Here is a 57671-nt window from a genome sequence, read left to right as displayed (position 1 = left end):
CGTCGTCAGCTGGTTATCGGTATGGCATTGACTGTTGCCTTGGGGATCCTCTTCCTCACGCTGCAGGGCTATGAGTATTATGAAGCCTACACAGAAAAGGGTTTAACCCTGGATGCAGGGATCTACGGCACCACCTTTTTCATGTTAACCGGCTTCCACGGCCTGCATGTAACCATTGGAACCATCATGTTGATTATCATCATGATCCGTTGCATTTATGGACATTTCACTCCCGAACGTCATTTTGCTTTCGAGGCTGTGGCCTGGTATTGGCACTTTGTGGATGTCGTCTGGTTATTCCTGTTTATCTTTGTTTATTGGCTGTAAAACAGGTCGTCGTCATCTCGAACGTAGTGAGAGATCTCCCAAATCTTGGTTTGTGCTAGCATCCGGAGATCTCTCACTACGTTCGAGATGACATGGCATGACGCAGTTTGATGAGGCTATCGTAAAAATACATCCACTCGCCTCTCTGCAAAGAGGCGATGTGCTGTCTTGGGTCAGTTTGATAGATAATTGCTCGCATGTTATAATGCATGCACCTCTCTCCCTGTTAAATCTCTATTATGGGTATCAAAGATCTGCTTAGTCCCAGACACTATCCTCGTATAACCCATAAAAACTATGCTGTATACAGAGATCTGCTAAGACGGGTAGTCGCCCTCATACCTGATGATCAGACAGAGCTTGATTGGAGTGGAGAAGATTTATCATCGCTTTCATTAAGCTCCTGCGATTTACTGGTCGATTATCTACCCCCCCGTATTAACTCGCTTGATCTAAGAGAAGTTCACTTAAATCGATTGCACCTGTTTAATATCCAGGAGCTGAGTAAAATTATCAGCCTTAAGCGTAAAACTGGCGGCCGCTTTGAAGTATTGAAATTTTCACTGGAGGATCTGCAGCGTTTTTTTGCAGATTACAGTTGGGAAGGCAGACAAAAAATTGCCAGTCTGAATGAAGCAATGGCTCAGGTCCATGCAATTCACGTGATATCGAATTCTACTGCTAAAGTGTATCAATCCGCAGAGGAGCTGCTCGATTTTCTAAAAACTCAACCGCATCTACCCTCTGAAGAATTACCTCGCATAGAACATCCACATGAAAGCCTGCTTAAATTTATTAGTGAAGTCAGAACAACAATAGACAGGCTCAAACAGGCGAGGTATTCGTTTTTCAACAGCGGCAAATTGCATAAGGCAGAAATGATTGAGGCGGCCCTGGAGCGGGCAATAGAAAGCGAGATGGTTGATCTTGATCTGTTTGTCCGTGGAAAACATCAGGGTAGTGCTTATAGTCTTTTCGATGCGCTTAATTACAACCGGCTTTGGATTCAACGGGAACACACCACCACGCTTCAGGAATTGCATGCAAGCAATCCGCTGTTTAACTTAATTCCATCAATCTGATAGTTTTGCAAAGATCATAATTGGGTGTTCACCAGCAAACCCGGCTGAAAATTAATAGTACCGATCTCTAAAGCATAGGTAAACCGGGAGTGATCATAGGATATTGATTTAATTGAGGCTTCGCCACGGAAATATCTGGATTTAAAAAGCACGACACTATCTTTATCCAGAAATTCAGTGCTGGTTACACTCAGGCTATGTTCAGTCAGTTCAAGAAGATAGCTAGCCACTTTCATTTGACCGCAGCTAAGCAGAACCACCAGCGGCTCTACAGGTTGGATCTGCATAGGACCCCCCTACCATCATTTGCAGGTTGATGGCAATTTCAAACAGCATATTATGAGTATGGTTGAGGGGCATGCAAAAATAAAATTTACTTCTCGATTATTTGACGAATTACACAGTCGAGGTCATGCAAAGTGTCGTAATGAATAACCAGGCTGCCTTTGCCATTTTTGCCGGGTTTTAATTTGATTCTTGACTTCAGATGCTGGGAAAGCGTTTGAATCTGTATTTGAGTGTGAGCCGGGATTTCCCGATCTTCAGCTTGAGGCGCTTTACCTTCTTTGAGCCGGTTAACCAGTTTCTCAGTTTCGCGGACAGAAAGGGATTTCGCTATCACCAGTTTGGCAACCTGAATCTGCTGCTCCGGGTTTAGCATAAGCAGCGCTCGGGCATGGCCCATGTCCAGATCATCATGCTCTACCATACGCATTACTTCTTCAGCCAGGCTTAGCAGGCGCAGATAATTGCTGACTGCAGTCCGTGATTTTGATAATAACTCAGCAATCTGCTGATGCGTCAATTCAAACTCATGGTGCAGCCTGCCCATTGCTCTGGCCTGATCCATTGGATTAAGGTCTTCACGCTGCAGATTCTCAACCAAGGCCATCGCCATCGCTGTTTCATCATCAACTTCTTTAATAATTACCGGCGCTTCGCTTAACCCGGCTAACTGGCAAGCGCGCCAGCGGCGTTCGCCGGCGATAATTTCGTATTTTTGATTTGCTAAAGGCCTAATGACAATTGGCTGCAGCAAACCTTGCTGCCTGATTGATCCTGCTAACTCCTCAAGCGAGACCTCATCAATCGCTTTTCGGGGCTGATATTTACCTGGCTGTAGTAAATCCAGTTTTAATTTACTGGATTCAGACGGTTTGGCAACAGGAATTGCAGTAGCAGGGCTGGTTCCTAATAATGCGGACAGGTTTTTACCCAGGCTGCCTCGTTTAACTGACATATATTGACCTCTAACTGGTTACAGTTTGTTTGCTGATGACTTCGGCGGCCAGTACCATGTAAGCGGCGGCTCCGGGTGATGTTCTGTCGTATTGTAATGCAGGCATCCCGTGGCTGGGCGCTTCGGCCAGTCTGACGTTACGCGGAACGACGGTGCGATAAACCTTATTGCCGAAATGATCAAGCAATTGGCGCGACACTTCAGAGCAGAGTCGATTACGGGAGTCATACATGGTTCTTAAAACCCCCTCAAGCTGCAGGCGGGTGTTGACTGAACTTCTGATTTGTTCGACGGTGTTTAAAAGTGCGGCAAGTCCTTCCAGAGCATAATATTCACATTGCATGGGAATTAATACAGAGTCAGAAGCTACCAGAGCATTGATGGTGAGCGTATTTAATGCCGGCGGGCAATCAATTAATATAAAATCATAATTGTTCTGTATGGGCTGCAGGGCTTTGAAAAGAAAGGTCTCACGGTGGTTTCTCTCCATAAGACTGACTTCTGCAACGGTTAAATCTCCATTGGAGGGAATGATATCGTAACCGCAGGCGGTAACCAGGCAGGCTTGTTCCGCCAGGCAATCTCGTAAAATAACTTCATTGCAGGTATGTACGAGTGCGTTTTTATCCACACCGGAACCCATCGTGGCATTACCCTGAGGATCCAAATCAATTAAAAGTACATTCTGGCGGTGTGCAGCTATAGAGGCAGCCAGGTTTATTGCGGTGGTGGTTTTGCCAACGCCGCCTTTCTGATTGGTAATAGCAATAACTTTGGCCATGGTTATTCCTTGATAGTATTAGCAATAATGATACAGCAACGTTCACCATCGAGACCCGGTACGCTGTAGGGAATAACCTTAAAACCTTGGTCGATAGTGCTTAATTCAATTTCAGGGTAGCGTCCTTTCATTGCCAGCCAGATGCCGTCGCTGGCAAGCAAGTGTTTCGTCCAGCTTATCATCTGCGACAGATCACTGAAAGCCCGACTTATCACTGTATCAAAACCTGTCGCTGGTTTATAGTTTTCAACGCGTGATTCGATAATTTCAATATTGCTCAGATTAAGCTGGCGTTTAACTTCCTGCAGAAAACGAATTTTTTTGCCATTGCTGTCCAGTAAACTGATTTGCAAATGCGGGTGAGCAATAGCGAGCGGAATGCCTGGCAAGCCGGCGCCGGTGCCCACATCAATGAGCCGCGGGCCTTGCAGCCATGGCGAAATAGCCAGGCTGTCCAACAGGTGTTTGCTTAGCATAGCGGGCAAATCACGAATGGCGGTCAGATTGTAAGCCTTGTTCCATTTCTGTAAAAGCAGTAAATAATTGAGTAAAGGCTCAGGTGATACGGATAGCCCTAGTTGCTGCAAGCCCTTTTCTAATTCTGGTTCGATAGTCTGCATTATGCGGGCATCCGATGTTTTTTCAAATGAACCAGCAATAAGGATAATGCGGCCGGAGTAACGCCTGAAATGCGGCCCGCCTGCGCCAGAGTTGTTGGTCTGATTTTAGCAAGCTTTTGCACCACTTCATTGGAAAGTCCTGTGACCTGGGCATAATCCAGAGAGGCTGGAAGCTGTGTTGCTTCATGTTTTCGTAAACGTTCAATTTCCAATTGCTGACGCTCAATATACCCTGCGTACTTGCTTTGAATATCGAGCTGTTCAGCGACTTCGTCGCTCAATTCAGGTAACTCCAGACTGTCTAAAGCCTGTAATTGCTGATAGCTGATTTCAGGGCGCTTTAACAGGTCAATGGCTTTGCAATCCTGCTGAAGAGGTTTTTCCAGCAATTTTTCAAGCACTTCCTGATTGTCAGCGCGAATAGCGGTATTTTGCAGCAGGGTCCTACTGCGCTCAATTGCTTCGCGTTTCTCAGAGAAATGCTGCCAGCGCTTTTCTGTAACAATCCCAAGTTCCCGGCCTTTCGCGGTCAAGCGTAGATCAGCATTGTCTTCACGCAGAAGGAGCCGGTATTCGGCGCGCGAAGTAAACATGCGGTAAGGTTCCTGAGTTCCCAGGGTAATCAAATCATCAATCAGTACGCCGATGTAGGCTTCATCACGACGCGGGCACCATAGCGCCTGTTCTTTAACCAGTAAGGCGGCGTTCATTCCGGCAATAATTCCTTGAGCCGCAGCCTCTTCGTAACCTGTTGTGCCATTGATTTGGCCGGCGAAAAACAGATTGCTGATGGCTTTGGTCTGTAAAAAGGAGGTTAATCCGCGCGGATCGAAATAATCATATTCAATCGCATAGCCTGGACGGGTGATGTGGGCATTTTCAAAGCCTTTAATAGAACGGACAAATTGCACCTGAACCTCGAAAGGCAGGCTGGTTGAAATGCCATTCGGATAAATTTCATCACTGGTCAGCCCTTCCGGTTCTACAAAGATCTGATGTGAGGATTTATCAGCAAAGCGCACCACTTTATCTTCAATGGAAGGGCAATAGCGCGGGCCTACGCCTTCAATAACCCCGGCATACATTGGGGACTGGTGAAGGTTAGCCAGAATAATTTCATGAGTTTGGCTGGTGGTATGTGTAATGTAGCAGGGCAGCTGCTGCGGATGCATAGCAAGATTACCCAGATAGGAAAATACCGGAACCGGCGTGTCCCCGGGTTGAATCGTCATTTGTGAATAATCCAGCGAACGGCTGTCAATCCGCGGCGGAGTGCCTGTTTTTAGTCGGCCAACTGGTAAATCCAGTTCACGGAGTTTATGAGCCAGGGCAATGGCTGGCGGATCACCTGCCCGACCGCCGGCGTATTGGGCCATGCCGACATGAATTTTGCCGCCGAGAAAAGTGCCAACGGTCAGCACCACGGCGCGGGCGCGCAGCTTTAAACCCATTTGCGTGATAACCCCGGCAATCTGTCCATTTTCAATAATGAGATCATCAACTGACTGCTGAAACAGGCTTAAATTAGGTTGATTCTGCAGAAATTGCCTGATCGCCTGACGATAAAGAACCCGGTCAGCCTGCGCGCGGGTAGCGCGTACAGCCGGCCCTTTGGACGCATTAAGAATGCGAAACTGAATTCCTGCCTGATCAGCAGCGAGTGCCATCACCCCATCCAGTGCGTCAATTTCTTTAACCAGGTGCCCTTTACCAATACCCCCGATGGCCGGATTGCAGGACATTTGACCAAGCAAGTCCATGTTATGGGTTAACAGTAAAGTTTCAGCCCCAAGTCGGGCTGAGGCGAGAGCTGCTTCGGTACCGGCATGGCCGCCACCGACTACAATGACATCGTAATGCTTTTCCAGATTCATGATCGTAAGAAGTTGGACAACAAAAACAAAGGATTATACACATTTTTGACTATTCACCCAAGTTCCATGCGCATTTGTATTCGCCTGTTTAACCAATATCCATTGATTAATTCCAGTAAATATCGTTTCAGGATTGTAAAAATGAAAAAACTAAGCTTGTGTGATAAATACCTGCTATGTTATAAAAAAGAACAGCTTGTGCCTTTTTAAAAAATCACCAGCCCCATATTAACAAATGAGGTGATATCATGTCAGACCGAACAATTCAGAATTCAGAGATGCTTAATCAAATGCTCGGATTTGAATTGGTTCGCCGCTTTGACGATGCAGAGGCGCCTTATGATATAAAAGAGCTCGCCGCGAACCGCGACTGGCTGTCGGTATTTTTAAACTATCATCGAAGCAAACTTAGTCTGACCAAGGGTGCAGAATATCGATTTCTAAATCCTGGGCAGCTTGAAACCGAGAAGAAGAAACTTAAATTCATCCAGGAATTATTAAGGTATCAGACCTATCTGAATTTTCATGAGAACAGGTTTCATCCTTTAAATGATTTGAATGATGATTATCTGAAATGCGAGCGATTGCTGCTTAAGATCGAGCAAGTTCAGGCACCGGAAGATGAGCAGGCAAAAAAAGCGCAGCTTGATGAAGCAATTGAAGAGAGCCCTGACAAACCTGCCAAATATCTCGGCTTCACTGTTGGGAAATTCATTGCCGATAAAATGGCTGAAATTGCTGATGCCAAGACCGGTACTCTGATCGGCTGGATGAGTGATGTCAATGAGCGAAGGCTATACTGGGTATGGGGCGGCGGCATGCTCAGCTCGGTTATTGAAATGCTGCCTGATGATTTCTACCGCAAGGCGCAGGCGCAAAAAGGCATTGCTGCCCCTGCTCCGATTACCGGTTATATGAGCTGGGTGCTTTACTATACTCGTTTCGCCATCAATTTAAGCTTGCTGTTGAAACACACTATCGCCGGTCCCTGGATGAGCGCTGAAGAGCAGAAAATCCCGGCCTGGGAACGGTTTAAAACCCAATGGAATCAAAGGAAGTTCAGCTTGCTGAATGACTCTATCTGGGGCTTGGCCAATATGGCCTGTTTTTTCTGGCTCAAAGGGCCTGGCGCTATGGGCATGGCCGGTAATCTGGCAACTATGGGCTTATTGTTAATGGATTTTAGTCTTTCCATCTGGCGTTTTTATGAGGAAAGTACCGCCTACAATAAAAAAATAACTGCTCTGTATGAAGCTTATGCGCGTTTGGAAGAGCAATTGCTCAAAGCCAAAAAAACCGCCACGGCTGATCCGGCTCAAATCTCAGAATTAGAGAAGCAAGTGCGCGAAGCAAGGAATTTAATCATGCGCACTGAGCTTGACTGGAAATATAAAAAGCTCGGCATGATTAACGACATGGTGTATGCCGGTGGACTGATGGCAGCTTTTTGTGTGGCCTGCTGTTTTTTCTTTCCGCCAGCGATGCTTGCTCCGGCGACCTTTATGATGATCGGTCTACTCGGTGCCAGCCTGTGTTTTGTGCTAAATGCGGCCTATGCCGGTATTGCTGGGGCTTTGGATGTTTCCAAGTCCAAAGCGCTGAGCAAACAGGATCATTTTGAAGCCCGGGAGTTACTGCAGTTGTTTAATGCTTCAACGGATGAAAACGAACGCAAGGCATTGTTTCTGGAGATGAAAGGTCTGATGATTGATTCCGATTATCAGGAAAGGATGGTGCGTTTCCAGAAAATCAAGCTGGTTCGAGCGATATTAATTGACGCTCTGATCCCGGCCGTGATCTTTGCGTCCTTAGTTTTTATGCCTTTGGGGGCTGGTATTGGCATAATGGCGGCAGGTTTTGCGATCGCCGCTTTATCGCATATCATTCTCAAGCAATTTGAACCTGCAAGAGATGAGCTGCCTGATTTTGATGAGCCTCTGGCATTGGAATATGATGAATTCTCTGCTAACCCGGCTCGCAAGGTAGAGGATTTAAGCCCGCTGAAAATTAAAAAATCGCCTGTTTTATTTATATCGGGCAAGGGTTCTTCTGAAGTGAAGAAAGTAGAGGACTCTGAGGCCGAGCATTTGCTGACGCCAAAAAGTGATTTGAGCACTCTTAACTGACTCTATTCCTTGTGGCTATCCAGGGTGAGGAGCACTGCTATTAAGTTAATGAGTTTTGTCTTTCCCGCGAAGGCGGGAATCCATTCCTCAATCGGCATTATAGCCAGCTCAGAGATGGATCCCCGCCTTCGCGGGGAGGACAATTTATATACAACTGAGCTTAACTTAATGGCAATGAGGGTGAGAAGGTAAGTCGTGTATTCAGGTTCACTATTACATTATCCCACAACTAGGCTACAATCGTCCTGAATTTAGCGTTTGAGACTTACCTATGAGAAAAGCAGTTGTATTATTATCGGGCGGCCTTGATTCAACCACTTGTCTGGCAGTTGCCAAGGCAGCAGGATACCAATGTTTTGCCTTAAGTTTTTCCTATGGGCAGCGTCATAATTCTGAAATTGAGGCGGCAAAGCGCGTAGCCTCCTGGTTTAAGGTTGCTGAACATCGCATTGTGAATCTGGATATTAATCAATTCGGGGGCTCCGCCTTAACGGATGAGACGATAGAAGTACCGGATTACCAGCCTACAGACAGTATTCCGCTGACTTATGTGCCTGCAAGAAATACTATTTTTCTGGCCATCGCCTTAGGATATGCGGAAGTGATCGGCGCTAATGATATCTTTATTGGAGTCAGTTCAGTTGATTATTCAAACTATCCAGACTGCCGACCGGAATACATGGATGCCTTCAAAAAAATGGCAGGCCTGGCAACCCGGGCTGGGGTAGAAGGAAATCCTCTGGAAATTCATACCCCGCTTATTCATCTGAGTAAGGCTGAAACCGTTCGATTGGGTGCTGGTTTGGGAGTCAATTACGCCTTGACCGTATCCTGTTACCAGGCGGATGATGAGGGAAGAGCCTGTGGACGATGTGATAGCTGCACTTTCCGGCAAAAAGGGTTTGTTGAGGCTGGTATTGCTGATCCCACCCTGTATCAACCTAATTAGCCAGTCCCGACAGTTTTGAGTAGCAGATGGCTCTATCCTGTGTCAATTAATAGCCGTTTGTTTTAAAATCACCATGAATTGGTTGTATTTTAGTTCACTTGTGCAAATAAGATTGCTATCATGATTCCGCGTTATTAAGTCAGGTTCAATTTAAGGGGCTAACAATGGGTAAATGGTTGCGCAGACATTGGAAATTGCTGACTGCTGTTTTATTGGCTCTGCTCCTTGGGGCGGCAGTGGGATGTCTGGTGGCTTTTTTCCCGCCTGCCCTGCCTGCAATTGCAAGTTTTGCGCTGTTTAGCGGCTGGCAGCCTTTTGCGTTCCTCTTCTCTTTGAATATGGTACCTGCCGCCTTTGCCTGCGCTGCTATCGCCTCTACCGCAGTATTACTTTTTTCAGCTGCCGCCAATTTTTTACATTGGGTGATTCAGAGTCTGGATCAATTAATAAATCCCCCCGATCTGGATGAAGTGCCCGATCTGACTGAGGGCGATTACGAGGATTTTTACGGGAAGACGAAGCCAGATGCTTATCTTCAGATATTGAAAGACCTTGATTTTGAGCCGGGTTCCAATCCGGAAACTGCTCCTGGTAAAAGTTGCTTTAGCCGCGGTAAAGATAACCTCTGGCAAAGCCAGCCTGTGACCAGAGAGCAGGAGCTGCTGCGCAAGCCCTTGATTCCCTCGTAAGGCTGAGTACAAAACTGTTAATTAATTCATGTCATTTCTATAGCACAATAGATTATACTTGATAATTTTTTATGATGAGTGAAACGATGACAAAAGTGCGGAAACTTTTGGTAACCAGCGCGTTACCATATGCTAATGGACATTTACATCTGGGGCATTTGGTAGAGCATATTCAAACGGATATCTGGGTGCGTACTCAAAAAATGCTGGGACACCAGTGTATCAGCGTCTGCGGCGATGATGCGCATGGTACACCGATCATGCTAAAGGCTGAGCAACTGGGAATTACACCGGTGGAATTAACCAGCATGATTCGTGAAAGCCATGAGCAGGACTTTAAAGCCTTTGCCGTTGACTACGATTGTTATCACACCACACACTCGGATGAGAATCAGGCACTTGCCAACAGCATCTATGAGCGTTTGCAGGCGAATGGCGATATCGTTAAAAAAACAATTCGCCAATCCTACGATCCTGTGAAAGGAATGTTTCTGCCGGATCGCTACGTCAAGGGAACTTGCCCAAAATGTAAAACGCCTGATCAATACGGGGATAACTGCGAAGCCTGCGGAGCTACCTACTCGCCAACCGAACTGCTTGACGCAGTGTCAGCCATTTCTGGTATAAAGCCGATAGAAAAAGATTCAGAGCATTATTTCTTTGATTTGCCGCGTTATGAAACGTTGCTGAAGGAATGGACCCGAAAAGGCCACCTGCAGGCGGAAGTGGCCAATAAGCTTGATGAGTGGTTTGCTGCTGGTCTTAAGCAATGGGATATTTCTCGCGATGCTCCTTATTTCGGTTTCCCAATTCCTGGTGCACCAGACAAGTTTTTCTATGTCTGGCTGGATGCGCCAGTGGGTTATATGGCCAGCTTCAAAAAATACTGTAATGAAAGCGGCTTGTCTTTTGAGGAATTCTGGAATAAAGACTCGACAACCGAGCTCTATCATTTCGTTGGTAAAGATATTGTCTATTTTCATGCCTTATTCTGGCCGGCGATGCTCGCAGGCAGTCAGCACCGCTTGCCGACAGCCGTTTATACGCATGGATTCCTGACCGTAAACGGCCAGAAAATGTCGAAATCGCGGGGTACTTTTATAGAGGCCCGTAATTACCTCAAACATTTGCATCCGGAATATCTGCGCTATTATTTTGCTGCCAAGTTAAACGGCCGTGTGGATGATTTGGATTTGAATTTTGATGATTTTATTAATCGCGTCAATGCGGATTTGGTAGGCAAGATAGTGAATATTGCCAGCCGCTGTGCCGGTTTCATCAATAAACGCTTTGATAATCGTCTGGCCGATCACTTAAGCGATCCTGCTTTATACCAGGAATTACTAAGTGTTAAACCAGCGATTATCGAAGCCTATGTACAAAGAGACTATGCCAAAGCAATCCGCCAGATTATGGAGTGTGCCGATAAAGTCAATCAGTATATCGATAACAACAAGCCCTGGGTGCTAGCCAAAGATCCAGAGCAAAATGCGCAGGTGCAGGCGATTTGTACAATGGGATTAAATTTATTCCGCGTATTGATTACTTATCTGAAACCGGTATTGCCGATAATGGCAAAAGAGGCTGAGCAGTTTTTGAATAGTTCTGCCAACCACTGGGATGCGATTGACACTCCCTTGACAGGACATCAAATTCAGCTGTTTAAACCTTTGATTACGCGAGTAGAAAAAGAAAAAATCGATGCCTTGCTGGAAGAAGGCAAGCAGGAAGCCCCTGCAGCAGCCAAGCCGGCAAAGGAAAATGAAGCAGCCCGTATTTCCATAGAGGACTTCAGTAAAATAGACTTGCGGGTAGCGCGCATTATTGCTGCGGAAGCAGTGGAAGGTGCTGATAAATTACTCAAACTGAAGCTGGATTTGGGCACGGAAGAAAGGCAGGTTTTTGCCGGAATCAAGTCAGCTTATCAGCCAGATGATCTCATTGGCCGCCTGACAGTAATGGTTGCCAATCTGGAGCCTCGCACCATGCGCTTTGGTGTTTCCGAAGGAATGGTATTGGCAGCCGGTGATGGAAAAGGGATTTATCTGCTTAACCCTGATGAAGGCGCTTTGCCGGGTATGAAAGTAAAATGAAATCGCTTGTAGACGCTATTGATACTATTTTGCCGCAGACCCAATGCGGCGAATGTGGTTTTGCGGGTTGTATGCCTTATGCAGAAGCGCTTGCGCAAGGTGGGGCTGCAATTAACTTATGCCCACCTGGCGGTGTAGAAACGGTTAAGGCTCTTGGCAGCCTGCTGAATCAGGACCCGTCTCCCTACCTCGAAGGCGCGCTGAAGAATACCCGGCAACCGGCAATTGCGGCCATTCGCGAGCCGGAATGTATCGGCTGCACCAAATGTATCCAGGCTTGTCCTGTGGATGCTATTGTCGGGGCGGCAAAACTGATGCACAGCGTCATTCAAACGGAATGTACTGGCTGTGAATTGTGCGTGGAGCCCTGTCCGGTTGACTGTATTGAAATGACCCCCATACCGGTAGCGAACTTTGATCGGCAATTGTCAAGGCAGCGTTTTAATGCGCGCAAAGTCCGTTTATTGCGTCAGGAACATGAGCAGCAGCAAGCCTATCGCCAGAAAAAACAATTGGCCATTGCGGCAAAGAATAACCAGGCTGATGTTATCGCCAAACAGGATTATATTTTGCAGGCTTTGGCGAGGGTTAAAGAAAAGAAGAGCGAATAGAGAGGGGGCTGTTTTAGAGAAATCCCCTCTCCTAAGTTGGAAGAGGGCAAGGGTCACTGCCATTAAGTTAAGCTCAAATGTATATTAAACTGTCCTCCCCGCGAAGGCGGGGATTCATCTCTGAGCGAGCTATAATGCCAATTGAGGAATGGATTCCCGCATTCGCGGGAATGACTAAATTCCTTAACTTAATGGCAGTGAGGGCCAGGATGAGGGTCGATTTTAACCCCCTCTCTCTAACTCTCTCCCCTGAGTGGAGAGAGGATTTGTTGGGTATCCAAAGATTTACGCAGCGCATTGGCCAAATCCTGGGCCACTAAATATAAATCCTTCCCGGCAGTATAATGGCTGATATTAATCGTCAGAATCACATCACTCTCTTTCAGCCAAATCATCATTGCACTAAACCCAAGGGTACCGCCGCTATGCTACCAGGCGTCTTCCCCAAAGGTTTCTGAATCATGAATAATCCCCAGTCCATACTCAACGTTTTTAGCCAGAGGAAGGGACAAGCTGGTCGGCCGGGCTATAACAATATCCACAATATTTGGCCATAGATCATATCCGCAGGAATTGCAGGAGGCTTAAGAAATCACAAAAGAGGTAAAGGTATTCTTGCTGCGGTTCTAGGTTCCAATGTGGTCGCCCTATTAGATGCTTCAGGCTTCTTAATTCAAGTTAAGCTTGCACACCGCATCTAGGTTCTGGCTCCATAAGTAGGCTGTTAGCCGAGCAAGAATACCTTTGTTATATTCAGAATATGCTTTGAAAGGGATTAATGCAAATTTGGTTTTGTTAATTATTTGCAAAGTTCACATTTAAACCAGATCTTTGCCAAAGGGGTCGATGCGTATAATTTTTCTGGCCATGCGAATCATGGCAGCATTGTAAACAATATTAATGCCGATATAACAGATAATAGCGCCGTCAAGGCCCAGCCAATTAATTAATATCAGGCAGCAAAAAAGCTGAAAAACCAATAAATCAATGGTCAGTTTTGCTCCCACTTCACTGCCTTCATGGGAATATTGAATCATCTTGGACAGGGGCATGGAAATCGCGTAAGTCACTACATTGATTAAACAGAAGTAGGTGTAAGGAAGCGCATCGATAAAATCAGATTTATACCATAAAAGAATTTGCCGGGCAGAAAGGCCTAAGATGGCAACCACGACTAAGGAAATGGCAAAACAAATCCACAGGTATTTACGCATCACTTTCTTCAGATGCTCACGGCTTTGCGCAAAGGCCGCGGAAATATCAGGGCCAATGAGAATTCCAATCGGTGCAATGGCGATAAATCCTAAAGAGACAATGGAGCTTACCGCAGAAAATAATCCCACTGAGCGTTCATGCTGTCCCAGCCATTCAATGATCATTAAAGGAATTGCGGTAAAAATATATTTATTCAAGTTCTGAACGGTATAACCGTAAATTTTTCCTTTCCATTCATGGCGAAGCTCTGCTGATTTTTTGTAGCGTTTGAGCGCGCTGCGATTTTGAATAGCAATTGACAGCATCACAATGACTAAGTAGCTGGCGATAAAACCAATCAGCATGATATGCGGAAAATATCGGCGTTCATGCTGGAAAAAATAAGGATAGATATAAAAGTAAATAAGCAGACTGAAAATAAAATAACACAGGGTCTGCAGTAAACTCATGATAACTGCTGTGCGCATATAATCGATGGCGCGGAAAAACTGCAGATAAATGTTGTATAAGGACAGTGCGACCGTGCCCCATATAAATAAAAACAGCGGATGACTAATATCAAAAAGCGTCAGGCTACTGATCACCTGACTTAATACGGTCAAGGAAAGAGCCATCAAAAGACCAATCACCAGAACAGTTATATACACCGGCTTCAAAAACCCCTTCATAGAGAAAGTTAAGGTTTGAATTTCGCTGTATTTTCGATGAATGAATAGTTTGGGTACGTAATAGGCAATGATGGAGTCTATACCCAAAGTAATTAAAGTGGCCAGTAACAGCAAGGCATTGGTAGCGACTGTAAAATCGCCGAATAACTCTTCTCCGGCATGGCGGGCAACCAGCATGTTAACCACGAACAGCATGAACTGATCAGCAATGATGATGAATAAATTTAAGCCAAAACCCATAAGCCGAGAGAATGATTTACCAGCATGTACTCTACTGGTCAAGGCTGGCAAATTCAAGCCATCTGCGTCGTCAAGAGATAATTCAGTTGGGCCATACGATAAAAAACGAAGTTATATTCATCCTGAATCATTTGAAAATAAGGGAGTTAATAAGCTCCCTTATCCAGGGATGGCCCTTATTTAAAAGGGTTCATATTAGTAAGAGATGACCACAAGTCTGAGACGTTGCCTACCGCGCTCTCGATTAAACTGGTTGGCAATTTATATTCTTTACGATTAATGTAACCTTTAAGAATGTCAAATGAATCGTCAAAAATTATAGATGCTGATTCAAATTTCACCGCTTTTTTAGATAAAAAACCAACAGTACGTTTTTCCTCTTTAAAATCGATATTATGCAGTGCTTGTGTGCCTTTCAGTTGAACTTCAAAAACGACTTGTCTTAATACGGACGATGTAAGATCGTCATCTGAGGAATGAGCTGCTAACTCTGCTTCTTCCCGAGTTCGAAATAGCTTAACCTGAGTGTTTGGTTTAGGTGTAGCCTTGATTATTTCATTCAGGGTTACCTCTCTTGGAGTCGAATAATAAATGCTGGTTAGCTTGCGCCTGGTAATCTCAACACATCCACCAAGGATGAAATAGGTATTATCGGAAGAAATAGCTTTTAAATCACGATTTCCTTTTTCAATATCAACCAGCGCCTTGGTTCTCTTATCAAGGGTGGCGGCATTCAGCAAATCTTTATTGCCAAGAAAAGATAGAATTCGCAATTGCGCATCATTTGGTATATCTGCATAGCTTGTCTTGTTAGCGCCGGCTTCTGCGGAGCCCTCTGATGAAGATTCTACTGTAGCTTCAGTCACGGGATTAAAATTTTTCATGTCATTGTCCTCTGATTAAATTCAAAACCAATGATATCTGGTCAAAATTAACTCAAAGTTATTGTCTTATGAAAAATTGGAATCCTGACTTTTTTAACATGGACTAGGCTATTGTTTGACAATATAAGGCTTGGTTATTACGATTAATGTGTACTCCATAATTAATAGACTTGCTGACTCATTTTTTAGAACCACCTTAGAATAAGGCACTGGAATAAAGATGAATAGTAATGAATTGAAGTCATTCCTGATGGTCTATGAGTACCGCTCCTATTCCTTAGCGGCCAAACGGCTATTTGTCACCCAATCGACTATCAGCAAACGAATTAATAATCTTGAAAATGAATTCAGGACAAAGCTTTTTGAAATGAAATCAAATATGGTGATGCCTACTATAGAAGGAAAATTATTAATTCCCTATGCGCGTCTCATTTTGCATACCATGCTGGATGCTGCTGCCAATTTAAAAGAGCCTGATTTTAATTCCGTTCCAATTTATCTTGGTGTTTCTATTTATCCTGCACTCCATTTCCTGCCGAATTTTATTGAGTTTTTAAAAACAAAAGGAAGGCATTATCCTCAGTTCCATATTAAGCAGATGGCGAAACAGGAATTAATTCCAGCATTACAAAATGGAATTATTGATTTGGCGCTGACAACTGAAGACTTGTCGATTGATCATTCGATTAAAAGCACAGGTCTTCAGGAGGAGCCAATTGCTATTGTTGTCGCGTCTTCCCATCCTTTGGCGAAAAAAAAGAAAATTAATCTTCAAACGCTGTCAAAGTATGGTTGCATACTCACAGAGCCTGGTTTTTCCATACGAGATAAATTAGAACGTCTTTTTGCAAAGCATGGAATATCCTTGTTAATCGACCACGAACTATTTTCAATTGATTCAATCCAAAAATTGGTTAAAACAGGTATTGCCTGGACTGCTCTTCCTGGCTCTTATTGTGACCATGAATTAATCAAACTGGATCTGGAGGATTTTTCTGAAAATATTACAACCTGTTGGTATTGCCCCAGAAGCCGCAGCGATTCAAAGATAATCCAATACATTGCGAAATTATTCCAGGAATCACTTCCTTCTGACAAGATGGATCCAAATACTCCTTATGACTAGAGTGATATTCTTTTTTAGAATGATTAGGAATACTTCTATTCATTAGCATATAAATTGCTCTTAATGTGATTTTTCTAAACTAATAATCGAAATTAATTTAGGAATAAATCATGAAAACTCAACAAAGTCTACCCTCTTCAAATAGTAAAAAAACGCAACTCATAAAAGACCCGTATGGCCTGCTGCAAGTGAGCTCTTCTCCCCAGCCGCTTGAGGATTTACCTCATCTCTTGAAACGGCATGATATTGCTAAAGTGGAAGTGGAATCAGATGAAGCGCCGAAAGATCTGCTGATACCCAAACGAATGAATTACATTTATATCGTTAATCCTTTGGAAGTAAATTCTAAAAATAACCATCTCGCAACCATAGCCTCTTTTAAACAATTATATCCTGATTACATCACCACTTTGTGGATTACTTCTTCTGCCTACACCTCAGAGAAGTTAGAGAATCTAATCCAGTGGGCGAGAGCGAACAAGATCCACTTACTGGATAGTGGAGTGCTGGATGGTCACATTGGTCCAAATGAGGAAATGTACAAACTGGAGCTATTAAGGCGCAATTATGCTGCTGCAGCTGACCAGTTGCGTCTTGCGATTCTTTACCATTTCGGGGGGATTTATAGCGATGTGGATGTGGTGCCTGATCCTGAGCCGGATAATAGATTACCAGACGATTTAAACGCCCCTTTAGGATTTTATATTCATAAAGGTGAGGTACGATTTACACAGTTCAATCAACACCCCCTGGCATTGTTTAAAATGGCTAAACAATTTAAAGACAGTCCAGAATCCTATTGCCGAATGAGTTATGGCACGTCAAATGATTTTATTTTGAGTGTGAAACATTGCCCGATTATCACAAAAATTCAGGAAAAAATTGCTTCTAAATATCTAACACCTGTAGCTGATTTATTAGAAGGGATGGATTGCAGAGATACATGGGGTTCTGCTCCATTTGACCCTGACAAACCTTGGCCAACTCGTGCCTTTTTAAAAGAATGGACCATAAAAGTCACAGGCCCCACCTCATTGCATGACATACATAAACAAGAGATCCCTGATCAGAATGAGGCAATTGATCAAAATGAGACATTTCTGAGAAGTTTCTATTTTGCGAATGAATTAACCTGGTTAAACCTCGTAGAAAATCAAATTGCTTTTCCTGAAAATGCTCTGGAGATAGCCGTAACTGCTTTACTTTATGATTTAATGGTAGAACCGAATGTCTTACGATTAGACAGATATACGGGTTTTTTAAGTCAAAACCAGATAATTGAAGTACTGAAGGTTTTATCTGAGCAATATCCCCATGAATTAGAAAAAGTAAAATTTGTTTTCCCTTTTTCTGCTCACCTTTTTTTATTTGACAACGCAAGCCAGTTTCCGGCTTTATCGGCATCTGTTTTGACAAAAGCAATCAAATCAAATTCCATATCTGAAAAATCAGAGGGCCCTGTCGATGAGATAAAGTCCGAGCAGAAAGTGTTATCTGGTCTGAATTCAGAAGCTTCAGGGAGTAAAGGCATGGGTCCTCAAAATAGATACGGTTTTTTCCAACCGGTTATTGATTTCTTTGAGAAAGTAAACCCTTCAAGACTCATTGGAGAAAATGCAAGACCTGGATAAAATTTTTCTTCGAAGTTGCTATGCCAGACAATATGACTCGCATCGCTCTGTGAGAGCGATCGAGTCATTGTCTGTTTCTTGACTCAGAATGTGTTTAAATTCAATCAATGAGCTACAATTTAAGTCAAGAATTAACAAAAATGAGTTTAATCATGAGTTATAAGGATACGAAATATCATCGTCTTGATAGTAAAATTCTAATTCTCGGTTTTGGCAGTGTCGGGCAGGCTATTGTGCCCCTCTTACTGCATCATTTGGAGATGTCGCCTTCACAAGTCATTGTTTTAACGCAGGATTCTATCGGAGAAGCCATTGCCAAAGAGCAAGGCCTAAGCTTTGTCAGAGAGCTGATCACCCGAAATAATTACCTTAATGTGCTCAATGAATTAATGAACCCCGGTGATTTTCTGATTAATCTGTCTACTGGAATTTCCAGCCATGATTTAATCAAATATTGCCAGCAAAAACACATTCTTTATCTCGATGCCTGCACCGAACCGTGGCTGGACGTCAAGCCTAAGCAACATTCTTTTCATACCCGTTATGATTTGCGTCAGGGAGTACTCAAACTAAGAGAGGAACATGGGCCTACTGCCATCCTTACCCACGGAGCCAATCCGGGCCTGGTATCGCATTTCATAAGACAAGCCTTGTGGAATATGGCTCAGGATAACGAGCTTTCCTGTTCTCTACCCGCTACTCCGACTGAATGGGCCAAACTGGCTCATACACTGGGTATCAAGGTGATTCATATTGCGGAACGGGATACGCAAGTAAGTAATCGTTTCAGAGTACCGGGGGAGTTTGTCAACACATGGTCGGCTGAGGGTCTGATTGCGGAGGCCAGCCAACCCGCCGAGTTGAGTTGGGGAACACATGAGCGTCACTGGCCGGAGGATGCGATTCATCACACCTTTACCAATGACGGAGCAGTTTATCTTAAGCGTACGGGGGCAAGCACCCGCGTACGGACATGGACTCCTACTCACGGCCCTTTTTATGGCTTTTTAATCACGCATGCGGAATCCTTAACCATTGCAGATTTCCTAACGATAAAAAATGATAGGGAAGTCAGTTATCGGCCTACTGTTCATTACGCATATTATCCTTGCCCGGATGCTACTTTGTCGCTCCAGGAATACGAGGCAAGCAACTGGACGCTAGAGCATCGCAACCGCTTAATCATTCAGGATGTGGTGGAAGGTACCGATGAACTGGGTGTATTGCTTATGGGGAATAAAAAAGGAGCCTACTGGTATGGTTCACAATTATCAATCCATGAAGCCAGAAAACTGGTTCCCTATAATAATGCGACCAGTTTGCAAGTCGCCGCCGGAGTATTGGCCGGAGTTATCTGGGCTTTAAAAAATCCAGACAGAAGCATTGTAGAACCCGAAGACATCGATTTTCAGTTTGCCTTGCAGATTGCCTGGCCCTATCTGGGTAAAGTGGCAGGTTACTATACCCGATGGACGCCGCTTGAAAACCGGCAGCGCTTATTCCCTGAGAAACTGGATTTGAGCGATCCCTGGCAATTTCTGAATATTCGGGTGGAATGAGATCTTTTTTGCCAGACACTTGCTTTTTTCTGCACTCAGTTTAAAGTTGCTGCATAACTATAGGGGAGCAGCAATGATTAAACTGAAACAGGCGCTAAGCCAGCTGATTTTTATGGGACGCTGGCTTCAGGCGCCCTTATATTTGGGCCTGTTATGTATTTTGGGGGCCTATGTTTATCGATATATTATCGAGTTATTTCATCTGATTTCACACATCAATGGACTTGATGACACCGAAATTATGCTAGGGGTGCTTGATCTAATTGATGTGGTGATGATAGCCAATTTGTTAATCATGGTGATTATGGGGGGCTATGAAACCTTTGTGTCTCATTTGCAGCTTCATGCCCATCCCGATCAGCCGGAATGGCTGGGCGAACTGGATGCGGGCGCAATGAAAATTAAACTGGCCTTGTCACTGGTGGGAATTTCATCTATTCATTTATTGCGCACATTTATTGATCCGACCAAACATGGAAACGATACCATTATGTGGCAGGTTGTTATTCATCTGACCCTGCTCGTGTCGGTTCTGGGAATTGCCTTTACCAATCGTCTCCTGTTTAAAAGCAGGTGACCCAAAATCCTCTCTCCCTCAGGGAGAGAGTTAGAGAGGGATTTAATGGGAGAGTGAATCTACTCTTAAAAAAGATTAGGCAAGCGCTACATCCTGACGGAAGGGATCGGCAATCACCGTGTTGGTGTCCACTTGCTCCAGGGCATGGCAGTAATTCTGGCGTTTAACGGGATCCTGTTCTTTGGCACAACGTTCCTGGTAAACAGTAATCATGGCATCATCTTTGGGGGCAGCAAAAGAAACTACAGGAAGTAAACATAAGATTAATGCGATCTTTTTCATAAAGAAATACCCTTTGGCTGGTTGCTAAAACCCGTCTATAATAACAGGTTAAATTCATTCCCGATAGATGTAATTTAATAAATATTGTAAGATATTCTTACAGCTCTATGGCCTGTGCATATTGTTTCGTATGCAATGAAGCACTTCCTGGATGTCACTGTCCAAAGGAATGACATGGGCTGAATTTTTTAGCCAGTGAATCTGAATATGGGGTTGTCCGGCAAATCGAGCTGCCACTTTATGAGAGGAAATCACTTTATCATGGCAGCCAAGAAAAACATCCGTCGGGCAGCATGGCAGGCTAAAATTGAAGTTACGGATAAGACTTAAAATTTCAACAATCGTATTAAGCGGCAACTGGCGATAGGCAATTTCACAGCTCGAAGGCTTCAATATATTACCAGCGGCACTTCGCAGGCGGATAAATCCCATCTTCCGTAAAACTCTGGCAAGATGAAGGGTTTTCGACAAAGTGTAGGGTAAATCAAGTGCTGGCGCCAATAAATAAAGATGGTGGAGTTTGAATTCAAAACCCAGATGACAGGCTAGCAATCCGCCGAGAGAAAGTCCTAACACATCAACCTGTTCGTATTCATCTATCAGTTTTGCACAAACATCCTTGACGAACTCCAGCCAATCGGCTGCCTTTATGCCGCCAAACTCGGCAAGATTGCTGGCATGGCCAGGGAGAATGGGGATGACTATGGCATCATAGCCTTCAAAACCAGCTGACAATTCCCTGAATACGGCCGGAGAAGAAGAAAAGCCATGTAGAACCAGCAAGGCTCTCTGTTTGTGTCCATTTCGTCGATCAACGGCTTTTAATAATGAGGCTTGCTCTGGTTTCAATACCGATAACTGCACCCCCTGCCGCATACAACGAAAATCATCGAGATTCATAATAGACCTTGCTCAAAATTCGAAAAGAAAGTGTAAACACTATTCTTTGCCGATTTTTTTAATGAATAGTTTGGTATAGTGAATCATACAAGTTTTACCCGCTTTCTCAAAGCGGCGCAAGCTTGGGTAGCTGCCTCTTGCGGCAGTTTATGCTATCTTTAGAAAGAAATGATTTTATTATAGGTGCTGATATGTCTGGTATGATCCCTTCAGGTGGTGCATCTTCTTCTGCGAATCAGCTGGATGGAATGATGGACCAAATGTCTTCCGGTGATGACAAAAATAAAGAAAAAAAAGAACCCTGGCAGCAAATGATGGATGACATGAATGATATGGTTCAACAATTTAACGGTATGCTCACTGATACCGTGACAGGCGCTCTGAGCAGCCTGACGGGTGACAATAGCTTTGACAAGATGGCCTCGTCCTTTAATTTAAGTCAGTCTAATGGCTCTTCATTCGGTAACGACGCTACGGCTGATACTTCACTGGAATCCTCCGCAGGTATGGCTGCTGGTATGCTTTGATTAATTCGTAACTTCTCAGGTACGTCATCCTGAGCGTAGCGAAGGATCTTAAACGACTTGGAACTGAGCCGGCTTCAGGAGATCCCTCACTGCGTCAGGATGACGTTGAGAATCAGGCTTACAACCCGCCCTTGCAAGTTAATCTGTTTGTGGGTCCAAATCGAGATTCCCGTTTACAACCTGATTGATTCGGGTTTCCAGTGAGTTGATAAACTGCGTGACCTGATGACGCTGCTGCTCCTGCTGCTGTTGGCAGGTAATGAGTTCATGGCTGATGTGAATGGCGGCCAGCAACAGATTCTGAAATTCATCCAATTGTCTGAACTTTTTCTTGTTAGCAAGCAACTGCTCATTTAATTTCTGGCCGGCACGCTGTAAATTATCCACTTCGTGATCAGGACATTTTATTTCATAAGTCTTATTTAACAATCGAATTGAACAGGCTTTTGATGTAGTCATAGCAGATGCCTTGGCAATATTTCAGCGACATTCGGACAGTTTAACAATTTTGGTTTGTTCCAGCAAATCAGTTATTATAATCAGAATAAGAAGTAGAATATAATTCAATCTTTTTTAATATTTATCTTCAGAGTTTAATTATGTCCAATGAATTTACCCACTTACGCCTCCCTGCCTATCAGACTTTTGACGAAAAAGTGTCCGTACTGAATTTACCGATTTCCAGCAGTGAGTTACATGGCGTTTTATGCGGTTATTTATGCGCTGGAGCGATTAGTGAAGGAGAAACCTACGTTCGGGCCCTAATGATCGATTACCGGAAAAACGAGGAAACCAAGCTGGCGGCGATGGCAATGTTTGATGTTTACTCAGTCAGTCATCATCAAATCAACAATATGGATTTTGATTTTCAGTTGCTGCTTCCCGATGAACATATTCCGCTAATCGATAGAGCGAAAGCGTTTAGCGAATGGTGTGAGGGATTTACCCAGGGCTTGACTATGGCTGGCATTGGATTAATGGAGCTAAAGGAAGAAGAGTCACAGGAAGCTTTGCAGCATCTTCAGGAATTTGCCGAACTGGATTATCAGTCGCTGGAAGTGGATGAAGATGATGAAAAAGCCTTAATGGAAGTCAGCGAATATGCCAGAATGGCTGTGCTTCGTCTTCATGGCGATTTAAATGAAAATCAATCGAATCGAGGATCCTCGACTAGTACGCATTAAGGATAGAGACGCATGATAAGCCAACAAGAATATCAGCAAAGACGCTGTCGCCTTGCGCAAGCATTGCCGGCCAATAGCCTGGCTATTATCCCGGCTGCCGATGAATTATTGCGAAATGGTGATAGTCACTACCGTTTTCGGCAGGACAGCCATTTTTATTATCTGACCGGCTTTCAGGAGCCACAAGCCCTTCTGGTCATTATGGCAGGCAATGAAGGCGATACGCTGTTATTCAACCGCCCGCGCAACGCAGCTATGGAACAATGGACCGGCAAACGTCTGGGGCAGGAAGAAGCTGGCAGGGTTTTAGGGGTGAAACAGGCATTTGCTATTGAGGATTTAGAGCAGCGTCTGCCGGAGTTACTGCTGGGTCAAACGGCGGTCTATTATACTCTGGGGCGAAACCGGCATTATGATGAAGTTATTCTAGGGGTGATTGATCGCCTGAAGAAGCAAATCAGACGCGGCATCGCTGCGCCTGAGGCCATTATTGATGTGGACTCGCTTATCAGTGAACTTCGCTTGTTCAAAAGCGAGGCAGAAATTAGCCTGATGCGGCGAGCGGCTGACATTTCAGTAGCAGCTCATAAAAAAGCGATGCAAAAATGCCGGCAGTTTGCTTATGAGTATGAGTTGGAAGCGGAGTTAATGCAGGAATTTATTAGCCAGGGATGCCGCAGTGTCGCCTACGATCCCATCGTAGGCTGCGGAGAAAATACTTGTATCCTTCATTATAACGATAACAATCAACCGCTTAAGCAGGGCGAACTGGTTTTAATTGATGCCGGCGGCGAATACCAGAATTATGCGGCCGATATTACAAGAACATTCCCTGTCAGCGGTCATTTTTCCTTAGAACAGCGAGCGGTTTACGAACTGGTATTAAAAGCACAGAAAGCTGGCGTGGCTTGCATTCGACCAGGATTGCCCTGGGTGGAAGTTCAGCAGATTATGGTTAGAATCTTAACGACCGGTCTGATTGAACTGGGATTACTGGCGGGCGATGTCGACATATTGATTAAAGCTGAAGCTTATAAGCCTTTCTACATGCATAACTCCGGACATTGGCTAGGTCTTGACGTTCATGACTGCGGTGCATACAAAATCAATAATGACTGGCGTTTGCTGGAGCCAGGCATGGTATTAACGGTTGAGCCTGGAATTTACATAAGCGCCGGCATGCCCGGTGTGGATGAGAAATGGTGGAATATTGGCGTCAGGATTGAGGACGACATTCTAGTGACCGCCACAGGCCATGAAAATCTTACGGCCGCATTACCGGTTGAGGTAGATGATATTGAACGCCTCATGCAAAGCTGAACAAGAGACTGACATTCTAATCGTTGGCGGCGGTCTGGCCGGCGCCGCTTTATTGCTCGCTTTGGCTAATTCGGGATACCGTTGTCTTCTGATTGAAGCTCAGTGCTTTTCTGACAGAATTAGCCCCGAGTTTGATGCGCGAACGCTGGCCTTATCGCCAGCCAGCATCCGCATTCTGCAAATGCTTCAGGTCTGGCCGCGCCTGCAGGAGCATGCCACCGCGATAGAGGCTATTTATGTGTCGGAGCAGTCGCGTTTTGGTGGTACACGACTTTTTAAAAATAATGAGGAGTCGCTTGGTTCTGTGATTGAAATGCAGCACATTAATCAGGCATTACACGCCATGCTCGACAAGCAAAGCATTCTTGCACCTGCCAGGCTGATTGACTGGAATAAGGAAAAGCAGATAGCTCGAATTCAGCAGGGCGAGCAAACTCGAATGATTAAAACCAGCTTGCTGGTGGCAGCCGATGGAATTAATTCGTCTGTACGGCTGCTTTTAAATCTGCCAGCAGAGGTCAAAGACTACCACCAGGTTGCTGTGGCCGCAAATATCGGCCTGGCGCGATCGCATGCCCATTGCGCCTATGAGCGTTTTACTGCAACCGGCCCAATGGCCTTGCTGCCAATGAGCGGGCAGCGCTCGTCTCTGATTTGGGCTATGCCGCCAGCCGCAGGGCAGGAGCTAATGGCGCTCGATGACAAGGCGTTTCTTCAGCGCCTGCAAAAAACATTTGGTTATAAGCTTGGCCGTTTCATCAAGGCGGGCAAACGTCATTTATTCCCGCTGCAGCAGGCCATTATGCCGTTACAAATCCAGTGGCCGGTAGTTTTTGTTGGTAATGCTGCGCATACCTTGCATCCTGTGGCAGGCCAAGGCTTTAATCTGGGATTGCGGGATGTGGCAACTTTAGCACAGTTAATTATCGAAAAGGGCCTTAATCCCCCCATGCTTGCAGCTTATCAATCCATGCGCCGTTATGATCAGAATGCGATAAGCTGGTTCACTGATGGCCTGGTTGAGTTGTTCACCAGTGGGTTGCCAGGAGTTGGTCTGGCTCGACGCATAGGGTTGCTGGCAATGGATAACTCCCCCCTCCTGCAAAAATTACTCACCTACCATGCGCGAGGCTTTTCAGGTCAGGTTCCTGATTTGGCCTGTGGAATTGCCTTAAATCACGAGAAAAATAATGACAGAATCGGTTGATGTATTGGTTGCCGGAGGCGGCGTTGTCGGATTGACCGCCGCTTTGGCAATGGCCAGGCGCCAATATCGGGTTGCTTTGCTTGATGCCAGAGAATTAAAGACCTCTGAAGCACCTGATCTGAGGGTCTACGCGGTTAATCAGGCTTCTGAGCAGTTACTCAGGGCGCTGGGTGTCTGGGAAGACATTCAGCAGTCCCGGCACGCCCCTTATGAGGCTATGCATGTCTGGGAAGCCAAAGGGGCGGCCATTGATTTCAACTCTCGACTGGTGGGTGCAGATAAGTTAGGAACTATCATCGAAGAGGCGGTAATTAAAAATGCGCTGCTTAAGGCATTGCAACAATTAACCAATGTGCAATGTAATCCAGTCACTGAAATCATCGCTCTTGAACCTTCACCAGAAAAGATTTTAATTCACAGTAAAGCGAAAAGCTGGGAAAGCCAATTGTTAATCGTTGCCGATGGCGCTGAATCACCCTGCCGCAAACTCTTAAACGTAGACATTCACAATTGGTCCTATCATCAGCATGCATTGGTTGCCAGTGTACAAACTGAGCTGTCGCATCAGAAAACAGCCTATCAGATTTTTAACAGCGACGGTCCTCTGGCGTTTTTGCCGCTCAATACACCTCAGCAGTGTTCTATTGTCTGGTCAACGACTCCTGCAAGAGCCCGGCAACTGAAAGAATTGCCAGAAGCTGAATTTAATCAGCAGTTAACCGCTGCCTTTCAGAACAAGCTAGGAAAGGTGGAAGTTATTAGCCAGCGATTTCAATTTCCCTTGCATATGCGCCATGTCAAACAATACGCAGGCGCGCATTGGATGCTGACTGGTGATGCTGCTCACACGATTCATCCATTGGCAGGACTTGGCCTGAATGTGGGATTACAGGATATCGCTGAATGGATAGCTATTGTTGACCGAAGCGGGAAAAAGGAATTCAGTAAGACAATGCTTGCCGAATATCAGCGCGCCCGCAAAGCCAGCGTCTGGCAGACTATTTTGCTGATGCAGGCGCTAAAAAGTGGTTTTGCCAATCCTTTGCCGCCATTTCGTTTGCTGCGTGAGTTTGGTTTGAAGTTTTGCAATCAGTTTACTCCGTTGAAGCGCTTGTTTATTGAACATGCCAACGGCAAGTGAAGCCTTCATCCTTGATCTGGGGCCATTGCCGTTTATATTAAAGAGTTATTGTAGGTTGGGCCCTTGGCCCAACAAAGGCTTGAACCACTCCAGAACTCAATGTTGGGCCAAGGGCCCAACCTACACGTAATTGAAGAGTTTCCTTAACTTAATGGCAGTGAGGCATGCAAGACAATAGTCAATGAGAATATCAGCTCTTTTTTCTGTATAGCTAGTAAATCATTCGGGAATGTGGTTTAATTTTAAACATGAATCAGGCTAAGAGGATCAATGTTGAAGGTTTGGCAAGTATTGTCTGTCAGGTTATTACTGGCCCTTTTGCCCTGGAGTTCTTGCCACGCAGAAGCTACCCCGCCTCAAAGCCCGATTGATGACGTTTCTTTATATCGCTGGACAGCCAATCCCAATCAGGAAGCCTTACAGGTGAATGAGGCGAAAGCAAGGCTCGAGCAGGCGATTAATAATCCCGAATACATGCTCGATCACTGGATTGAGTTGCCGCTCTCTCCCGATGCCAAAAATAAAAAAGTACAGCATCTCAGTTTACGAGAGGCTATTTTGCTGGCTCTTCGCTACAATCCCAATATCCAGAGTGCGGAGCTGGATCGCATCATTCAGCGCTATCAATTACGTCTGGCGCATAATGAGTTTGAATTACAATACGCCCTTGCCGGTACCGCATCCATTGAAAAAAGCCGCTATGAAAGCGTGGGTTCTGCGGTTAATAAAAATCTCATGGCATCGCCGGAACTCGATTTAAAAACTAAACTGGGCACGCAATTGTCTCTGGGCATTGACAATAATGTTTCCAATTACAATAGCTATAGCCCTGTTCTGAATTTCTCAGTCACTCAACCCTTATTGCAGGGTTTTGGCAAGGCTGTGAATGAAGCGGGCCTGCTGGACGCTGTTGATGCCGAGCAGCTCAATAAAATAAACCTTCGACAATCCGTTATTGAGCAAATTACTCAGGTGATTACCGCGTACCGCAGTCTGATTGTCAGCGGGAATAATCTTGAAAATCAGCGCTATCAATTGGAGGAAGCGCGAAAAACCTTTGAAATGAATGAAAAGAAAATTAAAGCCGGGCAATTGGAGCCGACTGCCAATATTCAGCAGTCTTATCAGATAGAGTCTTTGAATTTAATGGTTGAGCAGGCTATTAATGAGTTTGAAAATGCCAGCCAGGATTTGCTACAGGCGATCGGTCTGGATCCGGCCATGCGTTTAGCGGTTCCCAATGATATTAAAGTGGATAAAATTATAGTTCCTGACTTACAGGAATCCATTCGTCTGGCTTTGGAAAATAACAGCAATTATATTGCCCAGCAAATGCAGGTCAGGGCGGATGAGCGGGCTTACAAGCTGGCGCAAAATCAGCAGTTATGGCAGCTGGATGTGGGCGCTAATGTTCAGTCGGGCATGGTGACCGATGTGGATGGCAATAATGGTTTTCGCGGCATTTATAACGGACGCAACATTAATCAATCAGCGCGGGTGAGTTTGACGGTTCCCCTAAATGACATCAGTCGCCGTAGCCAGCTGGTTAATGCCAAAGTGAAGCTGGAGAAAGATCGTTTGAATCTGGTAGCGAGCAGAAGAGCTTTGATTACCACCATCACCAATACCATAACCACCATCCAAAGTCTGGCAAAACGCTATAAACTGGCTGAAAAGCAAGTAAAACTGGCTGCGCAATCCTATGCTTTGGAAAAAAAGAAATTGCAGGCGGGTATTGCCAGTGCTCTGGACGTCAGCAACACTCAAAATCAACTTATTCTGGCTCAATCCGGTTTAATTAGTGCTAAAATCGCCTATTTAAACCAATTGTCTACTTTGCAGCGTTTATTGGGCACGACATTAACGGAATGGAATATTCAACTCAGGTTTGGCGAATGAGATTTTTTAAATTAATAGTTTGTTGTTTTTTTCTGTTTTTGCTCAGTGGATGCAAAGAGGACTCGTCCGCGGTTCAGCACTTGCAAAAGTTTGTAGTAAAATCGGAGCCCTTAAACAAAACCCTGGCGTTTACCGGCACCATTCAGCCTTTGAAGGAAAATACCCTGAGCAGTTCTATGGACGCCATTATTGAAACCATGAATTTTCATTATGGCCAATTGGTTCACAAAGGAGACGTCGTTATTGTTTTAAATTCCAGCGAGCTGCAAAAGCAATACAATGACATTCTCACCGACTATCTGAAAGCCAAAGACAGTTATAACGTTGCTAAAGCCAAATTCACCGGCACACAAGAGCTTTGGGATGCAGGATTGCTGTCAAAAAATAACTATCTCAGTGAAAAATCCAGTCTCGATACGGCACGCATCACATTAATGCAGTCAACACGAAAGTTAAGTGAAATGCTGGAAAAAATGGATGACGGAGCCGATTTATCCAGTTTAAGTCTCGCCGAATTTGATAAAGTCAGGCAGGCATTAAGCACGAATCACAATTTGATCCGCATAAAGGCGCCAGCCACCGGTATTCTGCTGTATCCGCCGAAAAGCGGTGATGATAAAAGCGGGCGTTTGTCGGTAGGTTCTGCTGTCAAATCGGGGCAGGCCATCGGTTTGATTGGCGACATGAGCGGCATTAGCGTCGAAATTGATGTTCCGGAAGTCGATATTGATAAAATACATCCCGGCATGAAAGCCAGTGTTTCCGGCGTGGCATTAGGGCAGGAAGTGCTGCATGGCGAATTGGTTGCTGTCAATGCACAGGCAACGGCAAATGGCGGCGCCCTTCCTTCTTTTAGCGCGATTGTGGAAGTCAAAAATTTAAGCAAAGAACAACAGGCTTTGATCAAAGTGGGAATGAGCGCTTCCATTGAACTGGCTTTGGATGAAGAAAAACAATTGCTGATTCCGATCGCCGCGGTATCACGGGAAAATGGCCGAAGCGTGGTTCAATTGCATAAGCCGGATGGGGTAATCAGCAAGCAGCCGATAGCGACCGGGGCGACCCAAATGGATAAAGTGAGCGTGATTGCTGGTTTAAAGGAAGGGGATGTGGTTGTCTATGACTAGCCCTGTTCTAATGCGAATGGACAATCTGAGTAAGCAATATACCATTGGTGGAGTTAGCAGCCGCGTACTCAAATCGATTTCGCTTACAGTAAGGCGAGGTGAGCTGCTGGCTGTGGTGGGCGCCTCAGGCTCGGGTAAATCGACTCTGATGAACATTATGGGCTTACTGGATAAAGCGGATGAGGGGGATTATTATCTCAATCAGCAATCGGTAGCGGAATTATCAGAAAATGATTTGGCCATTCATCGCAACCGCAATATAGGGTTTGTCTTCCAGCAGTTTAATTTATTGCCTCGTTTCACCGCCCGACAGAATGTCGCGCTACCGCTAAGTTATCGCGCAGTTGCAGCGGCAGAATCACAGGAGCTGGTGACAGCGGCCCTGGCACGCGTCAGTATGGAGAAATTTGCCCATCATAAGCCCGGCCAGCTGTCCGGCGGGCAACAGCAGCGCATCGCCATTGCCAGGGCTCTGGTTACTGAACCGGAGGTTATTTTAGCGGATGAGCCAACCGGCGCACTGGATTCCAAAACAGGAACGGAAGTGATGAATTTGTTTCTGGCGCTTCATGCTGAAGGCAGAACGATTATCATGGTAACCCATGATGAGCATATCGCAGCCCAGTGCCAGCGGCGTATTGTTCTTTCCGATGGTGAGATTGTTGGATGAACTGGCTTACTCATTTTCAACAGGCTCTGGTGAATCTGACTGCCTCCAAGATGCGCTCTTTTCTGGCTGTATTGGGAGTTCTTGTGGGTACGGCTGCAATTGTCGCATTAATCAGCTGTGGGCAGCTGGCAACTGAGAAGGCATTGGAGCAGTTTAAGGCATTAGGCACCGATTTGCTGGCGGCTACCGTGTTTCAGAAAGAGCGGGGTCAGTCCACTATTCAGTCTGAGCTGCCTTTGTCATTCTGGCGCAGCTTGCCATCCACTGTGCCGTCCATTCTGAAAATTGCACCTTATGCCACTGCCTATCAACCGGTCAGCTTTAATGGGCGAAGTTTGCAGAGCGCGATTATTGGTGCCGATGACAGCTTGGCTGATATCATTCATATCAAGCTGGAACGCGGCTATTTCGTATCATTTCTCAGTACTTTCGAGCATTTCTGTGTTATTGGCGATGATCTGGCTCGACAGATTCGTGAGATAACATTTGATGATCCTATAGGCAAAAAAATTCGCATTGGCAATTCTCTTTATACGATTATTGGGGTAGTACAGCGATGGCAGGAAAATGGATTCTTCAACGAAGATGTCAATCATTCAGTGATTGTGCCGGTGGCTGGTATTTCCTTAATCAGCAAGGATAGCAAGGTAAATAACGCGGTGATGTTATTAAAGCCTGAGAGTGATATTGACCTGGTCATCAGCCAGATAAAACAGCAGGTGGAATCGCAGGCTCCACGCCTGACTTTATTCACTCGCAGCGCCAAACAGATTATTGCCAGCATGGAAAGTCAGGGGCAGATTTTTACCCTGTTATTGGCTGTTATTGGTGGTATATCGCTCCTGGTAGGCGGGATCGGCGTGATGAATGTCATGCTGGTTTCAGTCAGTGAGCGCAAAAAAGAAATCGGGATACGCAAGGCGGTAGGGGCGAAAAACAGTGAAATACAGAATTTGTTTCTGGTTGAATCGGTTTTGCTTTCATTCCTGGGCGGTGGCCTGGGCGTATTGCTGGGGCTTGTATTTACCCGTGTTGTCGCCTATTTTAGCGACTGGACTTTTATCCTGCACAGCCTGCCGCCATTGGCGGGTTTTGCCGTCTCAGTCGCTACAGGGATCTTCTTTGGCTTCTATCCGGCAAGGCGCGCATCTAAGCTTGAACCCATCATGTCTTTACGCAGCGAATAAATCTTAGCGTTCAAGGGCAAGCGCAATACCCTGACCTCCCCCAATACATAAGGTGACCAAGCCCTTTTTCAAATGATCCCTGGCCATTGAATAAAGCAAACGCGTAGTCAGGATAGCGCCTGTCGCACCAATTGGATGCCCATGCGCAATGGCGCCGCCATCGACATTGACAATGGATTCGTCAAGGCCTAGTTCGCTCAGCACCGCCACGCTGATAGCGGCAAAGGCTTCATTAATTTCTACCCGTTCCACGTCGGCCAATTTCCAGCGCGAACGTTCTAATGCCTGCTTGACCGCAGGTACAGGACCAATGCCAAATTCACCTGGCTCAACGGCAGCAATGCCATAGGCAACGATTCTTGCCATAGGCTCCAATTGATAGCGTTTAACAGTTTTCGCATTAGCGATAATCATGGCCGCCGCGCCTGAATTTAAACCGGGTGCGTTACCCGCTGTGATCGTGCCTTCAGGACGAAACGCTGGCTTTAATTTGGCAAGAATTTCCAATGTGGTGTCTGCGCGGTTATGTTCATCCTGTTGAAATAATTCGATTCCCTTGCGGGAGCCAATTTCAACCGGAACGATCTCCTTGTTGAAATCACCTGCTTGCTGGGCCTTGGAAAAGCGTTGCTGAGAACGCAGAGCCCAGGCATCCTGCTGTTCGCGTGATATTTGATATTTGCTGGCTAAATCTTCAGTATGCCATCCTGAGTGCTGACCTGAGAAAATATCATGCAGACCGTCCAGCAGCACACTGTCTCGAACTTTCCCATCACCGAGCCGGTAACCCCAGCGGGCTGACGGTAATAAGTAGGGGCCGAGATCCATATTTTCCATGCCGCCGGCCACAGCACAGTCAATATTACCGCTAATGATTTCAAGATAGGCGGAAACAATAGCCTGAGCGCCAGATCCACACACCCGATTGACGGTAAAAGCCGGAACCTGAACAGGCAAGCCGCCTTTAATACTTGCCTGTCGTGCCGGATTCATGCCGGCGCCGGCCTGAACCACCTGCCCCATAACCACGGTCTGGATTGTATCGGAATCTAATGCGGCACGCCGCAGGCTTTCCCGAATAACCACCGCTCCCAGATCGGGAGCGGGTGTATTCTTCAGGCTGCCATTAAATGTACCAATTGCTGTGCGCACCGGCGCACAGATAAACACGTCGCTGGACATAATGTTCTCTCTTAGTGTACTTTGGTTTTCACCGGGCTTTTACCCAGCAGCCAATGTGGATTGACTTCCAATTCAGCAGCGACGATATCGACTAGCTTAATATCGAACAGGCTGCCGTTGAGTAGTTCTTGAGCGGTGAATGAGGGCAATTTAAAAATCTTCGCGACAGCTTTGACGCGTTCTTTGTACATACAGGGAACGCCAATAGCATCCAGCTCTCGATTCAATCGTTCCGAAAATTGTTTGTTAGACATGTTTCACCTCCATCATTTCAAGTTAAATCCTGTTAACAGGTAATACTTGGATATAAAGCACCATGACTACAAACTGCATTGCAGAACAGCCTCCAGAGGCTGGCTCTGCACGACTAAACTTCTTTTAAATTCTTCCTTGAGTATTAGTGAATCAATTTGTACTTAGTTATTATAGACTAAATATTTTTTTAGTTGTCCAGATTAGCTTTTTCTCAATATTCTTCATATTGTCGCTGGACCTCACCTGCGTACTGGGTGATGGAAAGTCGCCCTATGTAAGCTGCTAAACAAATCTTCAGGTAAAAACTGCTGCAAGTTCTCGCGGGTGGTTCAAAAGAAAATGGGGGTGATGGCGTTTTAATGCTTCCTCGTTGTTAACTCCCCAGCAAACGGCACAGCTTCGTATGCCAGCGGCCAAGGCGGCCTCAATATCGCGGATCTCATCGCCGATATAAATAACATCTGAATGAGACATGTTTTTATTTTTAAGCAAAGCTTTTAAACCAGAGGCTTTATTGAAGACCGTATACAGACTGGAAATGGACTCAAAATAGTGACTAATCCGATGATGCTTTAGAAATTGCTCAATATTTTTAGCGGAATTGGAGGAGACAATATGTAAATGATGGCCTTGTTGGCATAAATCCTTCAACGCCTCCTCCATCTGATCCACAAGCCCTATAGAGTGCAAATTTCGCTTGAAATCTCTGCGAATAGAATAGATTAAATACAAAAACTGCAGTTTGCCGACGTTCATGCGAATGAGTATGTCTTTAAAGGACATACCTCTGAGTGTTTCAAGTTCTATTGGATAAGGAACCGTCTGCCGAAGCTTTTCCAAGAGCATCGGAGCGGAATTGGCAATGGTGCCGTCAAAATCTATAAGCAAATGCATAAAGCGATTTATTAAATTGGGGTAATCAACTATCACACCCTTCAAAATTTATAGCAATGGCTATCCCACACTGGGTTTATAATCCGGTTCAAATTCCTTAAGGCGCTCCTCTGCGGAATCAAACATTTGGTTCATTTCCTTTTGCGAAGAGGTTTCAAGCTTTCTGATACTGCTCATAAGACCTTGAGAAGTTTCAATAATTTTCTTGTCGTCTGAATTATCATAAGTCTTGCGTAAGTCAGCGAGCTCTTCTTTAGAATAACAGGCGGCAATTTTTTCCTTGTAGGCATCCAGAATGCCGCGTTTTAAAGCATCTCCGCGTAAACTATGTAACTCAGTTTTAATAAGATTCATCCCTTCAGCAGCGGCTGCCTTATTATACAGGTGATGTCTGCCTCCATTAGCCCCATGTGCATAACTATGGCTGATACTGGCCAATCCTTTCTGGTCAACAAATTTAGCCTCTTTTATAACATTCGGGAGTATATGATAGGCTACTCGTGAATCCATTTCGGCTGTGATGCTGTTTTCATTTGCCATAATATACCGTGCTACATAAGGCCAGTCGGCTTTAGCATAATGCTGGCTGAGAAAAGGCTTCCCCGGGGTGTGATCCTGAATATTCCTTATTAGGCTTTGCTCAAAGCTACTGCTTACCTCATGACTTTTAACCAGCGCCTTACCATTATAGACATGAAGACGATCGGCAATCGATTGCTTGAGATTGTTCTCGGTAAATGCGGCATCCCAGGTTGCAAACCCTTCGGGTTGGAAGGCCTTCTCACGCTCATTCCCGGGAACTGTTTTGTAGCTTCCTTCAATCCCCGACATAATGGCATGAGCATCGGTAGCGGCGATACAACCTTCATCGGTTAGGCGAGATCCCTTTACCCAGTCATTGCCCTCATAGGAAAATGGATCCCAGGCAAATATTTTGCAGCGGCAATAATCCTTGAATTGTTCCTGCTCTGCTGCGGATTCGGCAAATTCTTCTGCTTTTGATAATTGCCCCAGATCTGAAAAAGGCTGCCCGCTATACAATTTCTTGTCGCCATTTTCTCCTCCGGAGTTACGAACGCGAAGCAGTGTATTGCCGACATTCACATCGGCAACCACATCACTTTTCCAGCCATCCAGCCAGACACAGCCAATATGCTCCCATTCCGGATGGGCTTTTAAAGTGGCTGTGATTGCTTCCTGAAGATTGGGTATAGTTTTTCCGGCAAACGCGCCTGCAAATACGCCATTGCCGATGCCTGGTATTGTAACCAGGGCTTTGCGCCCTTCCTGTTTCCCCAATTCATTGGCCTGGGCAAACATGATTTCCAAACGTTCCATGTAGACTTCATTGTACTTGTCCTGATTAATGACTTTCGTCCCATCCTCTTTGGTATCAATGATTCTTGGTGCATCGACTGGATTGGATCTTTCATCAAGAATGGCTCCGGGCACGCAAAGTAAATGCACTTTGTGCGGATTATCTGCGTATCGGGCATCTCCCTGGATTTGTGGATTTGAATGGCGGCCATTATCATAAACGGTGGCATTTTCAATGACTGAGCCGACAGTGCTCAAAATTTTAAACTCAGCGGCATTCCAGGCCTGGTTGTCACCAATTTTTACCCGTTCTGCAAAAATCCAGTTTTTTCTGGTATTCATGATCAGCTGGGCAAAGTCTTCAATTTTTAACGAGCCAATTTTTTTCAAATCTTCAGGGGAAAACGCCTTGCCAGGATTGTACTCCTCTTGGCCTTCAGCTAAAAAATAGTTGATAGCCGCTCTCATATGAATCCCAGGCTCTGCTTTGCCCTGGGCTAATAGCTGTTGATATTCCTGGATGGCATCAAATGATTTTTTACTAATCAAATAACGCTGCCGTCCGTTATTAGGCATAAATTTTTGGGGTTGTCGGGTTGGCATAGGTTGCTTTAAATGATTAATTAATAATCTTTATTGTAGTGCAAATCTAAGCCTGGGGTTTGCTTTCGTTACGGAATGCTTATAGTGTGCTCAAGAACGCCTGGAGAATGAGGGAGGGTCGATTTTTGATGGATTGAATTGACCTCACTGCCCTGATTATTAACAATATGTCGAATACCCGTATTCTCATGACCCCCAAGCCAGAAAGTGAGCATATACTGCAGGTCAAGCGGCCGAGTGGATGGAACTTCAATGGCATTTTCGAGATAAATATTGTCCGACTCAGTAAAATGACTGTAAATCCCAATGCCAAAAGCCTGATGAGATAAAACGGAATTATCAATCTTGTAGGAGGCAAAACCATCGCTTAATCCATTCCGCCATTCTTCCTGATTGGGGGGATCATTGGGAAGTTCGGATTGATAATGGATTACCTTAGTATTATTACCCTTCCAGATGGTTTGGTATTTCTGAAAATGTTCGACCTGTAAATTGTACATGATTACATTATTGCCATCGACAATAATGCCAGTATCGGCCTTGTTAACAAACCAGCCGACATTGGGGCCGTGATCGGCGCGCCAAAGCCAGAGGTTATCGGCTATGACATCATCGCTGTTGACTTCGATACAGGTTTCACTCTGACCGGGAAATGAGAGACCGCCGATGCGGCAAAATATATCATAAAGGAAGATGGGATTATCAGCATGCGACAAACCGCTTGTTTCTGCGCCTATTTGTAATAACGTAGTCGAGAATAAAGGGCCTGCCTCCAGTAAGATTCCAGCCAGCTGTACGCCGTCCACATCTGCGACCGCGAGGATAGGTTTACCGGTATCATTAACCAGAGAGGGAAAACCCAGACCAAAAATAATCGTATTGGCCTGAGTAACGTGTACAGTATCTTCAAGATGATAAATACCTGGTGTGAGTATAAGGCATTCATGACTGAGTAATGCCGCATTTAATTGCGCCGCAGTGACGTTTGGAAATGCAATAAAGCATTGACGCACGGGAATTATTTTTCCCTCTGCCTCCCAATCTGTTCCAGATGAATTTTTTTGCAGACTCCGTAAATTAAGTGCAAACTCATTGCTGTCGGTCTTGTAAAACAAATACGGTTTTTCTTTGATCACCGGTGATCTTTCAATAACCACATAAGCGGGATCAGGCCATTCACCGCCGGGAATAAGACCAGTAACCCCTGAAAAAACCATATTCAGAAGGCCGCCCTCCCAGTTGCTAAAACTGGAGTTTCGTGTTAACCATTGTTTTTGGGTACCCGCATAGACGGTCTTGTCAATCAGGGAGTCAGCGATAAATCCTCCACTGGAATAACCTAAATCAAAAAGGCGCAGAGAGCCCTGGACTATATGAATTCGCCGTAGAAAAGTCGCCTGTGCTGCCGCCCAGACATTTTGATCATGGGGGACGGTTTCGGGATAACTCAAGGAACCCAGGGTGGGCAGAATCGCCATATTTTCAGCACCGCGCCAGAAATTAGTAGTGGCGCCAGGGCCTTGCTCTGGATGGTTAGCATCTATTGGCGATTTATCCTGGGTACGCACCGCACCGATAAGAAGCACTTGATCGGGTGATTTGCCGAGCCCCAGTACATGGGTATAATAGCCAACGCGCACATCAATATGTTCATCGCCTCCATAAATACCAGGCATAAACAACAGGGCATAGCGTTCAACACCGAATTCATTGAAGCGCTGATCCTCATAAATCAATTGAATCAGTCGATTGATCTCGATGGATTTCATGGAGGTATCGAAAATATAAACATTCGGGCCAAAAGGATTGGAGGGGATGTCCGCATGAACGGCTCCGAGGTGCAAAGCGAAAACAAGCGGAAAAAGTATTCTCCACATTAATTCCGTCTCCTTGTTTTCGAGATCACTTGTTTAGTATAGACTGTCCGCTGTTATTGCTAATAACCATTCACAGTAAACCTGCTTGAATGTATTCATTTGTGCTTGTTTAATTAGAAGTTTTACAGGGAGCGTATATGCTGGATGATTCTCCAGTGACCAGTTTACGCAGGTTGGAAACCGAGTTCTATGAGCTCAATCGAGCGTATAACCTAATCAATAGCCTGTTTCAAGCGGCCAATGAAGCAATAGCCGCAGTGGATGGTGATTTTAACTTCATAGCCATGAATAAGTCGTTTATAGACACCTTTTCTCAGGTTTTTGCAGCAAAAATCGCTATTGGGATGAGTCTGCCTCGTCTGCTGGAGGGGCGCACGTCCTTAAAAAGCAGAATTATGGCCGCTTGCAGCAAGGCGATATCTGGAGATCCCAGCGTTATAGTTATCGAAAACTCCAATCTCGATGAAGCAATGTATCACTATGAGCTTTATGTTGCGCCAATAGAGCCTGTCAATTCCCAAAGTAAAAAACTGTATTTGCATATTAAAAACTTAACTTCGTTTAAATTACAGGAAAGGGAGGTGCACAAACAGCAAACTGAGTTAGAGCGAGTGGCGCGCAGCAATATCATGGGTGAACTCATATCCGCATTGGCGCATGAAATTAATCAGCCGCTTGCTGCTATCAAGGCCTATAGCCGAAGTTGCCTGCACAAGATAAAACAAGATCCAGCATTTAGTAGTCTGAAATTCCCCCTGACTCAAATAGCCAATCAGTCGGAACACGCGGGTACGATTTTACATCGCATGAAAGATTTCATGCGCGATGGCACAATGTATTTAGAGTTGACGGATATCAACGAGCTAATCAGGCAAACAATTCCCTTTCTTTATTATGAAAAATCGAACAAATTGCGGGTGGAGCTAGTATTAGCAGAAAGTCTACCCCTAATACCACTTGATCGGATTAAATTAATGCAGGTTATTCTCAATCTGGGGCGAAACAGCATCGAGGCTTTTGAAGGACACGTTGGCAATAAACCGCTAATTACTGTCTCTACTGTAAGAGAGGGTGAGTACTTGCATATTCATTTCCGTGATAATGGTCCTGGTATTCCTGAGAATATACGCAATAAAATCCTTTCTTCCTATTTTACTACCAAAGCTCAGGGAACTGGACTGGGCTTATCAATCTGCCGCAGTCTGATTAAAGCTCACGGTGGTTCGCTGATAATAAATGATAATGAAAAGGGAGCCTGGGTTACCATTTCTCTCCCGATAAAGGAAGCAATATAATGACCATCAAGACAATTTATATCATCGATGATAATGAGGCGGTGTGTTCCGCCTTGCATTTTCTATTAGACTCTTTCTTTAATGTTCCGGTGGAGATATACAGAAGTCCACTGGATTTTCTGGATAAATTTTCCTTAACCTGGCAGGGATGTCTGATTATTGATTTATTTTTACCTTATATGGATGGCAATGAGTTACTGCAGGAGTTGAAAAAGCGTAATAACCGAATGTCGTCAATTGTTATTAGCGGACATGGCGATCGGCTAGCGCAAAAGCAGGCTTTGGAAAACGGAGCAACTTATTATCTCACTAAACCCTTTAACATAAATGAATTACTGGATAAAATTGCCGAGTCACTTAAACTCCCGGCAGTAGTGGCTGAATAAATCACAAGCTTAATCCGCTTTCTCATATCCTCATTTTCCTTTTCAGACTCTGTTGTCTAAGATCTTAATACAGAACCAACAATTGCTCTTAGTCTAGGCAGATATGAAAAAACGCTGGGCTGTATTATTGATTATCGCAATGGGTATTGCTGCCAGCTATTTTCTTTTGCCGGCCCGGCGTATTACGGTCACACATCCCTATTTTGGTACTGCAGTCAAGGCAGCTTATGGAACGGGCACCGTAGAAGCATCGGTGATGATGCCTATTGCCTCGAGAATAACCGCGCGTCTTATTGAGTTAAATGTCGATGAGGGCAGTGTGGTCAAAAAAGGACAGGTTTTAGCACAGCTTGACAATGAAGAACTCGAACATAATCTTGATGAATTGAAATCACGCGAAGAGTTTGCACGCAAAAAATTCGAGCGCAGCGCCTCTTTGATAAAGAAAGGTAACGTATCGCTGAATGAGTATGAAAGCGATCGCACAAGCTGGCTTGCTGCTCAGGCCGCTGTGGATGCGGCTGAAGCGAAGCTTGCTTATCTGCAGCTGATTTCTCCGGCCGATGGCACCATCATTCGCCGCGATGGAGAAATTGGCGAACTGATACCTGCCAATCAAACCATTTTCTGGCTGATGTGTTGTGCACCGCTCAGGGTTTCCACTGAAATCGATGAGGAAGATATTGCCGCAGTACAGCCTGGCCAGGCGGTGCTCATCCGCGCGGATGCATTCCCCGGTGAAGTCTTTCATGGAGTCGTACAGCAAATCACTCCCAAGGGGGATCCCATCGCCCGCAGCTATCGTGTACGGGTCAGTTTTACTAAGAAAAATCCACTCAAGATTGGCATGACGGCTGAAACCAATATTATTTATTATGAAAACAAGCATGCTCTTCTTGTTCCTGCAAGTGCGGTAATAGACGATAAAGTCTGGCTGGTTAAAGATGGCCGGCTTAAGCTGCTGCCCGTTAAAACGGGAGCCAAGGGTGAGCATGAAGTGGAAATTTTAAGCGGCCTTTCCACTGATGATTTAATAGCGGTTTCTCCCGACAGCCATTTCAGAGAAAATCTCTCGGTTCGCATCCATTTGGAGCGGGATAAATCATGAGCCTGTCGGTGAAGATTGCGATCAAATATCTAATGGCGAGAAAAAGGCAAAGTCTGGTGTCTTTATCAGGGATTATACTGGGCGTATCTTTCTTTCTGACTATTTCAGCGACCATGCAGGGTTCAGAACGAGACTTCATTAATCGTCTGATTAATAATACCGCCCATATCGCAATTACCGATGAATTTCGCAATCCGCGTATCCAGCCGGCACAGAGCTATTTTAAAGGGGCTGTTGAAATCAGCAATCTGCGTCCGCTTACTGAAATTCGCGGCATCAGGGGTTATAAGGGAGTTATTTCTTATCTTCGCCGCGATCCGAACATACTGGCGGCAGCCTTCCTGAAAGGTCAGGTACTCATTAATTTTGCCGGCAAGGATTATGGGGTTAATTTAAACGGTATGCTGCCAGAGGAGATTGGACAGGTAACTACTCTGGCTTCCTATATGAAGCAAGGTTCTCTCGATAATCTGATAGCTAATCAGGATGGCATTATTATCGGCAGTGAACTGGCCAGAAAGTTATCACGCCGCCTGGGCGATAATCTAACTATTATCGCCAGCACTAATCAGGTGAGAGTATTCAAAATCGTGGGCATATTTCGTACTGGGCGAGCTGATTTTGACAATACTCAGGTTTATGCCGGACTCAAAAGAGTGCAGGCTTTGCTGAACAGACCAAACCGTGCCAATGCCATCACCATTAAGCTAAAAGACCCTTATCAGGCGTTTAAGTTAGCCTCCCAGGTTGAACATCATATTGGTTATAAATCGGTTTCCTGGCAAGAGGCCTCAGAGGATTTACTCAATACCCTTATGATTAGAAACATCATTATGTATACCGTAGTTTCCGCGGTTCTGATTGTGGCGGCTTTTGGGATTTACAATGTGATTTCGACAGTGGTTATGGAAAAACATCGTGATATTGCTATCTTAAAATCTATGGGCTTTCATGCGAAAGACATTCAGCGCATTTTTCTGGCACAGGGAATTATACTCGCAGTTTTAGGTTGCCTGATGGGTTTGCCTTTAGGCAGTGTTCTCATGTATGGAATGATGCAAATTGAATTTAAAACGCCGGGAAGCACCGAAATAATTCATATGCCGATGGATTGGGGCTGGCAGCAGTTTGCTATTGCCGGTGGCTTCGCCTTAATTGCGGCATTGTTTGCCAGTTTATTGCCGGCCAGAAAAGCCGCGTTGGTTAGACCCATAGAAATTCTGCGAGGTGAAATATGAGTGCTTCAGTGATAAAAGTGGAACATTTAACAAGGAAACTGGCAGGAGAAGTACCCATTACTTTAGTGAACGATGTCAGCCTGCAGGTTGAGAGCGGAGAATTTCTGGCGATTACCGGCCCCTCCGGCTCAGGCAAGTCATCCCTGCTCTACTTGCTGGGTTTACTGGATAGTCCAAGCATGGGCAGCATCTGGATTGAGAATGAGGACATCAGTCATTACACCGAGGAACAGCTGGCAAGTATTCGTTTACGCAAATTAGGATTCATTTTTCAGTTTCATTTCTTATTACCCGAATTTACTGCCCTTGAAAATGTGATGTTACCCATGCAGCGATTAGGGTATTTAACAGCAGAGGAAATTTTCAAGCGTGCCAGCGGCTTGCTTGAGGAGCTTGGGTTGGGCTCACAAATGAATAAGCTGCCTAAACAGCTTTCCGGTGGCCAAAGTCAGCGAGTGGCAATTGCCCGGGCCCTGGCCAATGAACCGGTGGTCATTCTGGCTGATGAACCAACAGGGAATTTAGACAGCGCCGCAAGCCAGAATGTACAGAGTCTGCTGAAAGAAATTGCCCATCATTATCAGCGAACGGTTATTGTTGTCACCCATGATACAAATTTTGCCGCAAGCACTGATCGGCAGCTGGTGCTGGTGGATGGGCATTTGCAATAGAACGATTTGAGTAAAGCGAAGCAATTCCTTAAGGATTTATCCTCAGGAATTCTTCAACATTAAAATCAAAAAACCAATAAAAGCGATCAGAATGATCGCCAAAACCCCCATTGTTCCAAAACTTTTGCTCATATTTTCACGACTGAAAAGCTCGGGCCGGTTTTTTACTGTTCGATAGAGATACCAGACAATCAAGCCTGCGGCGGCAATCCCAAGGATTTGATAAAAGGTTTCCATTATTTCCTGTTTCCTTCCTTGAAGCTGAACGCGTCTGAATACAACTGGGATTCATCGAGGCCCTGAGCCAATAATTGGTCACGAACAATATAAGCCATATCGAAGGGACCGGCGACAATTATTTCAAATTGTTTAAGATCTTGAGGATGCTTTTTTATTGCCAGCGGAGCCAGAAAATCCGATTCGGGAGGTAATAAAGTAAAATATTTAAAATGGCTGGTGTGTGCTTGCCATTGCTTTACTTTATCATCCATGTACAGATCGCTGTGTGAGCGAGCTCCCCAGTAGAGTTCAAAAGGCCGTTGATCGCCGGTTGCCAATAACTGCTCAATCATTGCCTTCACAGGTGCAAATCCAGTGCCTCCGGCAATAAACAGAATGGGTTTTCCCGGTTGAAGTCTGGATAGGGTGCAATTCCCGAAGGGCAGGCGGAGGGTCACTTGCCCTTCATTTTTAATTTGTGTGAAAAGCGGTTGATTATAGGGGCTGCCTGTATGGCGAATGTGTAATTCGTATCTGTGCGAGCCTAAGGGCGCATTGGCAATGGAATAGCTATTATAGCTACTATCGGTTTTGATCTGCAAATATTGGCCAGCTTCGTAATCCACATAATGAGAAGGAGATAGTATTAACTCGATAATACTGTCTGATAAGGGATTAATGTGCTCAACTTGAGCAGTAACTTCGGTATTGTCCATCATTTAAGTCCTAGCTTTTCCCAGTAATTGTTTACCTTGTCCAAAATTTCCGCGTCCATGGAGATCGGTTTTCCCCATTCACGTTGCGTTTCTCCCTGCCATTTACTGGTTGCGTCAAATCCAACCTTGGAGCCTAAGCCCGAAACGGGTGAGGCGAAATCAAGATAATCAATGGGGGTATTCTCAATCATCACCGTATCGCGTGCAGGATCCATTCGCGTTGTCATCGCCCAAATAACATCCTGCCAATTGCGTGCGTCCACATCATCATCGCATACGATTACAAATTTAGTATACATAAATTGTCTCAAGAAAGTCCACACCGCCATCATTACCCGCTTGGCGTGGCCGGGATATTGTTTTTTAATTGTAACCACCGCCAGACGGTAGGAACAGCCTTCCGGTGGAAGATAAAAATCGACAATTTCCGGAAATTGCTTTTGCAGCAAGGGAATAAATACTTCATTTAAGGCAACACCGAGAATGGCGGGTTCATCCGGCGGGCGTCCCGTATACGTGCTGTGATAAATGGGATTTTTCCGGTGGGTGATGCGCTCCACTGTAAAAACAGGAAATGATTGGACCTCATTGTAATAGCCGGTATGATCGCCAAACGGTCCTTCCGGCGCCAGCGAGTCTGGTTCAATATAACCTTCCAGAATGATTTCAGCGCTGGCGGGAACGTGCAGATCATTGCCGATGCATTGTGTCAGCTGAGTGCGTTGGCCGCGTAAAAGTCCTGCAAAGGAATACTCGGAAAGCGTGTCCGGAATTGGGGTAACGGCCGCGAGAATGGTAGCGGGATCGGCCCCGAGAGTCACTGCAACTGGAAATGGCTCACCCGGTCGGGCTTTTTGCCAGTCCTGATAATCCAGAGCTCCTCCGCGATGAGAAAGCCAGCGCATAATCAGTTTGTTTCTGCCAATTACCTGCTGGCGGTAGATGCCCATATTTTCGCGTGGCTTATTCGGTCCCCTGGTGGTCACCAGACCCCAGGTTATTAGTGGTGCCGCATCCTCGGGCCAGCAGGTTTGTATTGGAAGCGAAAGCAAGTCCACTTGCTCTTTTTCGATAATAATTTCCTGGCAGGGGGCGTTTTTTATCAGCTTCGGGGCCATCGTTAAAGCCTGCTTCAGTAAGGGAAGCTTGCCCAACGCATCTTTAAAACCCTTGGGGGGCTCCGGTTCTTTTAAACTGGTTAGTAGTTCACCAATCTCTCGCAACGCACTGATTTGCTCTGTTCCCATACCCAGGGCAACGCGTTCCACAGTACCAAATAAATTGGTAAGAACAGGAATACGCTCATGAGACCGGGTAAACAGTAAGGCTGGACCTCCAGAGCGTAATACCCGATCGCTTACCACCGTCATCTCGAGGAAGGGTGAAACCGGATAATCTATTCGCTTTAATAATTCCCGCTTTTCCAATTGTTCAATAAAATCACGTAAATCGGAATAAATCATTGTACTTGTCTTGTTTGTATTGGCTTTTAGCCGGTCATATTCCCGGAAATTATGGCATAAGCCTGAAAGTAGTTACAGGATAAATACTGGTAAATCAGTTTTTTGCATTAAAAAAACAATCGCTGAGAGATTAATATCATCCGTTGCTTTAAAAAAGAGGCGGGAGTATGCTTAATCTAAGGTTCCATTTTATTTATTATAATCATGGCGATACTGCAACTAGACGCGGCATTGCTTCACTCAGCCGTAATGAGTGCCTGCAAAACGCTAATAGCTCAACGGCAAAATTTAAATGCGATTAATCTGTTCCCGGTTGCTGACGGTGACACCGGCGATAATATGGCGGCCACCGCACGCTCAATTGTGACTTACGCCAAGCAGCAGCCCGGGCTGGAGCTAACCTGCAAGGCGTTGGCCGATGCCGGCATTATGGGGGCGCGCGGCAATTCCGGAATGATTTTCTCGCAGTTTTTTAATGGCTTTATGGAGGCACTTCCTTTGCCTGAGCCCCTCGATACCCGCTCGTTTGCGCAGCTGGTAAAAACGGCGGTGCAAAGTGTTCGTGCTGCAATTCTAAAACCGGTCGAGGGGACCATACTGACTGTCATGGAAGTATGGGCGGCCTGTCTTGAACGGGACGCGGCTCATACTGACTGCGTGGTCGAATTGCTAAACCAGACATTGCCCGAGGTGCAGGCGGCAGTTGAGTCGACGAGAAACACGCTTGCAATCCTGAGGGAAGCGCAGGTGGAGGATGCGGGGGCTTTAGGCTTTGGATTTTTTGTCGAGGGATTTGCCAGCTATCTGGCAAATCCTCAACCGCTTGATGACGAGATTGAAGAGGTGCCGGTTAGTGAAAATCATCAGCATGAACAACCTGTCCTTGGGAATCCGCCTCAGAATCGCTATTGCACTGAAGCCATCATCGCCGGCAGGCAGCTCAATAAAAGCGAGATTGTCAGTTCCCTGCAGGAGCATGGCGACAGCATTGTTCTCACCGCTAATCAACAATTATGCCGTCTGCATCTCCACTGCAACCAGCCGCCTTCGGTATTCAAAATTTTAAGACAGCACGGCAGCATACAATCCCCCAAGGTTGAGGATATGCTGAGACAGTATCAGGTGATGCATGAAAGCCGCTATCGCATTGCCTTGGTTACCGACTCCAGCGTTAATATTCCGCAGGCCATTCTTGATGATTTTCAGATTCATTTGATTAATCTGAATGTGCATTACGATGGCCATGATTTATTGGATCGATACTGTATCGAAAGTAAGGATTTCTATAGCAGCTTATCGTCGCTGCCCGCTTATCCCACAACGTCGTTTCCTGCTCCCGCCTTAATCAGGGAGCGAATTGAATATCTATCTCTGCATTACGATCAGGTACTGGTTTTGAGTGTCGCCAAAGTGCTAAGCGGGATGCATGATGCGCTTTGCAAAGTAGCTGACAATTTTAGCAATGTGCATGTAATGGATTCTCGTCTGGTTTCCGGCTCGCAGGGGCTGTTATTGTATTATGCGGCTGAGCTGATTGCGGAAGGTATGGAAATTGAAGCGATCAAGGCTGCTTTGGCTGAACGAGCTGGCAGGACGCATTTATTTGTCATGGTCGACCAGTTCGATGCGTTAATCCGATCAGGACGAGTCAGCAGACTAAAAGGAATGTTTGCACATTATTCAGGTGTTAAACCCATTATTTCCTTTGATCAGGAAGGCAGAGCGGTGATAAAGGACAAGGCGTTTGGTGAAACCAAGGCGTTAATAAAACTGGTTAATATCGTCACTGAGCTTGCCAAAACCAGTTCACTGGATAATTACTGTATCGTACATGCTGGCGTACCGGAAAAAGCCGCTGAGTTTGCGGCAATGACATATGAGGCTTTTGGCCAGGAACCCGTTTTCGTTGAGCCGGTTTCAACGGCCATCGGTTTACATGCCGGGCAAGGTTGTATCGCTTTGGGAGCCATGTTTCATTAAGCGCTCTTGCTTGCTGGACAAAATCAGTGAGAGCAGGAGGCCATAAAGAGGAACAAAGGACCCAATACTAATGACCAGCTTAAATACCAGGTCAACACTGGCTATCTCTAGCCAGTGGGCTCGAAGAAAGAGATTGCTTGACTGGTAGAATGCGATAAAGAAAAAAGAATAGGTATCGAGAATGTTACCAAAAATGCCTGCAACGGTCGGCGCTACCCACCAGAAGGGTCGCTGTCTTAAGCGCTGAAAAAAACTGATATCGGCTAGTTGGCCCAAAACATAGGCGCTGAAACTGGCCAGTGCAATTCGCAGGGCAAAGGGATTATTGACCCAGAAACTGCCGAAGCTAAACCAGTTGCTGATTAAATAAGAACTGCACAAACCAGGCAGCATCGCCAGAAAAATAATACGCCGGGAAGTTGCTGCGCCGGTCAGTCTTGTTGTTAAATCCGTTAGAATAAAGATGACCGGATAGGAGAATGCTCCCCAGGTAGTATGAAAACCAAGAACTATTATTGGATGCTGCACCAGCACATTACTCAGGCAAAGAAAAAAAACATGTAGCCCGGTAAGGGAAAGCAACTGTTTGGACATGATATGGAGTAATGATTGAAAATCGGTCATTGTATCATAATTAGCTCGAGCAGAATGGATTTTTAGGGTTCTTTTTGTTACTTAATTTGTCTTTTTGTGCTAAAATGAAGTGGTTTTGTTATTCGATTTTGTTGTTATGAAAGAAAAGCAGTTATCAATTTACGCAGTCCTTGAAAACGATACAATTAATTTCCGGGAGATTGACGACCTCTCCACTATTCCGCTGGCAAACAGATCATTCCATGCCGAACATCAGCTTGCTGAGCTATTTAACAAAAACCCGGCTTTGGGTTCCGGCAATTTTCAGACACGTGGGGTGAAGTGCAATAGAGCGCAAAAAAAGCTGATTAAATTTGATCAGGCTCCTCTCTGTGCTGAAGTGAAGGAAAAAAAAGATCATTATGCCGATCTGCATAAAATTAACCTGAAGTTTAATGGTCTTTGTGAGTTAATTTGTAATTTTGTAATTATGGAGGACAAGCTGGGAAAAGCGTCTTCATCAACTAATCGCTTCAGCGCTGCGTTTGCAAAAACTTCCTTTGAGATAAGAGAGGATGATGGACTGTTAAGTTTGATAGAAAGAAAGCCGATGGCATCCAGGCACCGGTTCAATGTCTCAGATATTAATAAATCTAATGTGAAAAAAAGTCATATTCTTCATGTCAGCACCTTTTTTCAGAAAGTGATTGCCTATTTTTTTAATATTTATCCTCATGATTTATTTAAACCGTTTGAATCGAATCAAAAGGATGGAATGGTTAATGAAACTCGTCTGGCGGAAAAGCTTAATGCCCTTCCCGATGGGCATTATGTAAAATTTTCGGTTTTTCGGAAAGGGCGATTCGAGTTTGAAGGGCACTCAATGGTCATCAAAAAAACCGGTGGAACCTACTCCTTTTTTGATCCTAATGAAGGAGAGTATATTGACTTGTCGTTTGATGAGCTCTGCCAGAAAATTAATCATGCCATGCAAAAAAATAACGGTACTCATATGGCTTTTATTGACGGCAAGGCCTATGTGGAAAGTTTACAGGTAAAAGATGACCTGTCGATTGCTCCCGGCCCGGCCTGAGAGAGCCAAAATCAACCCTCACCCTGGCCCTCTTCCAAAGGGAGAGGGGATTTTTTCTAAAGTCCTCTCTCCCTCTGGGAGAGAGCTAGAGAGAGGGAATTTTTCGCAGTTATCCGCAGTTCAGGACTCCATTGCCTCAGCCATCAATAAATTAGCAGTGATTTCCTGATGCTTTTTATCATCCACCAATACTTTCTGCGAAAAATGGAGAATAACCATGCTTAAGGGAAGTATCAGAAGAATATCCTGTGGGAAATTAAGCCTGCCTATGCCGCCAAAAGTGCCCAGATAGGAAACCAGCAGCATCGAGCCCATGTAAACTGCAAACCAGTAAAGGCTTTTATCTGTAAAGGCAAGTTTTTTTCTTTGACTGATTCGATTGATAATAAAACCAATCAGTAACGCCAAATCAAGCTTCCAGAGAATATCAAATCCACACCAGTACAACATCAGATTGCAGGCATAAAAGGCAGCATGACTGAAAAAGTGGCTGGCAGACAGTCGAAAGGGTCTTTCACGGTTCGGTTGCAGTTTCCGCATGGCCAATAAACAGACTGGGCCTATACCGTAAGACAGGATACTGCAGGACGATAAAAAGGCCACCATCTTTTGCCACCCGGGAAAAGGTAAAAAGGATAAGCATCCCACCAGCAGGTTGACGTAAAGGGTAATATAAGGAATACGGTGGCGGTTTAAGCGGGTGAAAAATTTGGGCAGGTGATTGTTCAATGCCATGCCGTATACGATTCGCGAAGTAGCTGCGGTATACACCAGTGTGGTGCCAAAAGGGGAAAACGCGGCATCAAACATCAGCAGGATGGCAACAAGCCCGAGACCCAATAATAAGCTTAAACCTACCAGGGGCCCGCTATCGCCTGGAAAGCTTAAGTTATGCCAGCCATTGGCCAGATAGGAGGAGGGTATGGCAACCAGAAAGCTAAGTTGCAGCATGAAATACAATACAAATCCGATAAGGACGGCGCCAAGAATGGCTATGGGAATATTGCGTTGCGGATTCTGCACCTCACCTGCCAGCATCAGACCATTTTGAAAGCCGGTAAAGGCAAAGGCTACACCGCCGGCCGATAAGGCGGTAAATATTTGCACCCAGGCTGTTTTATCATTGAGATGAATATTGATATTTCCCATCGAGGGAGCGCTTGAGATCAGCGCTACGATGGCGATACTTGGGACCAGAAACTTAATGATACTGGCGAATTTGTTGCATTCAGCCAGCATTTTTATTCCATAGGAATTAAGAAATACTACAAAAAGCATAATTACAATCGCTATAAAATAACCCAGCCCGGAAAGGGTGAAGCTGCTGGCATTTTTAACGATTAATGCGGGAAAAAAGTGACTTGAATATTGCAATATGGCCTGAATTTCAATAGGGGTCATAACCACATAGGATAACCAGGAGGTCCAGGCAAATAAAAAACCGACCTCATTGCCGTGGGTGAAACTGGGATAATTCGTCATCCCGCCCGAAATGGGGAACATGGCTCCGAGTTCGCAAAGAGGAAGTGCGATAAACAGCATAAACAAGGCCGCCAGCACCCAGCTAATCAACGCGTTACTTCCCGCCATTTGCGCGCTGATAAAAGGGCTAAAGAGCCAGCCGGAACCGATCATGCCTCCTGCCGCAGCGATTAAAACATTGGTTCTTGATATGTCGCGCTTTAACAAGATGACTTCCTTCCTTTCTTGGGGGGATTAAAAACTATATACAACAAGTGATTGCTTTGGCAACAAGTCTTGTCTGATAGCAAAAATTATTTTATGGGCTAAAGTTAAAATATAAGTTTAAATCCGGGAGAGGTCATGCGTAATAGAAATGTTAAAGAAATCATTGATGAACAGGATAATGAGGATACAGTTGTTTTAGCGCCAGAGAATAAGGCACAGGAAAGCCTGCATTTCTGTGATGAACTGGGGCAGGACGAAGAGTTTGATGTGATTCGGTCCATGAATTGAAAATCTCTTCCATTGAAAGGGATTGTAAATGGTAGAAAAGAATAAGCCGCATCCAGACAACAAGTCATTGCAACCGGTCGAGCCGCCGGCCAATGGGCATTATGAAGGGCAAATTTTCGACATTCTGTTACACTCCTGGCAAGGTCGTTTTACCGGATGGCTGTCACCTGCATCAGTGTCGCTGGCTTTTTTTGACTGGCTCTCTCATTTCAATATGGCACCCGCCAAGCAAATTGATATCGCGCGAAAGAACTGGCAAAATGTAGTCAAATTATTATTTTTTGCCATTCATTGCCAACAGACTAATACCAGTCTGACTGAACATTGTATGCAGCTTAAACTGGAGGACAAACGGTTTAAAGAGGAGTCCTGGCATAATTTTCCTTTCTCGTTATATGTTCAGCACTTTTTAATGGTTGAGCAGGCAATTAACGAAATGACCTGGAACATTCGCGGCGCTACACCACACCATTTGCGGGTGGTTAATTTTGTTCAGCGTCAATTTCTCGATATCTTCTCGCCCAGCAATTTTCCCTGGACAAACCCGGAAATATTGGAAAAGACCTTTGAGACGAAAGGACAGAATTTTATTGATGGTGCTGCAAACCTTATGGAAGATCTGTTCAGGGAGTGCTTCCACCTGCCATCAAAAGAAATGGAGAAGTTTAAGGTAGGCGTGAATCTCGCGGTCACTCCCGGAAAAGTGGTGTTTAGAAATCGCCTGATGGAGTTAATTCAGTATTCTCCTGCCACCGAAAAAGTGTATCCAGAGCCAATATTTATCATCCCCGCCTGGATTATGAAATATTATATTCTTGATCTTTCAGCGCATAATTCGCTGGTTCGTTATTTAGTGAGCAAAGGTCATACCGTTTTTATGATTTCCTGGAAAAATCCCGGCCATGACGATCGCGACTTTGGTTTTGATACCTATGTTAACCATGGGATTCTGGAAGGTTTACAAGCGATTCTAAATATTGTTCCTGCCCGGCAGGTGCACGCCGTAGGATATTGCCTGGGCGGAACTCTGTTAAGTATGGTGGCTGCTGCTTTGGCAGGCAGATCCGATGAGCGTTTTAAAAGCGTCACTCTTTTTGCTGCGCAAGTTGATTTCAGAGAGCCTGGTGAGCTGCAATTATTTATTGATCACAGTCAGGTCACTTATCTTGAGGATATCATGTGGGAGCAGGGTTATTTAAATGGCAAGCAAATGGCTGGTGCATTTAGTATGCTCCGTTCCAATGATCTGGTCTGGTCAAGAATCGTTCACGATTATTTTCTGGGTGCACGCAGGCCCTTAAATGATTTAATGGCCTGGGATCATGATACCACTCGCTTGCCTTATCGTTTTCATTCTGAATATCTGCATAATCTGTTTCTGAATAATGATCTGGTCCAGGGACGATTCCGTGTTAACCATCGGCGTATTGCTTTAAGTGATATTCGTGTGCCTGTATTTCTTGTCGGTACGCAAACCGACCATATTGCTCCCTGGCGTTCCGTATATAAGCTTCATTTATTCACGGACACTGAAATTACCTTTGTGCTGACCAGCGGCGGTCATAATGCCGGGATTGTCAGTGAGCCGGGTCATCGAGGCCGCAGTTATCAAATACGCACCCGCAAACCGCATGACAAATACCTCACCTCCGATTGCTGGCTTGAAAAAGCGCCTTCCTATCAGGGTTCCTGGTGGCCGGTGTGGCAGCAGTGGCTGGTTGAACAATCCGGAAATCAGATTTCTCCTCCTCCTATGGGTAATATAGAAAAAGAGTATCCCCCGCTTTGCGATGCGCCGGGAACTTATGTGTTTCAAAAATAATAACTGTCCTAAAAATAAACTAATTACAAGATAAATGTCTGCGTGTATAATATCGGACCATTAATAATTAAGTTGTATTCAGGGTTTACATGCCGAAGAAGAGAGCAGAGGCGAGCGTGCCGTGGAAGCGAGTCATTATCCAACGAGCAGTATTAGCGGGATATTCTAAGGGTCCCAAGCCTGTAGAGAAGTTAGCGAAAGCTTTAAAGAACCAGCAAACGCAATCGGCTCGCTATGAGAAGTTAAAAAATCGCGACGGGTTGGCGAGCGGGCGCCTGGACGGAGCGGACCGTGCCCTGTTGGTTGAATTTGAAGTCAATGGCGAAAAAAGCCTGGTCATAGCGGATATCGCGGAAAATCATGAGTATGAGAAATCGACGCTGTTTTCGGACAAGGCGGGTGTTGAGAAGTATCGTCAGAAATATGGTCCATCGATAATGTAAATAGCTCTAAAGATATATTCATTATAGGGCATAGCTTTCTACTGGATTGATATCTTCATATGGCAAAGTAAAATTTTGCTTAACCACACGCGAATGCCACGAGACTGCCTAATTTGCTAATACTCTTGCATGGTGTTTGGGTTGATGCCACACAAAGCGAAGACGAAATCATGGAAAACATCTGGGACATGCTAGATAACAGTACTGAACCCGATGCTGAAGATTATGCCATCCATGATTATGAAGGATTTGGCAACATCAAAATCCATGAATATGAAGCAATAAGCAATATTGTGGAGTATACATCCTTCATCGAAGAACACGGAAAGCTAGGCCTAGCTCTTCTTTCTGATTATTCAATAGATGAAGCACGACTGATGTTGGAGGAACATTACCAAGGTAGTTATGATTCAGAGGTTGATTTTGCCAGAGAGTTATTTGATGAGTGTTATGAACATCAAATGCCAAATAGTTTAATCTACTATTTTGATTATGAAGCGTTTGCTCGTGATCTTTTTATTAATGATTATTGTTCGGTAGAGTTTGATGGTCAGACCTATGTTTTTTTAAACTATTAAGCCCCTTTTTGGGGCTACTTAAACTCTAAACCAATGGAAAAGATCTACTGCAATGAAAGGCAGGAATGACTAACATCAATATAACCTGAAGCACATTCGCAAATTGCAATCTCCTCCAGCGGTATCTAATGGATTTATTTCAAAGGAGCAACGCGCAAACCGTTAATGAGGTGATTCATGAAAAAATTAGTTATAACCGCCTTTTCTTGTTTGTGTTTTAACGGTGCAAATGCAGGCGATACCGATATCTGGCAGCACATTGGTATGCTGCAAGACCAAATGGTCGTGGTTTCCAATCAGATTGCAGCTTTAGCCAGGCAAATTGCCTCCATTCCCGCAGGTCCACAAGGCCCGCAGGGTATGCCTGGGGCAAAGGGCGAACGAGGACCAGCAGGCCATTATCAGGCTGGTAGTGGCATCCGTATCGAAGGCGATGTAATTAGTGCCAATACCATCAGCCATCAGATTGGCGAACGTTATCAAGGTGGTATTGTCTTCTGGGTCGATGACACAGGCCAGCATGGCTTAATTGCCAGTATGAATGACGTGAAGGCGATAAAGCAAGCACCTTAGGCCATGTGCGCGCTGTATATCAGTTTTGAAGGCTGTTGTAACTATACAAGCTGGCCAAAAATTTTCTTAAAATACTCTATAGAATTATTACGCCAGCACTTAGCTGCAATAGATAAGCATTCTCATTATTCCACCAAAGAGCATCATGTGGCCCGTAGCAGCCATTCACACTCGCAATATAGATATTGCTCGAAATCATGTCATTCTTTGGACGCAAGACAGTCAAATTAAAATTACCATATCCACTAAATGAATTCATATTAGGTAATCTGGAGGGTGCTGGTTTTATTGGAAAAGAGGACTTATTGAACACACGAAACCATGCAGTTTGGTTCCTCCTACCATTATTAGGAAACATAACAAATTGAATCTCTTCTACCTGATTTTCATCGCCATAAATGATTTGACTATCTGGAATAAAATCTAAATTGAGAAAATTTAGATTTTTCATATCACAATCAGGTTTGCCTCCTCTGAGGATATTATGTATTGGCCATCTTAAATTCCATAAACTTGAAGGCGGTTTATATTCATCTCTATTAATACAAGCATTTTCTATGCAATTGCTATAACGCGACCAATAAGATAGTTCAAAAAAACTCTTTTTTAAAATTTCATTTGATGAAGAAATTGGGGAAAAAAATCTACATAGCTCCAAGAACTCTTCATCATTTAAATTTCCTTCAAGTAAACTAAGTTCAATGTTAGTTCCATAGGAGAAAAAACTTAATGTTTTTGATTTTGAATAATCATAACCAATCCAGCAAATATTTTCCTCGTCCAGTACATGCGGCTTCATTTCCCAAACCCAATGATCATATAAAGCAGCGTGGTCTAATGTGGATAGAGGTCCAAAGTCATACAAAAATTGCTTGCATCGTAAAAGAGCATTTTTATATTTAACAAAGAAGCTATAAGAGGCAAAATGGGCAGAACACCAGGCAGACCATTTTTTTAATTGATAATGACTGGGTTGTTCATTATAAGGGATATCTTCTTGCATTGCTCATAAAAAATCCTGTTATCGATGCCCTGACCTGGTTTCCTGCGGCGTTTTCTACTTTTTTATGCAATGTAAAATGTCATTCCTAAAAATAACTAACCGATTAGGTTTCGGTCAATGTAATAGCCTATCCCATCACCAATATAGGTATTCAACTCTTTACTGTTAAGGTGAAACCCAACCCTTTTCCTCTGATTATTAATTAAAGTCACTTCAGGATATTCAAAATCTTGTTGGGGTACAGGGTTAATTAATAATTCGGCTCCCCAATTCATATCCCAGTTAGGATGGCAATAATACGCATAGGCGCCAGAGATTTTGTATTTCCCGTCAGTATGCCAAGAAAGCCCTGAACCTGGATAAAGATAGGGTCTGGCATAGAAAAAATCCCAATCCCTGTCTTTAAGACCTATCAGATGAGGGAACTCAGCAGAGCTTACTATGAGCTCCTGAATAAATAAATCGATGGTTGTAGCTGTAGGATATACCTGCTCTGTAGTGGAAGGTTCTGGCCTAGGATGAGAAATTGTAACGTTGCCCCATAAAGGGGCACCATCTTCGAGACTAAAAGCATTCACCCATCTGGAAGAATGAACAAACTTAAATTTTTCAGTTTGAATATAATTCCAGATTTTTTCAAAACCGGATGGCTTTAAGAAATCATCGATTACTGCAAACACATCATTGCTTAGAATTAATTTCATATCAACAGCGAAGCTACTAAGAAGGAATGCTTTGACAGCCTTGAATTACCAAGGCATGTATTCATCTTTATCTTCTTCTGTATCAATTGCATTAAAATATTCTTTCATTACATCTCCCTATTAAAGATCATTTTTCATCAGACTGACGATTATAAATTCATTATTTCATAGAGACAATTCTGATTTAGAGGTATTTTTATACATACTGACTTATAGGGAATCTTGAAATTATATATTTGTTTTAGAGTGCTCTGTTGTTAGCCAGCAGTGCCATCGAAATTGTGGAGAGCCATGCTGCTAATGTCTCTCAGTCTTTTAAACCAGCTCACAAAACTTAATAACAAAAAGCATCAAGTAATTACATTTGGATTTAGGTACCAATACTGGTACCAAATAAATGCATAAGAATGAAATTTAAATCGTAACTCATTGATTTTACTATGCCGTTGAGCGGAATCGAACCGCTGGCCTATTGATTACGAATCAATTGCTCTACCGACTGAGCTACAACGGCATCAGATGATTATTACTTAATTTAAAGCGGTTTGCGAGCCCCTGTTGGGGTTGTTGCAGGACTACTCCGATGGTCCAGTCGCTGGATTTGTCGGCGCCTAGATAGTGGAGGGGTTGTTGGGAGTTCAGGCCGTATCCGTCTACCATCAGGGCGTAGTAATACGCTGGAAATAAGCAGTAGCCGTATAGGTATTCATTGCCTGGGAACTGGCTGTTTAAGGAGCCCCATTGTTGTTGGCATATTTGAGAATTGGCTTCATCGAGCAGGGATTGATTGTTGAATTCTTGTTCGGTGTAGTTGAATGGCTGGCTTTTTGCCAAATCAACCAGGCCGCCCATTACATACCAGTTTTTTACTGGGTTGGCTTGAAGAGCAGGTTGAACTACGCGGTTTACGTGATGCACTGCATTCATCAGGCTTGATATTTCTCCTTCGCACACATAGGCGTCGCCCTGCCCTTTTTCACCTGCAGGCATTTGATAGTCATTCGCAAAACATACTGAATCATCGAGAAACTGGTGGGTGACTTCAGTTTGTCCTAAGCCCAGAAAGCTGTGAATGAATAATTTGAAGTGACGGCCATATATATCAAACTCGCGAATATCCTTGCTGTCTGTCTCTGAGGATGCACTCACTGGGAAAACGATTTGTACTGAAGCACCGCCCATATCCATTGTACCTACAGTTTCGCTGTCGTTCTTTAACGTATCGAGCTGATAATTGATTGCCAGCCAGCCATACATTCCTTCGTCCGTACCAGTGATGGTTTTTGCTTCGACAAGTTGCCATTGACTTTGATTGGTAAACCATTGCTGCACTAAATTATTCATCTGCTGTTGTTTAGGCTGTGGCAGTAAGCGCATGCCCGCTGTGGAGTAGAAATAAACAGGAATCTGATAAGCCGGGGCGCCGGAGAAAAGGGTAGTCAAGTAGGCATCTACCGTCGGTTCGTTGGCTTCGATGGTTGCTAAACCGGGTTTGATTTTTTTGGAATATCGCTCGGTGATATTCACCGGAGTTTTACCTTCCAAATCATAGGAGTAGATATGCAGGCGCGATCCAGTGCTTCCCGCATCAACAATGGCTATACACTGTTGTTGCTCGCAGTTTTCCTGTGCTGCATAAGTGGAATTGAAAAAAAGACAACAACCCAGCAGAAAAAAAACTACTCGCATTCTATTTTACCAGTCAGCATAAAGTTGGCGCATGATACAATATGTCCATTAAATTGTCAATTATTAACTCGCTGCATATCGATTTTGGACCAATCCATCGATAAAACTTGACTATAAAACACTATTTCCATAATGTGGTAACTGTGAAGGAAAACTATACACAGTCCGTCTGGTATTTTTTAACAGTGAGGTTATTATGCCATTTAATATTCCAAAATTAGCCACTCTCATCTCTCGAACAAAAAGCATTTCCGAAGTATATGCAGAAGAGCGCTC

The 57671-nt window shown here is 44.7% G+C and carries 56 protein-coding genes, 1 tRNA gene and 2 pseudogenes (2 of these 59 running past the window's edge); 33 read left to right on the top strand and 26 right to left on the bottom strand.

What is annotated here, in order from left to right:
- Window positions 1–327, top strand: the end of a protein-coding gene (locus LXA66_RS14730; RefSeq protein WP_112218740.1) for a cytochrome c oxidase subunit 3. It extends 543 nt beyond the left edge of the window; the window shows 327 of its 870 coding nt (coding positions 544–870); its start codon lies off the left edge, out of view; the stop codon is at window positions 325–327.
- Between the two features lie 76 nt (window positions 328–403).
- Here LXA66_RS14730 and LXA66_RS15855 read toward each other — a convergent pair whose 3' ends face one another.
- Window positions 404–538: a hypothetical protein gene (locus LXA66_RS15855; protein ID WP_255665386.1), complete on the bottom strand. Its 135-nt coding sequence runs from the start codon at window positions 536–538 to the stop codon at window positions 404–406.
- A 28-nt stretch (window positions 539–566) separates the two neighbouring features.
- Here LXA66_RS15855 and LXA66_RS14725 point away from each other — a divergent pair, with 28 nt between their 5' ends.
- Window positions 567–1409: a hypothetical protein gene (locus LXA66_RS14725; protein WP_233013752.1), complete on the top strand. Its 843-nt coding sequence runs from the start codon at window positions 567–569 to the stop codon at window positions 1407–1409.
- 14 nt (window positions 1410–1423) lie between these two features.
- On the opposite strand, the gene LXA66_RS14720 is transcribed toward LXA66_RS14725, so the two are convergent.
- From LXA66_RS14720 to mnmG, 5 genes are all read right to left on the bottom strand, one after another.
- Entirely contained in the window at window positions 1424–1696 is a 273-nt protein-coding gene (locus tag LXA66_RS14720) for a hypothetical protein (protein WP_233013751.1), read from the bottom strand.
- An 86-nt stretch (window positions 1697–1782) separates the two neighbouring features.
- Window positions 1783–2649, bottom strand: a complete 867-nt coding sequence (locus LXA66_RS14715) for a ParB/RepB/Spo0J family partition protein (RefSeq protein ID WP_233013750.1) — start codon at window positions 2647–2649, stop codon at window positions 1783–1785.
- A 10-nt stretch (window positions 2650–2659) separates the two neighbouring features.
- A complete protein-coding gene (locus tag LXA66_RS14710) occupies window positions 2660–3430 on the bottom strand; it encodes a ParA family protein (protein WP_058506983.1) in 771 nt (256 codons plus the stop codon).
- A gap of 2 nt (window positions 3431–3432) precedes the next feature.
- On the bottom strand, window positions 3433–4050 hold the full coding sequence (gene rsmG, locus LXA66_RS14705) for a 16S rRNA (guanine(527)-N(7))-methyltransferase RsmG (RefSeq protein WP_233013749.1): 618 nt from the start codon (window positions 4048–4050) through the stop codon (window positions 3433–3435).
- Entirely contained in the window at window positions 4050–5924 is a 1875-nt protein-coding gene (gene mnmG, locus LXA66_RS14700) for a tRNA uridine-5-carboxymethylaminomethyl(34) synthesis enzyme MnmG (RefSeq protein WP_233013748.1), read from the bottom strand. Before mnmG ends, rsmG begins: the two co-directional genes overlap by 1 nt.
- A gap of 248 nt (window positions 5925–6172) precedes the next feature.
- Between mnmG and LXA66_RS14695 the strand changes: the two genes are divergently transcribed.
- The 5 genes from LXA66_RS14695 (at window position 6173) to LXA66_RS14675 (ending at window position 12392) form a co-directional block, all read left to right on the top strand.
- Window positions 6173–8050, top strand: coding sequence for a hypothetical protein (locus LXA66_RS14695; RefSeq protein ID WP_233013747.1), 1878 nt, complete (start codon window positions 6173–6175; stop codon window positions 8048–8050).
- 271 nt (window positions 8051–8321) lie between these two features.
- Window positions 8322–8999: a 7-cyano-7-deazaguanine synthase QueC gene (queC, locus tag LXA66_RS14690; RefSeq protein ID WP_233013746.1), complete on the top strand. Its 678-nt coding sequence runs from the start codon at window positions 8322–8324 to the stop codon at window positions 8997–8999.
- A gap of 164 nt (window positions 9000–9163) precedes the next feature.
- Window positions 9164–9688: a hypothetical protein gene (locus tag LXA66_RS14685; RefSeq protein ID WP_233013745.1), complete on the top strand. Its 525-nt coding sequence runs from the start codon at window positions 9164–9166 to the stop codon at window positions 9686–9688.
- An 86-nt stretch (window positions 9689–9774) separates the two neighbouring features.
- A complete protein-coding gene (gene metG, locus LXA66_RS14680) occupies window positions 9775–11781 on the top strand; it encodes a methionine--tRNA ligase (protein WP_233013744.1) in 2007 nt (668 codons plus the stop codon).
- A complete protein-coding gene (locus LXA66_RS14675) occupies window positions 11778–12392 on the top strand; it encodes an RnfABCDGE type electron transport complex subunit B (protein WP_233013743.1) in 615 nt (204 codons plus the stop codon). The genes metG and LXA66_RS14675 overlap by 4 nt, the downstream gene beginning before the upstream one ends.
- 236 nt (window positions 12393–12628) lie before the next feature.
- Here the strand turns inward: LXA66_RS14675 and LXA66_RS14670 are convergent, their stop codons facing one another.
- The 3 genes from LXA66_RS14670 to LXA66_RS14660 form a co-directional block, all read right to left on the bottom strand.
- On the bottom strand, window positions 12629–12790 hold the full coding sequence (locus tag LXA66_RS14670) for a hypothetical protein (RefSeq protein WP_233013742.1): 162 nt from the start codon (window positions 12788–12790) through the stop codon (window positions 12629–12631).
- Window positions 12791–13210: 420 nt separating this feature from the next.
- A complete protein-coding gene (locus LXA66_RS14665; RefSeq protein WP_233013741.1) occupies window positions 13211–14557 on the bottom strand; it encodes a hypothetical protein in 1347 nt (448 codons plus the stop codon).
- Window positions 14558–14691: 134 nt separating this feature from the next.
- Window positions 14692–15399, bottom strand: coding sequence for a hypothetical protein (locus tag LXA66_RS14660; protein ID WP_233013740.1), 708 nt, complete (start codon window positions 15397–15399; stop codon window positions 14692–14694).
- 220 nt (window positions 15400–15619) lie between these two features.
- On the opposite strand from LXA66_RS14660, the gene LXA66_RS14655 reads away from it, so the two are divergent.
- The 4 genes from LXA66_RS14655 to LXA66_RS14640 all read left to right on the top strand — a co-directional run bounded on the left by LXA66_RS14655 (window position 15620) and on the right by LXA66_RS14640 (window position 20292).
- Entirely contained in the window at window positions 15620–16525 is a 906-nt protein-coding gene (locus LXA66_RS14655) for a LysR family transcriptional regulator (protein ID WP_233013739.1), read from the top strand.
- Between the two features lie 110 nt (window positions 16526–16635).
- The gene (locus LXA66_RS14650; RefSeq protein ID WP_233013738.1) at window positions 16636–18156 is read left to right on the top strand and encodes a TcdA/TcdB catalytic glycosyltransferase domain-containing protein; all 1521 of its coding nucleotides are present in this window, start codon (window positions 16636–16638) and stop codon (window positions 18154–18156) included.
- Window positions 18157–18308: 152 nt separating this feature from the next.
- Window positions 18309–19715, top strand: coding sequence for a saccharopine dehydrogenase C-terminal domain-containing protein (locus tag LXA66_RS14645; protein WP_233013737.1), 1407 nt, complete (start codon window positions 18309–18311; stop codon window positions 19713–19715).
- 73 nt (window positions 19716–19788) lie between these two features.
- The gene (locus LXA66_RS14640; protein WP_058506996.1) at window positions 19789–20292 is read left to right on the top strand and encodes a TIGR00645 family protein; all 504 of its coding nucleotides are present in this window, start codon (window positions 19789–19791) and stop codon (window positions 20290–20292) included.
- Window positions 20293–20367: 75 nt separating this feature from the next.
- On the opposite strand, the gene LXA66_RS14635 is transcribed toward LXA66_RS14640, so the two are convergent.
- Complete coding sequence (locus tag LXA66_RS14635) at window positions 20368–20574, bottom strand: hypothetical protein (RefSeq protein ID WP_112218724.1); 207 nt, start codon at window positions 20572–20574, stop codon at window positions 20368–20370.
- A gap of 105 nt (window positions 20575–20679) precedes the next feature.
- Window positions 20680–21474 (bottom strand): carboxylesterase, encoded by a 795-nt coding sequence (locus tag LXA66_RS14630; protein WP_233013736.1) that lies wholly within the window; start codon window positions 21472–21474, stop codon window positions 20680–20682.
- Window positions 21475–21665: 191 nt separating this feature from the next.
- On the opposite strand from LXA66_RS14630, the gene LXA66_RS14625 reads away from it, so the two are divergent.
- The gene (locus tag LXA66_RS14625; RefSeq protein ID WP_233013735.1) at window positions 21666–22001 is read left to right on the top strand and encodes a hypothetical protein; all 336 of its coding nucleotides are present in this window, start codon (window positions 21666–21668) and stop codon (window positions 21999–22001) included.
- A 138-nt stretch (window positions 22002–22139) separates the two neighbouring features.
- On the opposite strand, the gene LXA66_RS14620 is transcribed toward LXA66_RS14625, so the two are convergent.
- On the bottom strand, window positions 22140–22460 hold the full coding sequence (locus LXA66_RS14620; protein ID WP_133140616.1) for a cell division protein ZapA: 321 nt from the start codon (window positions 22458–22460) through the stop codon (window positions 22140–22142).
- Between the two features lie 140 nt (window positions 22461–22600).
- Between LXA66_RS14620 and LXA66_RS14615 the strand changes: the two genes are divergently transcribed.
- From LXA66_RS14615 to LXA66_RS14580, 8 genes are all read left to right on the top strand, one after another.
- The gene (locus LXA66_RS14615) at window positions 22601–23185 is read left to right on the top strand and encodes a UPF0149 family protein (protein WP_112218721.1); all 585 of its coding nucleotides are present in this window, start codon (window positions 22601–22603) and stop codon (window positions 23183–23185) included.
- A gap of 12 nt (window positions 23186–23197) precedes the next feature.
- A complete protein-coding gene (pepP, locus tag LXA66_RS14610) occupies window positions 23198–24505 on the top strand; it encodes a Xaa-Pro aminopeptidase (RefSeq protein WP_233013734.1) in 1308 nt (435 codons plus the stop codon).
- Window positions 24483–25712, top strand: a complete 1230-nt coding sequence (locus LXA66_RS14605; RefSeq protein WP_233013733.1) for an FAD-dependent monooxygenase — start codon at window positions 24483–24485, stop codon at window positions 25710–25712. The genes pepP and LXA66_RS14605 overlap by 23 nt, the downstream gene beginning before the upstream one ends.
- Window positions 25696–26853, top strand: coding sequence for an FAD-dependent oxidoreductase (locus tag LXA66_RS14600; protein ID WP_233013732.1), 1158 nt, complete (start codon window positions 25696–25698; stop codon window positions 26851–26853). The genes LXA66_RS14605 and LXA66_RS14600 overlap by 17 nt, the downstream gene beginning before the upstream one ends.
- Window positions 26854–27123: 270 nt before the next feature.
- Complete coding sequence (locus LXA66_RS14595) at window positions 27124–28752, top strand: TolC family protein (RefSeq protein ID WP_233013731.1); 1629 nt, start codon at window positions 27124–27126, stop codon at window positions 28750–28752.
- Window positions 28749–29879, top strand: a complete 1131-nt coding sequence (locus tag LXA66_RS14590) for an efflux RND transporter periplasmic adaptor subunit (protein ID WP_233013730.1) — start codon at window positions 28749–28751, stop codon at window positions 29877–29879. The genes LXA66_RS14595 and LXA66_RS14590 overlap by 4 nt, the downstream gene beginning before the upstream one ends.
- Complete coding sequence (locus tag LXA66_RS14585; protein WP_370637298.1) at window positions 29872–30549, top strand: ABC transporter ATP-binding protein; 678 nt, start codon at window positions 29872–29874, stop codon at window positions 30547–30549. Before LXA66_RS14590 ends, LXA66_RS14585 begins: the two co-directional genes overlap by 8 nt.
- Window positions 30546–31736 (top strand): ABC transporter permease, encoded by a 1191-nt coding sequence (locus LXA66_RS14580; protein ID WP_233013728.1) that lies wholly within the window; start codon window positions 30546–30548, stop codon window positions 31734–31736. Before LXA66_RS14585 ends, LXA66_RS14580 begins: the two co-directional genes overlap by 4 nt.
- Before the next feature lie 3 nt (window positions 31737–31739).
- On the opposite strand, the gene LXA66_RS14575 is transcribed toward LXA66_RS14580, so the two are convergent.
- The 5 genes from LXA66_RS14575 to LXA66_RS14555 form a co-directional block, all read right to left on the bottom strand.
- The gene (locus LXA66_RS14575; RefSeq protein ID WP_233013727.1) at window positions 31740–32918 is read right to left on the bottom strand and encodes an acetyl-CoA C-acetyltransferase; all 1179 of its coding nucleotides are present in this window, start codon (window positions 32916–32918) and stop codon (window positions 31740–31742) included.
- Between the two features lie 11 nt (window positions 32919–32929).
- Complete coding sequence (locus tag LXA66_RS14570; protein ID WP_058507009.1) at window positions 32930–33172, bottom strand: hypothetical protein; 243 nt, start codon at window positions 33170–33172, stop codon at window positions 32930–32932.
- A 295-nt stretch (window positions 33173–33467) separates the two neighbouring features.
- On the bottom strand, window positions 33468–34067 hold the full coding sequence (locus tag LXA66_RS14565; protein ID WP_233013726.1) for an HAD family hydrolase: 600 nt from the start codon (window positions 34065–34067) through the stop codon (window positions 33468–33470).
- A gap of 60 nt (window positions 34068–34127) precedes the next feature.
- Window positions 34128–35987, bottom strand: coding sequence for a hypothetical protein (locus LXA66_RS14560; RefSeq protein ID WP_233013725.1), 1860 nt, complete (start codon window positions 35985–35987; stop codon window positions 34128–34130).
- Between the two features lie 68 nt (window positions 35988–36055).
- On the bottom strand, window positions 36056–37864 hold the full coding sequence (locus LXA66_RS14555; protein WP_233013724.1) for a hypothetical protein: 1809 nt from the start codon (window positions 37862–37864) through the stop codon (window positions 36056–36058).
- Between the two features lie 137 nt (window positions 37865–38001).
- Between LXA66_RS14555 and LXA66_RS14550 the strand changes: the two genes are divergently transcribed.
- The 5 genes from LXA66_RS14550 to LXA66_RS14530 all read left to right on the top strand — a co-directional run bounded on the left by LXA66_RS14550 (window position 38002) and on the right by LXA66_RS14530 (window position 42562).
- Window positions 38002–39159, top strand: a complete 1158-nt coding sequence (locus LXA66_RS14550; protein ID WP_233013723.1) for an ATP-binding protein — start codon at window positions 38002–38004, stop codon at window positions 39157–39159.
- Window positions 39159–39545, top strand: coding sequence for a response regulator transcription factor (locus tag LXA66_RS14545; protein ID WP_233013722.1), 387 nt, complete (start codon window positions 39159–39161; stop codon window positions 39543–39545). The genes LXA66_RS14550 and LXA66_RS14545 overlap by 1 nt, the downstream gene beginning before the upstream one ends.
- Before the next feature lie 103 nt (window positions 39546–39648).
- A complete protein-coding gene (locus LXA66_RS14540; protein WP_233013721.1) occupies window positions 39649–40653 on the top strand; it encodes an efflux RND transporter periplasmic adaptor subunit in 1005 nt (334 codons plus the stop codon).
- Complete coding sequence (locus LXA66_RS14535; protein WP_233013720.1) at window positions 40650–41891, top strand: ABC transporter permease; 1242 nt, start codon at window positions 40650–40652, stop codon at window positions 41889–41891. Before LXA66_RS14540 ends, LXA66_RS14535 begins: the two co-directional genes overlap by 4 nt.
- Window positions 41888–42562 carry an ABC transporter ATP-binding protein gene (locus LXA66_RS14530; protein WP_112218702.1) on the top strand — a complete coding sequence of 225 codons (675 nt, stop codon included), beginning with the start codon at window positions 41888–41890 and terminating at the stop codon, window positions 42560–42562. Before LXA66_RS14535 ends, LXA66_RS14530 begins: the two co-directional genes overlap by 4 nt.
- Window positions 42563–42604: 42 nt before the next feature.
- On the opposite strand, the gene LXA66_RS14525 is transcribed toward LXA66_RS14530, so the two are convergent.
- From LXA66_RS14525 to ubiD, 3 genes are read right to left on the bottom strand one after another with little or no spacing between them, the layout of a single operon-like run.
- Complete coding sequence (locus tag LXA66_RS14525; protein WP_112218701.1) at window positions 42605–42799, bottom strand: hypothetical protein; 195 nt, start codon at window positions 42797–42799, stop codon at window positions 42605–42607.
- On the bottom strand, window positions 42799–43497 hold the full coding sequence (locus LXA66_RS14520; RefSeq protein ID WP_233013960.1) for an NAD(P)H-flavin reductase: 699 nt from the start codon (window positions 43495–43497) through the stop codon (window positions 42799–42801). Before LXA66_RS14520 ends, LXA66_RS14525 begins: the two co-directional genes overlap by 1 nt.
- Window positions 43497–44960, bottom strand: a complete 1464-nt coding sequence (gene ubiD, locus LXA66_RS14515; protein ID WP_233013719.1) for a 4-hydroxy-3-polyprenylbenzoate decarboxylase — start codon at window positions 44958–44960, stop codon at window positions 43497–43499. The genes LXA66_RS14520 and ubiD overlap by 1 nt, the downstream gene beginning before the upstream one ends.
- Window positions 44961–45164: 204 nt before the next feature.
- Between ubiD and LXA66_RS14510 the strand changes: the two genes are divergently transcribed.
- On the top strand, window positions 45165–46940 hold the full coding sequence (locus LXA66_RS14510; protein WP_233013718.1) for a DegV family protein: 1776 nt from the start codon (window positions 45165–45167) through the stop codon (window positions 46938–46940).
- Here LXA66_RS14510 and LXA66_RS14505 read toward each other — a convergent pair.
- Window positions 46893–47564: a 7-cyano-7-deazaguanine/7-aminomethyl-7-deazaguanine transporter gene (locus tag LXA66_RS14505; protein ID WP_233013717.1), complete on the bottom strand. Its 672-nt coding sequence runs from the start codon at window positions 47562–47564 to the stop codon at window positions 46893–46895. The two genes, LXA66_RS14510 and LXA66_RS14505, sit on opposite strands and share 48 nt — an antisense overlap.
- Window positions 47565–47670: 106 nt before the next feature.
- Between LXA66_RS14505 and LXA66_RS14500 the strand changes: the two genes are divergently transcribed.
- Complete coding sequence (locus LXA66_RS14500; RefSeq protein ID WP_233013716.1) at window positions 47671–48606, top strand: YopT-type cysteine protease domain-containing protein; 936 nt, start codon at window positions 47671–47673, stop codon at window positions 48604–48606.
- 120 nt (window positions 48607–48726) lie between these two features.
- On the opposite strand, the gene LXA66_RS14495 is transcribed toward LXA66_RS14500, so the two are convergent.
- A complete protein-coding gene (locus LXA66_RS14495; protein ID WP_233013715.1) occupies window positions 48727–50295 on the bottom strand; it encodes an APC family permease in 1569 nt (522 codons plus the stop codon).
- A 135-nt stretch (window positions 50296–50430) separates the two neighbouring features.
- Here LXA66_RS14495 and LXA66_RS14490 point away from each other — a divergent pair, with 135 nt between their 5' ends.
- The 5 genes from LXA66_RS14490 to LXA66_RS14470 all read left to right on the top strand — a co-directional run bounded on the left by LXA66_RS14490 (window position 50431) and on the right by LXA66_RS14470 (window position 53999).
- Window positions 50431–50583: a hypothetical protein gene (locus tag LXA66_RS14490; RefSeq protein WP_233013714.1), complete on the top strand. Its 153-nt coding sequence runs from the start codon at window positions 50431–50433 to the stop codon at window positions 50581–50583.
- A gap of 28 nt (window positions 50584–50611) precedes the next feature.
- A complete protein-coding gene (locus LXA66_RS14485) occupies window positions 50612–52405 on the top strand; it encodes an alpha/beta hydrolase (RefSeq protein WP_233013713.1) in 1794 nt (597 codons plus the stop codon).
- Window positions 52406–52521: 116 nt separating this feature from the next.
- On the top strand, window positions 52522–52848 hold the full coding sequence (locus LXA66_RS14480; RefSeq protein ID WP_233013712.1) for a hypothetical protein: 327 nt from the start codon (window positions 52522–52524) through the stop codon (window positions 52846–52848).
- 104 nt (window positions 52849–52952) lie between these two features.
- A complete protein-coding gene (locus LXA66_RS14475; protein ID WP_255665429.1) occupies window positions 52953–53426 on the top strand; it encodes an antirestriction protein ArdA in 474 nt (157 codons plus the stop codon).
- A 177-nt stretch (window positions 53427–53603) separates the two neighbouring features.
- The gene (locus tag LXA66_RS14470; RefSeq protein ID WP_233013710.1) at window positions 53604–53999 is read left to right on the top strand and encodes a collagen-like protein; all 396 of its coding nucleotides are present in this window, start codon (window positions 53604–53606) and stop codon (window positions 53997–53999) included.
- A gap of 41 nt (window positions 54000–54040) precedes the next feature.
- Here LXA66_RS14470 and LXA66_RS14465 read toward each other — a convergent pair.
- The 4 genes and pseudogenes from LXA66_RS14465 to LXA66_RS14450 all read right to left on the bottom strand — a co-directional run.
- Window positions 54041–54999, bottom strand: a pseudogene (locus LXA66_RS14465) (hypothetical protein); the annotation flags it as partial.
- A pseudogene (locus LXA66_RS14460) lies at window positions 54980–55706 on the bottom strand (2OG-Fe(II) oxygenase). The pseudogenes LXA66_RS14460 and LXA66_RS14465, both read right to left, overlap by 20 nt.
- A 441-nt stretch (window positions 55707–56147) precedes the next feature.
- Window positions 56148–56220, bottom strand: a tRNA-Thr gene (locus LXA66_RS14455).
- Window positions 56211–57395 (bottom strand): multidrug DMT transporter permease, encoded by a 1185-nt coding sequence (locus LXA66_RS14450; RefSeq protein WP_233013709.1) that lies wholly within the window; start codon window positions 57393–57395, stop codon window positions 56211–56213. The genes LXA66_RS14455 and LXA66_RS14450 overlap by 10 nt, the downstream gene beginning before the upstream one ends.
- Window positions 57396–57591: 196 nt before the next feature.
- Here LXA66_RS14450 and LXA66_RS14445 point away from each other — a divergent pair, with 196 nt between their 5' ends.
- Window positions 57592–57671 carry the start of a hypothetical protein gene (locus LXA66_RS14445; RefSeq protein WP_112218161.1) on the top strand. 532 nt of this gene lie beyond the right edge of the window, so only the first 80 of its 612 coding nucleotides appear in the window; it begins with the start codon at window positions 57592–57594; its stop codon lies beyond the right edge, outside the window.

Source organism: Legionella sp. 16cNR16C, from assembly GCF_021297775.1.
GTDB classification, from domain to species: domain Bacteria; phylum Pseudomonadota; class Gammaproteobacteria; order Legionellales; family Legionellaceae; genus Legionella_C; species Legionella_C quinlivanii_A.
This window is presented reverse-complemented; position numbering and strand designations above follow the sequence as displayed.

Coding starts and splice junctions, on each gene's coding strand:
- LXA66_RS14560 (WP_233013725.1), bottom strand. CDS start 35,987: ATGCCAACCCGACAACCCCAAAAATTTATGCCTAATAACGGACGGCAG.
- pepP (WP_233013734.1), top strand. CDS start 23,198: ATGATAAGCCAACAAGAATATCAGCAAAGACGCTGTCGCCTTGCGCAA.
- LXA66_RS14525 (WP_112218701.1), bottom strand. CDS start 42,799: ATGGAAACCTTTTATCAAATCCTTGGGATTGCCGCCGCAGGCTTGATT.
- LXA66_RS14685 (WP_233013745.1), top strand. CDS start 9,164: ATGGGTAAATGGTTGCGCAGACATTGGAAATTGCTGACTGCTGTTTTA.
- LXA66_RS14655 (WP_233013739.1), top strand. CDS start 15,620: ATGAATAGTAATGAATTGAAGTCATTCCTGATGGTCTATGAGTACCGC.
- LXA66_RS14530 (WP_112218702.1), top strand. CDS start 41,888: ATGAGTGCTTCAGTGATAAAAGTGGAACATTTAACAAGGAAACTGGCA.
- LXA66_RS14555 (WP_233013724.1), bottom strand. CDS start 37,864: ATGTGGAGAATACTTTTTCCGCTTGTTTTCGCTTTGCACCTCGGAGCC.
- mnmG (WP_233013748.1), bottom strand. CDS start 5,924: ATGAATCTGGAAAAGCATTACGATGTCATTGTAGTCGGTGGCGGCCAT.
- LXA66_RS14490 (WP_233013714.1), top strand. CDS start 50,431: ATGCGTAATAGAAATGTTAAAGAAATCATTGATGAACAGGATAATGAG.
- LXA66_RS14575 (WP_233013727.1), bottom strand. CDS start 32,918: ATGTCCAGCGACGTGTTTATCTGTGCGCCGGTGCGCACAGCAATTGGT.
- LXA66_RS14470 (WP_233013710.1), top strand. CDS start 53,604: ATGAAAAAATTAGTTATAACCGCCTTTTCTTGTTTGTGTTTTAACGGT.
- LXA66_RS14675 (WP_233013743.1), top strand. CDS start 11,778: ATGAAATCGCTTGTAGACGCTATTGATACTATTTTGCCGCAGACCCAA.
- LXA66_RS14660 (WP_233013740.1), bottom strand. CDS start 15,399: ATGAAAAATTTTAATCCCGTGACTGAAGCTACAGTAGAATCTTCATCA.
- LXA66_RS14725 (WP_233013752.1), top strand. CDS start 567: ATGGGTATCAAAGATCTGCTTAGTCCCAGACACTATCCTCGTATAACC.
- rsmG (WP_233013749.1), bottom strand. CDS start 4,050: ATGCAGACTATCGAACCAGAATTAGAAAAGGGCTTGCAGCAACTAGGG.
- queC (WP_233013746.1), top strand. CDS start 8,322: ATGAGAAAAGCAGTTGTATTATTATCGGGCGGCCTTGATTCAACCACT.
- metG (WP_233013744.1), top strand. CDS start 9,775: ATGACAAAAGTGCGGAAACTTTTGGTAACCAGCGCGTTACCATATGCT.
- LXA66_RS14645 (WP_233013737.1), top strand. CDS start 18,309: ATGAGTTATAAGGATACGAAATATCATCGTCTTGATAGTAAAATTCTA.
- LXA66_RS14695 (WP_233013747.1), top strand. CDS start 6,173: ATGTCAGACCGAACAATTCAGAATTCAGAGATGCTTAATCAAATGCTC.
- LXA66_RS14540 (WP_233013721.1), top strand. CDS start 39,649: ATGAAAAAACGCTGGGCTGTATTATTGATTATCGCAATGGGTATTGCT.
- LXA66_RS14670 (WP_233013742.1), bottom strand. CDS start 12,790: ATGATGATTTGGCTGAAAGAGAGTGATGTGATTCTGACGATTAATATC.
- LXA66_RS14500 (WP_233013716.1), top strand. CDS start 47,671: ATGAAAGAAAAGCAGTTATCAATTTACGCAGTCCTTGAAAACGATACA.
- LXA66_RS14600 (WP_233013732.1), top strand. CDS start 25,696: ATGACAGAATCGGTTGATGTATTGGTTGCCGGAGGCGGCGTTGTCGGA.
- LXA66_RS14595 (WP_233013731.1), top strand. CDS start 27,124: ATGTTGAAGGTTTGGCAAGTATTGTCTGTCAGGTTATTACTGGCCCTT.
- LXA66_RS14550 (WP_233013723.1), top strand. CDS start 38,002: ATGCTGGATGATTCTCCAGTGACCAGTTTACGCAGGTTGGAAACCGAG.
- LXA66_RS14565 (WP_233013726.1), bottom strand. CDS start 34,067: ATGCATTTGCTTATAGATTTTGACGGCACCATTGCCAATTCCGCTCCG.
- LXA66_RS14520 (WP_233013960.1), bottom strand. CDS start 43,497: ATGGACAATACCGAAGTTACTGCTCAAGTTGAGCACATTAATCCCTTA.
- LXA66_RS14485 (WP_233013713.1), top strand. CDS start 50,612: ATGGTAGAAAAGAATAAGCCGCATCCAGACAACAAGTCATTGCAACCG.
- LXA66_RS14710 (WP_058506983.1), bottom strand. CDS start 3,430: ATGGCCAAAGTTATTGCTATTACCAATCAGAAAGGCGGCGTTGGCAAA.
- LXA66_RS14580 (WP_233013728.1), top strand. CDS start 30,546: ATGAACTGGCTTACTCATTTTCAACAGGCTCTGGTGAATCTGACTGCC.
- LXA66_RS14570 (WP_058507009.1), bottom strand. CDS start 33,172: ATGTCTAACAAACAATTTTCGGAACGATTGAATCGAGAGCTGGATGCT.
- LXA66_RS14630 (WP_233013736.1), bottom strand. CDS start 21,474: ATGAATCTCGATGATTTTCGTTGTATGCGGCAGGGGGTGCAGTTATCG.
- ubiD (WP_233013719.1), bottom strand. CDS start 44,960: ATGATTTATTCCGATTTACGTGATTTTATTGAACAATTGGAAAAGCGG.
- LXA66_RS14585 (WP_370637298.1), top strand. CDS start 29,872: ATGACTAGCCCTGTTCTAATGCGAATGGACAATCTGAGTAAGCAATAT.
- LXA66_RS14635 (WP_112218724.1), bottom strand. CDS start 20,574: ATGAAAAAGATCGCATTAATCTTATGTTTACTTCCTGTAGTTTCTTTT.
- LXA66_RS14450 (WP_233013709.1), bottom strand. CDS start 57,395: ATGCGAGTAGTTTTTTTTCTGCTGGGTTGTTGTCTTTTTTTCAATTCC.
- LXA66_RS14590 (WP_233013730.1), top strand. CDS start 28,749: ATGAGATTTTTTAAATTAATAGTTTGTTGTTTTTTTCTGTTTTTGCTC.
- LXA66_RS14625 (WP_233013735.1), top strand. CDS start 21,666: ATGTCTGGTATGATCCCTTCAGGTGGTGCATCTTCTTCTGCGAATCAG.
- LXA66_RS14620 (WP_133140616.1), bottom strand. CDS start 22,460: ATGACTACATCAAAAGCCTGTTCAATTCGATTGTTAAATAAGACTTAT.
- LXA66_RS14545 (WP_233013722.1), top strand. CDS start 39,159: ATGACCATCAAGACAATTTATATCATCGATGATAATGAGGCGGTGTGT.
- LXA66_RS14650 (WP_233013738.1), top strand. CDS start 16,636: ATGAAAACTCAACAAAGTCTACCCTCTTCAAATAGTAAAAAAACGCAA.
- LXA66_RS14640 (WP_058506996.1), top strand. CDS start 19,789: ATGATTAAACTGAAACAGGCGCTAAGCCAGCTGATTTTTATGGGACGC.
- LXA66_RS14505 (WP_233013717.1), bottom strand. CDS start 47,564: ATGACCGATTTTCAATCATTACTCCATATCATGTCCAAACAGTTGCTT.
- LXA66_RS15855 (WP_255665386.1), bottom strand. CDS start 538: ATGCATTATAACATGCGAGCAATTATCTATCAAACTGACCCAAGACAG.
- LXA66_RS14615 (WP_112218721.1), top strand. CDS start 22,601: ATGTCCAATGAATTTACCCACTTACGCCTCCCTGCCTATCAGACTTTT.
- LXA66_RS14715 (WP_233013750.1), bottom strand. CDS start 2,649: ATGTCAGTTAAACGAGGCAGCCTGGGTAAAAACCTGTCCGCATTATTA.
- LXA66_RS14510 (WP_233013718.1), top strand. CDS start 45,165: ATGGCGATACTGCAACTAGACGCGGCATTGCTTCACTCAGCCGTAATG.
- LXA66_RS14535 (WP_233013720.1), top strand. CDS start 40,650: ATGAGCCTGTCGGTGAAGATTGCGATCAAATATCTAATGGCGAGAAAA.
- LXA66_RS14720 (WP_233013751.1), bottom strand. CDS start 1,696: ATGCAGATCCAACCTGTAGAGCCGCTGGTGGTTCTGCTTAGCTGCGGT.